This window comes from Spirillospora sp. NPDC052269, assembly GCF_040679435.1.
Taxonomy (GTDB): Bacteria; Actinomycetota; Actinomycetes; order Streptosporangiales; family Streptosporangiaceae; genus Spirillospora.
This window is the reverse complement of sequence record NZ_JBFAUU010000009.1, coordinates 224688-277843: the sequence shown is the minus strand read 5'-3', so window position 1 is coordinate 277843 and position 53156 is coordinate 224688. Positions and strand designations below refer to the sequence as shown.

Here is a 53156-nt window from a genome sequence, read left to right as displayed (position 1 = left end):
CTCGCACGCCCACCCCGTCTCCACCGCCGCGTCCTTCCTGCGCGTGGCGAAGCCAGGCCCGGCCGAGATCATCGTGGAACGCCGCAAGGGCGGCCGGACGACCGAGATGTCCCGCGTCACCCTCGTCCAGGACGACGCCCCGATCGTGGACGCCCTGATCACCACCGCCACCCTCGACCCCGCCGCCGAGCCCGCCTGGACGGGTGACCGGCCCGTCCCGGCCCTGCCGCCACTCGAGTCCTGCACAGGCATGGACCAGCCTCCGAAGGGCGTCACCCCGAAGAACCGGCCCGCCGGCGGCGCGGACGGGGAACGCGCCGACCGGGGCTTCGTCGACCGCGTGGACATGCGCTTCGACCCGTCCACGATGGGCTGGCTGGACGGCCGTCCCAGCGGACGCCTCGAGGGCCGCGCCTGGTTCCGGCTGCGCTGCGGCTACGAGCCCGACGCGTTCTCCCTGGCCCTGGCCGTGGACGCCCTCCCGCCCGTCGCCCTCAACGTGGACGCCAAGGGCTGGTCCCCGACCGTGGAACTGACCTGGCACCTCCGCGCCGTCCCGGCGCCGGGCTGGCTGGCCGTCCTCGGTTCGGGCCGCCTCTCGGCCGGCGGCTGGTTCGACGAGGAGGTCGAGATCTGGGACTCGGCCGGACGCCTGGTCGCCCAGTCCCGCCAGCTCGCCCGCACCGGCCGCGCCTGACCGGCGGACCCCGTCGGCGGGCGCCGTCCCGGCGGCCGGGCGGGCCTTCTCCGCCCCCGTGTCCGGAGGCGCCGAATGTGACGCGGCGGACGCTGTGATGTCGGCCGCAAGACGACCGTGTCACGGCCTGGAGCGCTTAGCCTTGGGGACCATGTCAGACGCGCCCATCGGGATCTTCGACAGCGGCTTCGGCGGTCTCACGGTGGCCCGCGCCATCCTGGACCAGCTGCCGAACGAGCCGGTCCTCTACCTCGGGGACTCGGCGCGTCAGCCGTACGGCGAGCGCCCCGTCGCCGAGGTCCGCGCGTTCGCGCTGGAGATGCTGGACCGGCTGGTGGACGAGGGCGTCAAGGTGCTGGTGATCGCGTGCAACAGCGCGTCCGCCGCGATGCTCGCCGACGCCCGCGAGCGCTACGACGTGCCGGTGGTCGAGGTGATCCGCCCGGCCGTCCGGCGCGCGGCGGCCGCCACCCGCACCGGACGCGTCGGACTCATCGCCACCCGCGCCACGGTGACGAGCCGCGCCTACGAGGACGCGTTCGCCGCCGCCCCGCACATCGACCTCGTCAGCGCCGCGTGCCCCCGGTTCGTCCCGCTGGTGGAGGCCGGGGTGACGATGGGTGACGAGGTCCTCACCGTCGCCCGCGAGTACCTCCAGCCCATCGTGGACGCGGGATGCGACTCCCTCATCCTGGGTTGCACGCATTATCCGCTCCTGGCCGGCGTCATCTCGTATGTGGTCGGAGACGGGGTCACACTGGTCTCAAGCGCCGACGAGACCGCCAAGGACGTGTACCGCGTGCTGCACGATCGGGGACTGGCCCGCCCAGAAGGGGCCGGGCGTCCGGAGCACCGCTTCCGGGCCACCGGCGACCCCGGCGTGTTCGCCGCGCTGGGCCGCCGCTTCCTCGGACCGGAGATCGGCGCGGTGGAGACCGTCCGGGCGGGCGAGGCGGACCTGGAAGTGATGAAGGACATGGACGCGGACATGGACGTCCTGACCCACTGAAGTTGAAGCCCCTGGAGGGGTACGAGTCCTCGGGAAGACACAAGGAGGAGTGAGCGTGCGGGTCACTGTGATCGGCTGCTCGGGCAGCTTTCCGGGGCCGGAAAGCCCGGCGTCCTGTTACCTGGTCGAGGCGGACGGGTTCGCCATGCTGCTGGAACTCGGCAGCGGCGCGCTCGGCGTCCTGCAACGGTTCCATCCGCTGTACGAGATCGACGCGGTGCTGCTCTCCCATCTGCATCCCGACCATTGCATGGACATGTGCGGCTTCTACGTGGCCCGCAACTACCATCCGGACGGCCGCGCCCCCCGCATCCCCGTCTACGGTCCCGCCGACACCGGGCGGCAGATGGCCCGCGCCTACGGCCTGCCCGACGACGACGGCATGGACGAGGCGTTCGACTTCCGCCCGCTGCCCGGCGGCACCTGGGAGATCGGCCCGTTCACCGTCACCGCCGTCCGGACCCCGCACCCGGTCGAGGCGTACGCCTTCCGCATCGAGGCCGGCGGACGCGTCCTGGCCTACTCCGGTGACACCGGCGACTCGGCCGAGCTGGTGGAACTCGCCCGCGGCGCCGACCTCTTCCTCTGCGAGGCCTCCTTCCTGGAAGGCCCGAACCTTCCGCCGAACCTTCACCTCACCGCCCGCGAGGCCGGCGAGCACGCCGCGCGCGCCGGCGCCGGACGCCTCGTCCTCACCCATCTCGTCCCCTGGAACGACGCCAACGCCTCCCTGGCCGAGGCCAAGGCCAGCGGCTTCGGCGGCCCCGTCGAACTCGCCCACGTCGGCGCCGTCTACGACGTCTGACCGCGCCGCCGCGCGACCCCTGCCTGCGCGTTCGGGCGGCCGAGGCGGGGCGGGGGCGCCGGGAGCGGAGGCGTGCGCGGTCGGACGAGGGCACTAGGGTGGTGGGCATGGCACGTCCTGACGACCGCGCGGCAGACCAGCTCCGAACCGTTCGCATCCAGCGCGACTGGCTCGATCACGCCGAGGGCTCGGTGCTGGTCGAGTTCGGCGCGACCCGGGTGCTGTGCGCGGCGTCCGTGCAGGACTCCGTGCCCCGCTGGCGGCGCGACAGCGGCAAGGGCTGGGTGACCGCCGAGTACGCGATGCTGCCCCGCGCCACCCACACCCGCAGCGACCGCGAGTCCGTCAAGGGCCGGCTCGGCGGCCGCACGCAGGAGATCTCCCGCCTGATCGGACGGTCCATCCGGGCCTGCGTCGACTTCAAGGCGCTCGGCGAGAACACCGTCCAGCTCGACTGCGACGTCCTCCAGGCCGACGGCGGCACCCGCACGGCCGCGATCACCGGCGCGTACGTGGCCCTCGCCGACGCCGTCTCGTGGATGCGCGAGCGCGGCCTGGTCAAGGGCGACCCGCTGGTCACGTCCGTGGCCGCGGTCAGCGTCGGCATGATCGACGGCGAGGCGCGGCTCGACCTGGAGTACACCGAGGACGTCCGCGCCGAGACCGACATGAACGTCGTCTGCACCGGCGACGGCCGGTTCGTCGAGGTGCAGGGCACGGCCGAGGGCGCGCCGTTCGACCGCGCCGAGCTGGACGCGCTGCTCGACCTCGCCGCGGGCGGCTGCGCCGAGCTGACCAGGCTCCAGGCCGAGGCGCTCGGCCGATGAGCCGGGTCGTCCTCGCCACCCGCAACCAGGGCAAGATCGAGGAGTTGCGGCGCATCCTGGACGGCATCGAGGTGATCGGCCTCGACGCCTTCCCCGGCGCCCCCGAGGTCCCCGAGACCGAGCTGACCTTCGCCGGGAACGCGCTGCTCAAGGCCCGCGCGATCGCCGCGCACACCGGCCTGGCCGCCGTCTCGGACGACTCGGGCCTCTGCGTGGACGCGCTGAACGGCATGCCCGGCGTCCTGTCCGCCCGCTGGTCCGGACGCTTCGGCGAGAAGACCGGCGACAAGGACCGCGCCAACCTCGACCTCGTCCTCGACCAGCTCGCCGACGTCGACGACGACGCCCGCGGCGCGCACTTCCTCTGCGCCGCCGCCCTCGTCGTCCCCGGCCACGCCGAGCACGTCGTGGACGGCCGCATGCACGGCACGATCCTCCGCGAGCCGCGCGGCGCCGGCGGCTTCGGCTACGATCCGATCTTCCTCCCGGACGGCGAGACCCGCTCCAGCGCCGAACTCGCCCCGGCCGAGAAGGACGCCATCAGCCACCGCGGCCGCGCCTTCCGCGCCCTCGCCGAGATCCTCCCGAGCGCCCTCTCCGCCTGATCCTCTCCGCGTTCCCGGCCCGCTCCCCCTCGGGGGCGGGCCTTCTCGCGCGCCCGCCCGGCCCGCTGGACGCCGCCTGCGCAGAAGTCGGAGGAAATCCGGATCCGTGACAACCGGGCGCCGAACGGCGGGGGTTGTAGGGGGTGTAGTTCGACTTCCCCGAGGAGCAGCATGATCAACATAGCTGGCGGACGGCGTGCGACCGCGGCGATCGTCGCCGGGCTGGGCGGCGCGGGTGTGCTCGCCGCAGGGATCTGGCTCGGCACCGGCTCGGACGGCGCCTCGTCCCGGACGGCCACGGTCTCCGCGAACGAGGCGGCCCGCACCCCCGCCCCCAGGCCGTCGACCCCCGGGTGGACGTGCCCCACGGCCCCGTCGAAGCAGCCCAGGCCCGTGCCGTCCACGGCCACGCCGACCAGGCCGGCGCCGCCGACGCCCGTGCCGTCCACGGCTCCGCCCACCAGACCGGCGCCGCCGACGCCCAGGCCGTCCACGGCTCCGCCCACCGTTCCGGCACCCCCGAAGACCAGTCCGTCCACGGCCGTTCCGCGTCCCAGCGAGCCGCCGAAGGCCACGCCGTCGCGCGCCAGTGAGCCGCCGAAGACCCCCAGGCCGTCGCGTCCGGGCATGGCCTCGTCCGTCCAGCCGACCCCGATCCCGTCGACCCACCCCGGCACGCCGGTGCCCAGCACCCGTCCGGGCATGCCGCACTGCGTGAAGCCGACGCCCGCGCCCGTCCCGCCGAGGACCGGACCCGGCACGCCCACCGCTTCGCCGAAGGCCCGGCCGCCCCACAGCGGACAGTAGGAGAGCGGCTCTGTCCACCTTGAGCACCAGGGAGGAGGCCCGCGGCACGGCGGACACGTTCGAGGAGTTCGTGAACGCCACCGCGGGCCGCCTGCTGCGCACCGCCGTGTTCCTCGTCTACGACCGGCACCTGGCCGAGGACCTCCTCCAGGTCGCCTACGAACGGGTCGCCCGGCGCTGGCGGCGGCTCGCGGACGGCGATCCGGAGGCCTACGCCCGCCGCGTCCTGGTCAACCTGGCCATCGACGAGGGCAAACGCCGCTCCCGCCGCCGCGACCTGCCCGCCGGGAGCGTCGCCGACCTCGAACGCATCGCCGGACGCGAACCGCACCACGCCCCGTCCGGTGACGGCGAACTGGAGGAGGCGCTGCGGGCCCTGCCCGCCCGGCAGCGCGCCGTCGTCGTCCTCAGATACTGGTGCGACCTCGGCGAACGCGAGATCGCCGACACCCTCGGAATCAGCCAGGGGACCGTCAAGAGCCACACCGCGCGCGCCATGTCGGCGCTGCGCGCGCACGTCCGGGAGGGCCGCACGCATGGATGACGAGCTCGGCGCCGCCCTGCGCGACCACTTCCGCCGCGCCGCGGACGACATCCGACCCGACGCCGCGCTGCTGCACCGCCTCCGCGAGACGGCGTCCCCCGCGCGAGAGCGCACGACCTCCCCACGCCGCGTCCTCTCCCTCGTCCGCCGCGACCCTCACCCCGCGGAAACGCGCGCGAGCGGAGCCTCCGGACGGCGCGCCGCTTCGGACGCCCGCGGGGGCGCGTCCGGACACGGCGTCCGGCGGCGCGCATGGTGGGCCGCCGCGGGCGTGGCGGCGGCGGTGGCGCTCATCGCGCTGGCGTTCGTCCTGCGTCCCGGCGTGGAGGAGAAGACGCGTCCGGCCAACCAGGTCATTCCGCCGACGTCCGTCCCGACGGGATCCGCGCCCTCGCCCACACCGATGTCGCCATCAAAGAAGCCGAGTTCCTCACCGACGCCGTCGACGCACCTGCCCACGCCCGGAAACCGGACCGGGACGAGCACTTCTCCAACGGAGCCACCCGGCCGGGAGCCGTCGACGCGCCCCTCGACGCCGCAGCCGGGCGGACCACAGCCGACCGGGGGACCGCCGTCCAGCGCCTCCCAGCCTCCGCACCGCCCGACACCGAGCAGGGCCACCCCCTGACCACCCGCCTCGGGGCCGTGCCTGCCGTGCCGGCCGTGCAGGTCAGACGGTGCCGGTCAGACGGTGCCGAGGCGGAGGCCGGGGAGCATGTGCCAGCCGACCGTCTCCATGATGGTGCGGAGCTGGACGGGCATGCTGTCCAGGACGAGGGGACCCGTGCCGGAGCGGCGGGCGGCGACGTCGGCGAGCATGTTGAGGGCGCCGAGGTCGATGAAGCCGAGCCCGGCGAGATCGAGATGGATCTCCTCGCCCCTGCTCGCCGCGAGCACGGCGTTCAGCGCCTCGTCCAGGATGCCGTGCCGGGACGCGTCGAGCTCGCCGAGCAGCGACAGGCCGACCGGGTCGAAGGTGCGGACGATCTGCAGCACCGAGTCGGCGAACTCCGGGTTCGGCGTCACGAACGTCGAGTGGGACGCGGCGAGGGCGTTCCGCGCGTCCGCGGTCAGCCGCCGCCGGTCGATCTGGCAGATCGCCGTCACCCGGGTGCTCGGGCACACCGCGCGCTCGAGGTGCCGCTCACAGCGCAGCAGCTCGGCCAGCCCGTTCGGCAGGTCCAGCGCCCAGGTCATGTCCGCGGTGACCCGGATGGTCGTGAAGTCGCCGTCCTCCGCGCCCGCGATCTCGACCGCGAGCGCCTCCAGCACCGGGCCCGGATCGAACCCGCCGTCCGGACGCCGCGCGTCCGCGAACGGAATCACCGTCAGCAGGCCCGGACGCGACGCGACACCGTTCATGCCTGGAATGTCCACGTCATCCGAGCCGGCCAGGTAGATCACCTTGTGGGCCGCCTCCAGCCCGTCCCGGACGAACGAGCCGACCACGTGCCGCTGCTCTTCCTCGCCCGAGTACGCCAGCCACGCGTGGTCGCCGGGCCGCAGCTCACGGACCGGCCTGCGGACCGAGCTGAGGGTCTCCATAACGCCTTCCACCGCGGCCACTTCCGGATGCGTCCAGACTACGACCAGCGAGCCACGTCACGTAGCCGAACCCTCACCCTGTTTTCCCGGTATCTGACAACCGGGCGAGTCGGGACCCACCGCCACGGCCCCTGCCAATCCCCACGGACGCCGCCGAACCACCCGAGTCCACCACGGGCCCACGCGAGCGGGCGCTCAGCGGCTGATGCGCAGCCGGACGAACGTGCCGTCCCATCCCGCCCGCACCTCGGCCATATCGACCAGCAGCCGGACGGTCCACAGCCCGAAACCGCTCTCCAGCGCCGTCTTCGGCGGCACGAACCCCGCGAGCGGGCTGAACGAGCTCCAGTAGCCGTTGTCACCGACCTCGCAGAACAGGTCCTCGCCCTCCGTCCACAACCGGACGCCGACCGGCGGGATGCCGTGCCGCAGCGCGTTCGCCGCGACCTCGTTCACCGCCGTGACGAGGTTCTGCGCGTCCTGCGCGGACAGGCCGTGCCGGTCGGCCCGGCGACCCACCCACCGCCGCAGCTCGTGCAGGTCGTGGCTGGCGAGCGGCAGGTACTCCGACTCGCGCGGCTTCGGGAACTCCCGGGTGCGGTCGACACCCGCCGAGAACTCCCGCGGCGACGCGAACCGGCGGCTGTCGGACACGTCACCGTCCTGCACCAGCCGCGGATGCGTCCTCCGCGCGTGCTCCAGGATCGGCTTCGGCAGCGCGGAGGTGTCGTACGGGCACAGCGCCGTCGCCCCGGTGCCCTGGAACACCTCGTTGATCAGCGACTCGTACCGCGCCCACTCCAGCGTCTCGCGCTCGCTCCACTCGTCCCGCCAGACCGGCTCGGCCAGCGCCTGCACGCGCCGCGGATCCTTCGCCTTCACCAGCTCCAGGTAGCTGCGCAGCGTCCGCACCGGATGCTCGTAGAACGCGTCCGCGTCGATGAACATGTCATCCGCGCCACCCGGAAAGTGGTCGCGCAGAGCCGTCAGCCGGTGCTGCTTCACGACGACCACGACCGACAGGTCGTCGTCCTCCAGGCCCTCCCGGACGAAGGGGACGGCCGTCGCGAGGAAGTCGTCCATCCCGCCGAACAGGAAGGCCCGGTGTTCCAGGCGTCTCGGCTCCGCGTCCGCCGGTGCGAACGAAGTCATGAGGTGGCCCCTCCCACCCGGACGCCGGGCCTCAGCCGCGGCAGCCGGTTCCAGCCGACCATCGTGATGACGTTCTCCACGTCGGGACGCAGGTGGTCGAGGATCAGCTCGCCGCCCCTGGGCAGGTCCGCGGCGTGGTGCGCCAGGAGGTTCAGGCCACCGATGTCGATGAAGTCGAGCCCCGCCACGTTCAGGTGGATGTCCTCACGCGGACGGCTCGCCATCGCCCGGAGCAGATGCTCCGACAGGTGCGAGTGCCGCGACGCGTCCAGCTCCCCCCGCAGCAGCAGGCCGAACGGGCCGTAGATCCGCCGGATCGTCAGAATGCCGTCGTCGAACTCGGCGTCCACCCGCATCAGCACCTCGTGCGAAGCGTGCAGCGCGGTGAGCTGCCGCGTCCCGCACCGGCGCACGTCGATCTGGCAGATCCCCATCGCCATGGTGCTCGGCGAGATCGCCTGGTCGACCCGATCCTCACAGATCAGCACGGTGTCGGGCCCGCCCGGCTCGTGCAGCAGCCAGGTCGAGTCCATGGTCATCCGGACCGCGCGGAACCCCTCGCCGAACGCCGACTCACGCTCACGGAACAGCGTGTCGGAGAGCTTGCCCGGCTCGAACGCCCCCGTCCGGCCGAGGCACGCCTCCCGGCGCGACAGCACCCTCAGCTGGCGCGACGACTTCAGCTTCCGCAGGTCGAGCGAGCACCGCTCCAGACCCGGCAGGCGCTCGGCCGGCTCGTCGGTGATGTAGACGACCTTCTCCTCGGTCGCCAGCGCGGCCTGCACGAAGGGGCCGACCACCCGGTCGCGCTCCTCGGCGTCGGCGTAGCCGAGCAGCCCGTGGTCGCCCGGCCGCACATCGCTGACGGGACGTTCGTGGAACCAGGTGGTCTCCATGGCCTGCCCATCCAGGTTGTCTCGGACCCGTTCAGCGTACGCCGGGCCATCGAAAAGAGAAGCCCATTGCACAAGCTTCCTTACACGGAGTTGAGGGGCAGTGGGGCCGCCACGGCCGGGACCTGCAGCCTCAGCCGCACCGTCGTCCCGTCCCGTCCCGTCCGGATCTGGACGATCGAGCACAGCAGCCGTACCGCCCACAGCCCGAACCGTCCCGCGCCGCCCACGGGCTTCGGCGGGATCAGCCCGAAACCGGTCCGCTCCGTCCAGTTCCCGTGGTCGGTCACCTCGCACACCATCTCGCCCGGCTCCAGCCACAGCCGCAGCGTGATCGGCGGACGGCCGTGCCGCAGCGCGTTGGTCACCACCTCGGTCACCGCCACCAGCAGCCGCTGGAGGTCGTCCTCCGGCAGCGGCGTCCGGCGCGCGAAGTCGGTCACGTACGCGCGGATCCAGTACAGGTCGGCGACCTTGATGTCCAGGTCGAGCGAGTCGTCCGGCGCGGGCGGCAGCGGCGCGGAGTCGAGCCGCGCGTTGTACGCCCACGGCTCCAGGTACCCGGGGTTGCGCAGCGTCGCCTGTCCCCGCGCGGTCTCCGGGTGCGTCTGCCGGGACGCCGCGACCACCCCGGCGGGCAGCGACCGCGAGTACGCGCAGAGCAGCGCGGCCCCGGTGCCCGTGAACGCCGCGTTCGTGATCGCCTCGACCCGCTGCCACTCCAGCAGCTCCAGCGGCCCGCGCCGGGCCCACGTGGGCTCGCCGAGCACCCGCAGCCGCCGCTTCTGCCACGCCGCCGTCTCGGCCAGCGCCAGCGTGTCGGCGAGGTACCGCGCCGGATGCGCGTACCACTTGTCCGACTCGAAGAACTCCACCCCGGCCGCGTCCGCCCCGAGCGTGTCCCGCAGCAGCATGTGCATCGCGAGGGTCGTGACCGCGAGCACCCGGTCGCCGCTCTCGATGCCCTCGCGCAGGAACGGCAGCGCCCCGTCCAGCAGGTCGTCCGCACGGTCGTACGGAAGCACGCGATGGCTGAAACCTTGGCTCACGGTGCCCCACCCGGTCAGTGTCGGCCGCCTCCGCCCCTGATTCCCCCACGGGCGGCTCCCGCCCAGCCTAGGCCCGCGAACCCCCCAAGCCGAGCCCACGTTTTCAAACTGTGAACGGCGGGCCCCGCCGGGGGCCCGCCGTTCGTGCGCTCAAGGGACGTCGGATGAGGTGGTGCGGACGGGGGGACTCGAACCCCCACGGTGTTTCCACCACCAGAACCTAAATCTGGCGCGTATACCATTTCGCCACGTCCGCGAAGTTTGGGGGCATTGGCCCCCAAAGTCGGCGTACCGCTCCCGACTGGAGAATTGTGACATGCCGACCGCCCGGAGGGCGATCGCGATGTCCGCCGTGTCCTCCGGGGGGCGGTCAGCCGGCGGTGGCCGCGGTGGTCACAGGGTGAGGTCGCGGCGGAGGCGGTCTACGTGGCCGGTGGCCTTCACGTTGTAGTAGGCGTTGTCGATCTTGCCTTCGGGGGAGATGACGAAGGTGGAGCGGATGACGCCGACGACGGTCTTGCCGTAGAGCTTCTTCTCGCCGTAGGCGCCGTAGGCCTGGAGGACCTCGGTGCCGGGGTCGGAGAGGAGGGGGAAGGTGAGGCCCTCCTTCTCGCGGAACTTGGCGAGTTTCTCCGGCTTGTCGGGGGAGACGCCGACGACGATGGTGCCGGCGGCCTCGAGGTCGGCGAGGCTGCCCTGGAAGTCGACGGACTCCTTGGTGCAGCCGGGGGTCATCGCGGCCGGGTAGAAGTAGAGGACGACCCGCCTGCCGCGCAGGGATTCCAGCGACACCGGCTTGCCGTCGGCGTCGGGAAGCTCGAAGGCCGGTGCGTCATCGCCTGGCTGCAACCGCTCGGTCACCTGTTCCGCCTTTCCGTGGGGACGCTCGGCTCCAACCTACCGGCTGGGGTGCCGCGGGCGTTTCAGGTGAGGACCTGCAAGACTGGTCGGATCATGCGACTTCGCCGCCAGACACGATAGGACAAGGGCATGGCTGACAGGTCCAGCGACCCGCAGGCGCTGCAGCGGGAGATCGAGCGGTCCCGCCAGGAGCTCGCGCGCACTATCGACGAGCTCGCGGACCGGGTCAACCCGAGCAACGTCGCGCACCGGGGCGTGGAGCGGCTGAAAGAGGAGGTCGAGCAGGTCCGCCGGACGGTGGACACGGCGATCCGGGTGGAGGAGAACGGGGAGCCCGGTCCGATCAACCCCAAGATCATCATGGCCGGGGTCGGCGTCGTGGTCGGGTTGACCGTGCTCGGGATCATGCGGCGGCGGGCCAGGCGCCGGCGCTGAGCTGCGTAGAGGCGCCGGGTCGTTCCCCCTGGGGGCGGCCCGGCGTTTTTGTTTTGCCGGTGCGTCCGGCCGGGTGGGTCACCTCAGGGTGGGTTCGGCGCGGGTCACCGAGTCGGGGCCGCGTCCGATCTCGGCCTCGGGGATGTGCGGGACGACGAAGGCGTACTGCTCCAGGTCGGCGGCGGGGACCTCGCCGGACTCGCCGAAGGCGGCGATCTCGCCCCAGCAGGGGGCGCCGAGCGAGCCGGAGCGGTGCCGGACGGACAGTCCGGCGACCAGGTTGGCGAACCGGAGCCGCTGTTCGAGCGGCCATTCCTTGAGGGTGGCGAAGACGAATCCGGCGGCGAACACGTCGCCCGCGCCGGTCGGGTCGAGTGCGCGGACGGGCAGGGCGGAGGCGGCGGCGCGTTCGGCGCCGGACGCGGCGATCGCGCCCCTCGGGCCGAGTTTCACCACGACGGTCCCGACGCGTTCGGCGAGGACTTCGAGCGCGGCCTCCGGGGTGGCCGTGCGGGTGTAGGCCATGGCCTCGACGGCGTTGGGGAGGAAGACGTCCACGTCGTCCAAGCGGTCCAGGACGTGGCTGGGCCAGGTCTCGGTGGGGTCCCAACCGAGGTCGGCGAAGACCAGCGCGCCGTTCGCGCGGGCGCCGAGGGCCCAGGCGGGCACGGGCTGGTCGATGTCGACGAAGCAGGTGCGGGCGGTGGGCGGCGCGGTGACGAGGGATTCGTCGGGCAGGTCGAGCGGGCGGGTGTAGGTGATCATGCTGCGGTCGTCGTCGGTCGCGAGCGACACGGTGACCGGGGTGGGCCAGCCGGGGACGCGCAGCGAGGACGACAGGTCCACCGACTCCTGTTCGGCGAGCGTCCGCCACAGGTAGGCGCCGAACATGTCGTCGCCGAACGCGGCGGCGAGGCCGGTGCGCAGGCCGAGGCGGCTCATCGCGACGGCGATGTTCGCGATGCCGCCGGGGGCGGACCCGAGGCCGTCGGTGACCAGCTCGGTGCCGGGCGGCGGCAGTCCGGGCAGGCCGGTGAAGATCATGTCCATGAAGACCCGGCCGGTCAGGAAGACGTCCAGGGCCGCGCCACCGGTTCCGACGCCCGGGCCGCGCTCGCCGCAGGGGTCGGGCGTCAGGAGCTGTCCGTCCGCGTGGCCTTCTCCTGTGCGCGCGATGGCGCGCGCGTTCGGGGAGTGGCGGAGGGCGGCGCGGATGGACGCGTCGGTGGGGGCCCCGGAGTCGGTCACGAGAGGTCCGGCGGGGTGGTGTGGAAGCGGGCGAGGACGGAGGCGGAGATGGTCTGGGTCTGCGGGGCCAGGTCGAGGGCCTCGGGTTCGGAGGCTCCGCCGGGGGCCGCGCCCGCGTAGGCGACGGCGCGGGGACCCGTGTGGCCCCAGTCGTCGATGTCGCTCTTCTCGTCGGAGAGCTCGATCAGGCCGGTGAGGGAGGCGCCGAGGGCCGCGGCGTAGTGGCGGGCGCGCTCGACGGCGGCGTGCGCGGCCTGCTCGGCGGCGCGCGCGTGGACCGGGGAGTCGCGTCGGAGATCCCAGTGCGGGCCGTGCACGGTGGTGTGGTCCAGGTCGAAGAGGCGGGTGACGAGTTCGCCGAGGACGGCGAAGTCGGTGACGACGACCTTCGTCCCGACACTGCCCTGGTAGGTGAGGATGTCGTTCTGGCGCCGCCGGTACTTCACCGCGGGGGAGAGGTGGACGGCGCCGGTCTCGGCCGGTTCGAGGGCGTCGCCGTAGGAGGCGAGCAGGTCGAGGCAGCGCCGGTTGGCGGCGGTGAGCTCGTCCAGCGCCTTCCGGCGGTCCCTCTCCTCCACTCGTACTGTGATGGTCAGGCGGGCGATCTCGGGCGGCGCCTCGAGCACCGCTTCGCCGCGCACACTGATCACTGGAGGCTGGCTCATACCGGCCAACCTAACCGGGACGGCGCGTTCCGGGCGTGTGTGTCGCGCTACAAGGCCGTGGTGATCGCGGGGAGTGACGACTCAGAGGAAGGTCTGCCCCTCGCCGCGGTAGGTCGGGACGGTGCGGGCGACGCGGTCGCCGTCGATGAGGTGCAGTTCGGCGAAGCGTTCGCACAGCTCGCCGGCCTTGGTGTGGCGGAACCAGACGCGGTCGCCGATGGCGAGCAGGTCGGCGGCGTCGCCGTGCAGCGGTGTCTGCACCTCGCCCGCGCCTTCCAGGGAGTTGTAGGAGAGCCCGGTCGGCAGGTACGGGCGGGGGAGGCGCAGGCCGTCGGCGGTTCCGGAGGCGAGGTAGCCGCCGCCGAGGCAGGTGACGACGCCCGGTCCGGGGCGGCGGACGACCGGCAGCGCGAACAGCGCGGCGGGACGGCCCTGGAAGTTGGAGTAGTAGTCGAACAGGTGCGGCTGGTAGAGGCCGGAGCCGGCGGCGACCTCGGTGACGGCCTTCTCCCGGGCGGTGTTCTCGACGCTGCCCGTCCCGCCGCCGTTGACGAACTCCAGGTCGGTCAGGTCGCGGACGGCCCGGACGATCGCGGCGCGGCGGCGGGCCAGTTCCAGTCCGGACCGCTTCTGCATCGCCTTGACCACGCGGGACTTGGCGGCCTGTCCGGGGACCTGGTCGCCGACGCCGGCGATCTGGCCCTCGTAGGCCATGAGTCCGACGAGGCTCAGCCCGGGGCGCTTGAGGATGGTCTCGGCGAAGTCGCGGACCTGGTCGGGGGTGTGCAGCGGGGACCGGCGCGGGCCGATCTGGAGCATGCCGTTCAGCAGCCGGTAGGACGCGTCGACGTCGACGCAGACGCGGATCCGCTGCCCGGCGGAGTGGGTCTCGATGAGGTCCAGGTGCTCGTCGCAGTCGACCATGAGCGTGATCGCCGAGGCGGCGCGCTCGTCGGCGGCGAGTTCGCGCAGCGCGGCGCGGTCGACGGTCGGGTAGGCGACCAGGATGTCGTCGCTGACGCCCTCGCGGGCGAGCCAGAGGGCCTCGGGGAGGGTGAACGCCATGATCCCGGCGAACCCGTCCATGGCCAGGACCTCGTCCAGGATCGCGCGGCAGCGCACCGACTTGCTGGCGACGCGGATCGGCTTGCCGGCCGCCCGGCGGACCAGGTCCGCCGCGTTGGCGCGCAGCGCGGCCAGGTCGACGATCGCGAAGGGGGCGTCGAGGTGGGCCGTGGCGGCGTCGTAGCGGTCCCGGAGGTTCATGGCCCCACATTGCCATAAAACGGTCAAATATGAAACCGCTTCATGTATTCATGATCATCTTTAGTATTTCATGAGCGCCCGTGTGTCGCGAAGAAATCCCACAACATCGGGGACGCCGCCTTCGGCCACGCGTGTCCGCCGCCGACGACCTTGCACAGGGCGAGGGACACGCCGTCCTTCGCGCTGGACGAGCAGTCCAGGTTTCCGCTCTGTGCGGCGAGCGTCGTCGCCTTCGGCTGAGGAACGTCGTCATGCTTCCGCCAGAAGTCCATCGCGAACGAGACCGGAGGATATGGCCGGTTGTCACCGATGTCGCGCCGTCCACCGCCGTCGAAAGGGACGTTGTGGTCGGCCGTCCCGTGGAAGACGATCGCCGACACCGGACGGGACGGGTCGCACTTGGTGACCAGCGCCCCTTCCACGACGCCGATCGCGGCGACCTTGTCCGCCGCCTCGCAGCCCATCCGGTACGCCATGCCCGCGCCGTTGGAGAACCCGGTCACGAACACCCGCCTCGGGTCGCTCAGCCCGGCGGAGTTCAGCCGGTCGATCAGCTTCGTCAGGAAGCCCACGTCGTCGATGTTCCCGATCTTCGCCGGGCCGCAGCAGTCGCCCGCGTTCCACGTGGTCAGGAAGCCGTCCGGGTAGGCGACCAGGAAGCCCTTGGCGTCGGCGATCGGGTCGAAGCCGGACAGGGACCGCATCGTCGACATGGTCGCGGCTCCGCCGTGCAGGGCGATGACCAGCGGCAACGGCTTGGTGGGACGGCCGTTGCCCCACGTGCGGCCGACCAGGGCGGGCGGGACGTGCAGGAGGAACTCGCGGTGGCCGGGCGTCCCGACGTCCAGTTTCTGCTTGGTCGTGCCGGACGCGGTGGGGATGCCGTCCACCTCGCGCGGCACCGTCGTGTTCGCCTTGCCGCCGCCGCTGCCGGGCTTGCCGGAACCCGCGTCCTGTCCCGGATCGCCCTTGCATCCGGCCAGCGACGAGGCCAGGACGAGCAGGGCGGCGAGGACGGTCAGCACATTCCGGCGCATACGGCCGAACCTAACCGTCCCGCCACCCGCGAAACCACCACCCCCGGGTGACGAGGTCAGGCGGCGAAGACGTGGACGTGCTCGGGCGCGACCCGGACGAACACCTTCTGGCCGTCCTCGAGGGAGGCGGCGGCGCGGGACGGGACGTCCGCGAACACGGTCGTCCCCTCGTGGGTCGCGTACACCCTGGTCACGGCGCCGAGGAAGACCTTGACGTCCACGGTCGCGGGGAGGCCGGGGCCGTCCGCGCCGATCTCGACGTCCTCGGGACGGAACAGGCAGAGCGCCCGCTCGCCCGTGGGCGCCTCGACGTCGAACGCATCGCCCCAGGTGACGCGTCCGTCCGCCACGGGGAGTTCGAGGGTGTTGCGGTTGCCGACGAACCCGGCCGCGAACCGGGTGGACGGCGCGGCGTACACCTCCGGCGGGGTGGCGCACTGCTCGATGCGGCCCGCGTTCATCACCGCGACCCGGTCGGAGATGGCGAGCGCCTCCGACTGGTCGTGCGTGACGAACACCGTCGTGATGCCCACCTGGTGCTGGATGCGCCGGACCTCGTCGCGCAGACGCGTCCTGACCTGGGCGTCCAGGGCGGAGAGGGGTTCGTCGAGGAGGAGGACCTCCGGGTCGGGCGCGAGGGCGCGGGCGAGCGCGACGCGCTGCTGCTGACCGCCGGAGAGCTGGCTCGGCAGTTTGTGGCCGTGCTCCTCCAGGCCGACGAGCGCGAGCAGCTCCTCGACGCGCTTCAGGGTGTCCTTGCGGTCGCGCCGCCGGACGGTCAGCGGGAACGCCACGTTCTTCGCCGCCGACAGGTTCGGGAACAGCGCGTACGACTGGAACACCATGCCGATCGGACGCTTGCGGGCGGGCATGCGCGTGACGTCCGCGCCGCCGATGGAGACCGTCCCGGCGTCGGCGTCGTTCAGCCCGGCGATGCAGCGCAGGAGCGTGGTCTTGCCGCAGCCGGACGGCCCGAGCAGCGCGAGCATCTCGCCCTTGGCGACCGACACGTCCACCGCGTCCAGCGCGAGGTGCGGGCCGTACCGCTTGGTGACGCCGTTCAGCACCACGTGGGACATGGGGGTTCAGCCTTTCTCGGCGGAGGACGACGTGCGGGCGAGGGCGAGCGTGGACGACGCGGTCCGGCCGCGTCCGAGCCACACCACCAGCGCGGACAGCGCGAACAGCAGTCCGAACGTGAAGATCGTGATGACGGCGAGCGCGTTGGGGTCGTTGCCGGTGCGGGAGGTGAACACCCGCGCCGACCAGAGTGGCAGCGTCTCGTACCGCGTCCCGACCAGCACCTTCGCGAGCGCGAACTCGTTCATCGCGGTCGCCGCCACCAGCAGCGCGCCGGAGACGATGCCGCCCCGGATCGCGGGCTGGACGACCCGGACGAGCGTGACCATCGGGTGCGCGCCGCAGGTCGCGGCGGCCTCGCTCAGGCGTCGGGCGTCGGCGGCGATCAGCGCGTTCTCCACCGCCCAGTACAGGAAGGGGAAGGCGATCGCGGCGGTCGCGGCGGCGAGCAGCCAGAACGTGCCGAACAGTTGCGGCACGGTGTCCTTGACGATCAGCTGGAGCCCGGCCGCGATGACGACCCACGGGATCGCGAACGGGATGACCGTGATGGTCTGCACCACCGATCCGACGCGGGGGTTGTGCACGACCGACCAGTACGCGGCCGGGACGACCAGCAGGACGTCGATCGCGAGCGTGGCCGCCGAGAGGGCCAGCGAACGGCCGAGCGCGCCCGACACCTCCGGACGCGAGAACACGTCCGTCCACCAGTGGAGGGTGTACCCGGACGGCAGGACGGTGTCGCCCCACTTGGTCGCCAGTGAGTAGAGCAGCGCCGCGACCAGCGGCAGCGCGAAGTAGAGCGCGAGCAGCGCGAGGAAGATCCGCGATCCCAGCTTGCTCTTCATGTCACAACCACCTCGTCGCGCGGCGGATGGCCAGCCGGTAGAGCACGGTCGACACGATCGCGAGGAGCATGAGCAGCACCGACAGGACGGCCGCGCGCTCCAGCCCGAACACCGACGACTCCAGCGTCGCGCCGATCTGCAGGGTGATCAGCTTGACCGACTGCGGCCCGGACGCCAGCGCGTATGCGACGGCGTAGATCCCGATCGTCCAGGTGAAGATGAGCAGCCAGCCGGCCGCCGCGAAGGGGGCGAGGACGGGCGCGCCGATCCGCCGCCAGAACTGCCACCGGGTGGCGTGGCAGACCTGGGCGGCCTCCCACCAGTCGTCCTTCAGGACGGCCACGGCGGGCAGTGTGAGCAGCACGAACATCGGGATGTTGAAGTACAGGTAGGCGATGTTCATGCCGGCGAACGAGCCGGTCGCGGGGAACGACACGTCCAGCAGGTGGGTGAGCATCCCGGTCGTGCCGATCAGCGCGACGAACCCGAACGCCAGGCCGATCCCGGCGAAGTTGGACGCGACGTTCATCAGCGCGAGCCAGGTCGCGCGGCCCGCGACCCGCATCCGCGAGATCAGCCACGCGGCGGGCATGCCGATCGCCGCCGCCAGCGTCGCCTGCAGCGCGCCCAGTTCGAGCGAGTTGACGATCGCCTCGCGGTCGACGGGGTTGCCCGCGACCTTGGTGATGTTGTCCATGCCGTAGCCGCCGGACCGCAGCGCGAACGTGTCGTGGACGAGCCGCAGCGCGGGCAGCACGAGCATGCCGAGCGTGAAGACCAGCAGCGGCAGCGCGGGCAGCCAGCCCGCGAGCAGCCGGGTGAGCCGCCTGCCGAGCGCGGCGGGGCGGCCCTCTCCGAGCGCGGCCGGAGGCCGGGACGCGCCGCTCGCGCGGGCGTCACCGGCCACCGGGGTGGACACGTCGGGGGAGGTCAAGCCACGACCTTCGCTTCCCACTGCTGGACGATGTCCTCGGGGCTGATCTTGGAGTACTCGACCTCCTTGACGACCGAGTACTGCTGCTCGGGCAGCCAGTGGGACTTGGCGTCCGCCGGGACGGTCAGGTCGCCGTTCACCGCCCGCACCGGGTGCGCGCCCGACTTGGCGAACTCGATCTGCGCCTGGTCGCTGAGGACGAAGTCCATGAACGCCTTGAGGAAGTCGCCCTTGGCGGTGTTGTACTTGTTGACCATCAGGCCGGACGGAGCCCAGATCGAGCCGTCCTGCGGCACCTGGACGCTCAGGTGCACGCCCTTCTTGCCGAGTTCGGCCTTCTGCGTGACGCCGTTGAAGTCGTAGTTGATCTGGATCGGGGCCTCGCCCTTCTCCAGGGTGTCCTCGCTCATCTTCGCGTCGGACAGGTTGCCGGACTTCTTCAGCTTCGCGAAGAAGTCGAAGCCCGGGGCGAGGTTCTCGATGCTCCCGCCGTGCGCGACGGCCGCCGCGACGAGCATGGCCTGCCCGGTTCCGGACGACGTCGGGGTCTTGATCGCGACCTGGCCCTTGTACTCGGGCTTCAGCAGGTCGTCCCACTTCAGAGGCGGGTTCTTCACCTTGTCGGTGTTCACGACGAACGCCGGGACGCCGTAGAACGTGGCGACCCAGCCGCCGTCCTTGGCCTTCTGCCAGTCCTTCAGCTTGGCCGCCGACGGCGGCGTGTACTTCGGGACGACCCCCTTCGCCTCCGCGACCGGCCCCCACATCAGCCCGATGTCGCTGATCGTGCCGACCGGGTTCTTCTGCTCGGCGTCGAACTTCTGGATCTCGTCCGCCGAGGACATGTCGGTGTCCTTGTGGTCGCACGTGGCGTTGTGCTTCGCGCAGAACGCCTTGATGACGCCCTCGTAGTTGGCCCAGTCGGGCGCGAGGCCGTAGGTCGGCAGGCTCTTCCCCTGCTCGGCGATCTTGGCGGTGTCGGGGGCCTTGGCCCAGTCGTAGCCGTCGGCGGCGCCGCCGGACCCGCCGCAGCCCGCCAGGCCGAACAGCCCGGCAGCCGCCACCACGGCGACGAACGCGCGGGGAGTTCTCATCGTCAAGCCTCGTTTCGTCTCGCGGGGAAAGGGGCGGGCACGGACCCCGCCGTGTGGGCATGTCTAACCCGCGTGTTTCGGGGGCGCCATCCGCTTATGGCTATGAGCCCTATAGGCAAGGCCGATCGGATAGCGCTTGACCTGCGCGAACTAATGGCGCGCCACATCGGCGTAACCTCGCGGACGCCAAGGATTAACGTTGCTTCTCCGCAGGTCGCGGGGGTGATAGCCGTGTTCTATGGGGGCCATCGTGAAGTGCCCATTGTGACCGGCGCGGCGGACCGGAACGCTGGCCGCATGGCGCAGCACCATGAGACGAGCAATTACGTCGGCGGCGAATGGGTACCGCCCGAGAGCGGGCGTACCCGGCCGAATGTGAATCCCGCCGACGTCTCCGACCTGATCGGGGACTTCGCCGAGTCCGGCGGCCCGGACATCGACAACGCGGTGGACGCCGCGTCCGCCGCGTTCCCCGCCTGGAAGGCGCTCGGCCCGCTCAGGCGGGCCGAGTACCTGCGCACCGCCGAGCGGCTGATCGAGGAGCGCGCCGAGGACTTCGCGGCCGCGGTCTCCCGCGAGCAGGGCAAGCTCCTGTCGGAGGCGCGCGGCGAGGTGAAGCGGGCGCTGGCGATCATCGACTTCACGGCCGGTGAGGCGCGGCGGCTGAACGGTGTCACGACCCCGGCGGAGGAGCCGCGGACGCTGTCGTACACGTTCCGCGTGCCGCTGGGTGTGGTCGGGCTGATCACGCCGTGGAACTTCCCGCTGGCGATCCCGATGTGGAAGGTCGCGCCGGCGCTGCTGTCCGGGTGCACGGCGGTGCTCAAGCCGTCGCCGTTCACGCCGCTGTCGTCCGCGCTGCTCGTGCGGGCGTTCGCGGACGCCGGGGTTCCGGCGGGCGTGCTGAACCTGGTGCAGGGAGACATCGCCGCAGGTGAGCGGCTCGTCGACAACCCGTCGGTCGCCGGGATCAGCTTCACCGGGTCGCTGCCGGTCGGCCTCGCCATCCAGAAGGCGGGCGCGGGGCGCCTGCTGCGCACCCAGCTCGAGCTGGGCGGGAAGAACGCCGTCCTCGTGCTGGACGACGCGGACCTCGACAAGGCCGTGAAGGCCGTCGTGCACGGCGCGTTCGGGCAGGCCGGGCAGCGCTGCTCCGCGACGTCCCGGGTGATCGTCGACCGGCGCGTCAAGGAGGAGTTCCTCGCGAGGCTGGTCACGGCGGTGTCGGCGCTGCGGCCCGGCGCGGACGTCTGCCCGGTGGTGAACGAGCAGCGGATGAACGCGTGCCTGTCGGCGATCGAGGGCGCCGTGAGGACCGGCGCGTCCGTCGCCATCGGCGGCTCGCGCGCCGTGGACGGCCTGCCCGACGGCTTCTACGTCCAGCCGACCGTGCTGCGCGACGTCCCGTGGGACTCCGAGCTCGCGCAGGAGGAGATCTTCGGCCCGGTCCTGTCGGTGATCGACTGCGACGGCTTCGACGACGCGATGCGGATCTCCAACTCGGTGAGGTACGGCATGTCCGGGACGATCTTCACCCGCGACATGGGGAGGGCGTTCGAGGCGCTCGACCGGTTCGAGGCCGGGATGCTGCACGTCAACCGGCCCGGCGTCGGCGCGTACGCGCACCTGCCGCACATGGGCGCGAAGCTGTCGCAGTTCGGCCCGCCCGAGTGCTCGCCCGAGGTCTGGGACTTCTACACCGAATGGCGGTCGGCGTGCATCACCTACTGACCGGCAACCTGGCCGCGGACAAAGTGGTGACGGCGGCGGAGGCGGTCGAGCGGTTCGTCCGGCCGGGCGCGGTCGTCGGGATGGGCGGGCAGAACATCAACCGCTGCCCGATGGCGCTCGTCCACGAGGTCGCGCGGCAGGGCGTCGGCGAGCTGACGGTCGTCGGCTGCAACCTGTCCCTGCCGCTCGACATCCTCGTCGCGGCCGGTCTCGTCGTCCGCACCGAGCAGGGGTCCGGCAACCTGGAACGCTACGGAACGCTGTTCGCGTGGCGGCGCGCGGTCGAGGCCGGGCGGATCACCGTCCGCGACCACAGCCACCTCACGATGGCGACGCGGTTCGCGGCCGGGGCGATCGGCGTCCCGTTCCTGCCGACGCGCAGCCTGCTCGGCTCGGACGTCCTCACCGCGCTGGTCTCCGAGGGGATCGCCCAGGTCATGGACGATCCGTGGGGTGAGGGGCCGGTCGTTCTCGTCCGGGCGCTTCGTCCGGACGTGTCGCTCATCCACGCGCACCGCGCCGACCCGTTCGGGAACGTCGTCATCGAGGGCGTGACCAGCCACGAGGTGGACATGGTCCGGGCGTCTTCGGCGACGGTCGTGACGGTCGAGGAGATCGTCCCGGAGGGTGGGCTGAACGCGCGTCCGGAGGAGGTCACGATCTCCGGCGCGTACGTGTCGGCCGTCGTCGCGCAGCCGTTCGGCGCGTTCCCGACCTCGGTGTACCGGTCCTACGACTTCGCCGAGGACGAGATCAAGGCGTACCAGGCGCTCGCCCGGCGCGGCGGCGACGGCTACGCGTCCTGGCTCGCGGGCCACGTCCTGGATCCCGCCGACTTCGACGGCTACCTGCGCCGCGCCGACCCCGGCGGGGAACGCCGGGCCGCGCTCACCGAATCCATGAGGAGCTACGTTTGAAGCCGTTTCCCCGAGAGATCCTGGCGGTCGAGGGCGCGCGGCAGATCGCCGACGGGGACGTGGTGATCGTCGGGACCGGGCTGCCGCTGCTGGCCGCGACCCTGGCCCAGCGCGCCCACGCCTCGAACGCCAAGCTGGTCATCGAGTCCGGCGTGGTGTTCCCCCGGGTCGTCCCGACACCCGTGTCCGTCGTGGACCCGCGGCTCATGCACGGCGCGTCCCGGCACGGATCCCTGTTCGAGGCGCTCGGCGGGCTCGTCCAGCGCGGCCTGGTGCACACCGGCTTCCTGGGCGGCGCGCAGATCGACCGCCACGCCAACATCAACTCGACGTGGGTCGCGGGCAAGCGGCTGCCCGGTTCGGGCGGCGCGAACGACATCGCCTCGCACTGCCGCAAGGTCGTGGTCCTCACCGACCACGAACGGCGCCGCTTCCCCGAACGCTGCGACCACGTCACGTCCCCGGGCTTCCTGTCCGGCCCGGGCGCGCGCGAGAAGGCCGGCCTGCCGCCGCTGGAGGTCAAGGTCATCACCGACCTGTGCGTCATGGAGGCCGCCGACTCCGCGCTGACCGTCACCGCCCTGATGCCGGACGCGTCGCCGGACGCCGTCCGCGCCGAGACGGGCTTCGACGTGGACTTCGCCGCGGAACTCGGCGCCGTGGCCCCGCCGACCGCCGAGGAACTCACCCTCCTGCGCGAGGTCCTCGACCCCGACTGCGTGTACTTCCCCGAGAGGAAACGATGAGCGAGAAGCCCTCGACCGACAAGAAGCCGTTCGCCTGGGAGACGGCGATCGCGTGGAAGAACAAGGACCGCATCGTCATCCGCGGCTACGACGTCAACGAGCTGACCGGCACCATCGGCTTCGCCGACCACTTCCACCTGGTCCTGAAGGGCGAGCTCCCGACGCCCGAGGTCGCGCGGATGACGGACGCGATCATGGTGAACATGGCCGAGCACGCCATGTCCCCGTCCTCGGCGACCGTCCGCTTCGCCACGTCCGGCGGCGCGGACCTCAACGCCGCCGTCGCCGCGGGCGTCGCCGCCATCGGACGCCTGCACGGCACGGCGGACCGTCCCGCCGAGATGTTCCGCGGCGTCGCCGACCGCGCCGAACGCGACGGCCTCTCCGACGCCGAGGCCGCCGCCAAGGTCGTCGCCGAGATGCGCGAACGCCGCGAGCGGATGCCCGGCTTCCACCACGCCCAGCACATCCGCGACCCCCGCACCGAACGCCTCCTCGGCCTCTCGGACGAACTGGGCATCTCCGGCCGGTACGTCGCCATCGCCCGCGCCATGGAGGACGCCACCGAAGACGTCTTCGGCCGCCGCGTCTGGCTCAACGGCCCCGGCTCCATGGGCTGCGTCGGCCTCGACATGGGCTACGAACCCCTGCAGCTCAAGGCCCTGTTCATCGTCTGCCGCTCGCTCTCGCTGTGCGCCCACTCCATCGAGGAGGCCACGCGCGAGAAGGGCTGGCGCGCGTCCGCCAACAGCGACATGATCCAGCCCCTCTCCCTGGAGATGCAGGGCCCCGACCACTACGACGGCCCCCCCGACCGCCACCTCTGACCGCTTCCCTGCCTCCCCTTGGCATCTTTCCCCCGGGGAAAGTTGGTGTTACTTTCCTTATAGGAAAGTTGCTGAGGGGAGATCGCTTCATGGACCCGCGCGACGCTCAGGCATCGCTCGCTCGAATCGGCGGCATGCGGGAGCGGGCAGCCGACGAGTTGGTAGGCCACAACTTCCGCCTGAGCGCGTTCACCGTTCCGATGCTGGGACTGCTGCTCATCTGCGCATCGTTCGATCTGCCCGGGCCGTACTGGCGCCCGGCCGTCGCCTTGCTGGGCATGGGACTGAACGTGGGTTTCCTGATCGTGCACCAGCGGCGTGCCCCGGTGGGCCGCAAGATGACGGCCGGGGAGGTCGCGCTCTACCTCTGGGCTGCCGGGATCCTCCTGGCCCTGATCGTCACCTCCTTGATCGCCGCTCGCATGCTGGACACGCCGCGGCCGGGTCTCATGACCGCCGGTGTCGTGGCGGTGGCCTGGGCGCCGTTGGGACTGGGATTCCGCCGGCTCTACGGCGTGTTCCTGTGCCGCAACATGCCGCACTGATGGATCCGGACTTCGACGAGTTCCTGCACCTCCCGGCGCGGCTGTCGCTCGTCGCCCTGCTCGCTCCCGTGGAGTGGGCGGAGTTCGGTTTCCTGCGCGACAGCATCGGCACCAGCGATTCGGCCTTGTCCAAGCACCTGTCGGCGTTGACCGCGGCCGGATACGTCCAGGTCCACAAAACGCGTCACGGGAACACTCGCCGTGCGCGCGTCCGCCTCACACCCGCGGGCCACGAGGCGTTCCGGCGCCACGCTGCGGCACTGGAACGCGTCATCGCCGCCAGTCGAGCATCCGATTGAAGAGGATGGCGCCTTCTCGGGTGAGCCAGGTTTCGAAGGTCATCAGGGTGGGGTGGAGGTCGCGGAGGGCCGGGATGTCGGCCTGCCAGCCGCCTCGGTTGTTGGCGAACTCGTAGCCGGCCCGGGCGTCGGGGTCGGCCGTGGTGAGGTCTTCGAGGGGGATGGCGTTGTAGGCGACGGGAGTGCCGGTCGCACGGGTGATGGCGTTGACGATCTGGAGGAAGGTGAGCTCGTCTCCGGCGATCTCCAGGGCTTGGCCGAGATAGCGGTGCGGGTCGGTGAACGCGAGTGCGGCGAAGGCGCCGATGTCGGTGGCGGCGATGAGCTGGACGGGCACGTCCGGCTTGATGACGTCGGTCAGGACACCGTTCCGCACGCCGGTGACGGGGTTCGCCTGGTTCTCCATGAAGCGGACGGGACGCAGGAACGTCGCGGGAAGGCCGAGGGTGCGGATGTGGTTCTCGATCTCCCCCTTGCTCTCCCAGCGGCGGATTCCCGGGGAGCGGTCGACGCCGCCGACCGAGGCGTAGACGAGGTGATCGATCTCGGCGTCTTTGGCGGCTTCGGCGACGTTCAGGCCCATGCGGATCTCGTCGTCGACGGTGAAGCCGGGCGGGGTGCCGGGGTATCCGGCGGTGGGCTGGACGCTGAAGACGCCGTGGACGTCGCGCATCGCCGCGTCCAGTGAGGCGCGGTCGTCCATGTCGCCGGTCCTCAGTTCGGCCCCTGCCTCGGCGAGGGTTCGCGCCGCCGGGGACGAGGCGTTGCGGACGAGCGCGCGCACGCGCCATCCCGCTCGGAGCAGGTGCCGGGCGGTGGCTCCGCCTTGCAGGCCGGTGGCCCCGGTGACCAGCACGATCGGTTCAGTGGACATGAGTGCCTCCGTCGACGTCCAAGGATTAAGTGGGGGATATTCACCGTTTATTGCCGGGTAGCATATGGGGAGATTTCCCCACTTTGCAATGAGAGGGTGGTCATGGCGTCGTCCCCGGGACAGCGTCCGCTGCGCGCCGACGCACGGCGCAATGCCGAGCGGCTGGTCGGCGCGGCCCGTGAGGTCTTCGCCGAGCGCGGCGTGGACGTCCCGCTCGACGACATCGCCCGTCACGCGGGCGTCGGGAACGCCACGCTCTATCGGCGGTTCCCGACTCGCCAGGCGCTGCTGGAAGCGGTCTACCGCGATTGCGTCGAGCAGCTCGAGGCGCGCGCGGCCGAACTGCCCGCGACGGCGGAGCCGGACGAGGCGCTCACCACGTGGCTGCTGGAGGTCGTCCGGGACGGAAGCAGTTCCCGTGGGTTCACCGCGACTCTCAAGTCAGCGCTTCAGAGTGAGGGTGTTGACGTGGCGTGGTGCCGGAACCTGATCCAGGACGCCGCCCATCGGCTGCTTGCGCGCGCGCAGGAGGCCGGCGCCGTCCGCGCTGACGTCACGGCGATCCAGCTGCTCAAACTCGCCAACGGCATCGCCTTCAGCACCGAACGCGAACCCGACGCCGACCTCCAGGCCGAGCAACTTCTCGCCCTGGCACTGACCGGCCTCCGTCGAAGTTGAGTGGAACGACCTGTGATTCGTTTGTGGACGGAAGGTTGTGGGTGTGGCTGGGACTGACGAGGGCGTTCTCGGGATCGGCTGGTGGCTTGAGGACTCCGGGCGCTGGGAGTCGCTGCGGTTCGAGGGGGCCGAAGACGAGGACGGAATGCCGCTTGATCGGCGGTGGCAGGACCGTCGGGACGTCCTGGAGGCTCTCGCTCTGGTCGAAGGGGCGGTGGACCACGGCTTCGCGCGGTTTCTGCTGGAGCAGGAGATTCTGTTCCACGAGCATGTCTGGGGTTTCAGCCACGGTGCCGAGATCGCCGCGCTTCTGGTGGCGGAGCATCAGCGGCCGGAGGACGTCTGGCTTCTGTGGGATGCGCTCGGCACCAGCTTCGACACCTGGTGCGGGCTGCCCCATCAGTTGATCGAGTCCGCGGGCGGGACGGCGAACACCATCGCCTACGTCACCGCTTCGGAGCATGAAGCGCGGGACGGCCTGCTGGAACACCTGCGCGAGAGTGAGGAGATGACCGGCGAGGAGGCTGCCGAGTTCATCGCGGGACGCCGCGAGTACTACGCGACCGTCTTCCTGCAGCTCGCTGCAGACGAGTAGAGGTAGAGCCCTCGGCGTCGCGGATGCCAGGTCAGGGGCGGGTGAGGAAGGCTTCGATCGCGCGGCGGGCCCTGGTGGTGGCGTTCTTGTCGTCCAGGCGTAGGGCGATGTTGGTCGCGTTGAGGATCGCGTCGATCTGGAACGCGGTCAGGTCGGTGTCCAGGTCCCGGATCTCGCCTGCGTCGATGGCGTTGCGGAGTTCGGTGGAGATGAGGGTCAGCCAGTCCCGGCGTTGGTGGGCCAGGGCGTCCCGGACGGGGCCGGGGCGGCTGTCGAAGTCGGGCAGGTTGGCGGACCAGAAGCAGCCGCCGGTGAACAGCGGCTTCTCCGCGTAGGCGATCCAGTTCTCGACGAGGGCGCGCAGTCGTGCCGTTCCTGGTGCCGTGCTCTGAGCCGGACGGACGACCGCGTCGAGGAACAGGTCGCGGGCCGCGTCGACCGTGGCCAGGTGAAGGTTCTCCTTCGTCCGGAACAGGGTCTGGATGCCGCTCTTGCTCAGCTCTAGGTCGGTGGCCAGGCGTCCGAGGCTGAGCCCGTTCAGTCCCTCGGCGGACGCGACGTCGACGGCGTGCCGGGTGACGGCCCGCCGCGAGCGGGCGCCGCGCAGGAGCCGTCCGTCGGTCACGGCCGGGTCGGGTGAGGGCTTGTCGTCGTTCATCCTCTCCATCGTTCCACACTCCGTTGCATTTACGTACGATCGTTCGTATTGTTTTGTCTCCCGTCGAACCCATCGAGGGAGGACGATCGTGGAGAGCGATCGCATGTTCGAGCTGGCGCAGGCGCTGGCCGAGGCCAAGAGCCGCCAGGACGTGCCGGCGGCCCTGAAGCTGCTGCACCCGGAGATGGTGCTGGAGAACCCGGCCTTCGGGACCACGGCCCGAGGGCTGGAGGGGAACGGGGCGGCGCTGCGCCGCTTCTTCGCCGCGTTCCCGGACTATGAGGTCGACCTGCAAGGAAGCGCCGCGAACGAGGACACCCTGGTGTGCTGGGGGACGGTCCGGATGACCATGACCGGCGAGCGGTTCGGCGTGGCGCCGAGCGGCGCGCGCGCCGAACTCCCGGTGTTCATCCAGTTCACGTTCGCGGACGACCTGATCGCCGGCGAGCGGTTCTTCTTCGACCTGTCGGAGCTGTGCGCCCAGTCGGGCGTCTCGACCGACGCCGTCCGGCACCTGCTGTTCGCGGCCGCGTGAAATCCCCGAGCGACGAGAGGCGAGGCGCCGTGCTTACGGATCCGCGTGTGAAGGACGTCGGAGAGATCCGGACGGAGTTCCTGTTCGACATCGTGGTCGATCTCGAACCGCGACGGGACTTCGGTGAGGCCGGGCCGATCGGGCGGCGCGTCCTGTTCGGCTCCGCGGGTGGGGCGTTCGAGGGGCCGATGCTGCGCGGGGAGGTGCTGCCGGGCGGCGGCGACTGGGCGCTGTTCCGTCCCGACGGCACGATGCTCCTGGACGTCCGGCTCACCCTGCGGACGGACGACGGAGCCCTGCTGCACATGACCTACGGAGGCCGCTACACGACACCGCCGGAACTGCGCGCCGCGATGGCCGACACCGTGGGGCGTCACCTGGTCGATCCGTCCCGGTACTACTTCAGGACCAACCCGCTCTTTGAGACGGGCGCGGAACGCTACGCATGGCTGAACGACGTCGTCTGCGTGGGGTCCGGCTACCTGATCGAGGGCGGGATCGCCTACAGGGTCTCCCAGGTGGTGTGAATGAGCGTCGGCGTGGTTGACGGCTCGTCACCGGCCATCCCGTCCTTGTGGCGGCGTTGCGTGGCCGAAGCCCTGGGGACGGGGCTTCTGCTGGCGGCGATCGTGGGCTCCGGGACTCTGGGCGATCGGATCGCGGCGGGGAACACCGGGGTGGCCCTCCTGGCGAACGCCGTGGCGACCGGCGCGGTGCTGTTCGCGCTCATCGAATGGCTCGCCCCGATCTCCGGGGCCCACTTCAATCCGCTGGTCAGCCTCGCCATGGCGGTTCGCCGCGACGTCACGGCCGGCGCGGCGGCCGCGTATGTCCCCGCTCAACTGCTGGGCGGCGTCGCCGGGGTGGGGATCGCGGACGCCATGTTCGGGACGCCCGTCTTCGCCCAGGCCACCCATGCAGCGTCCGGGGCGCCGCGGATGCTGGGCGAGTTCGTCGCCACGTTCGGGCTGCTCGGAATCGTCTGGGTGTGCTCGCGGAGTCGTCCGGCCGCGCTCCCGGCCATCGTGGCCGCCTACGTCGTCGGGATCTTCTGGTTCACGCCGACGGGCTACGCCAACCCGGCCGTCACCCTCGCCCGGACGCTCACGGACACCTTCTCGGGCATCCGTCCGCACGACCTCCCCGGCCTCCTCCTGGGAGAGGTGGCCGGGGCGGCCGCGGCCGTCGCCCTCTTCGCCTGGCTTTCTCCGAAGTCCCGAAGCGGCACACCGGAACAGGGCTTCGACTAGCAGATCTTCTTCCAAAGCTCACAGGCCAGGACGAAGATTCCGTACCAGCAGACGATGACGTACGAGGCCGCCGCGAGGTAGACCCAGATTCGCTGTACGTCCAGTCTTTCCGTGTCGTCCACTGTCTTCCTTGGTCAGCTCTCGACGGTGGCCGTGGTGGTGACGGTTCCGGCCAGGGAGAGGACCCACTTGGCGGAGATCTTGATCTTGGCGCCGGCCGGGACGGACTCGTCCACCTTGATGGCGAAGTTGGCGCCCACGGACTGGGACCCGATCTCGACCTTGGCGGGGACCTGCACCCCGGGTGTGTCGCTGGTGAGTTCGATGACCGCGCCGAAGGGGTGGAAGTTGTCGCCGAGGCCGATGGAGCCGACGTTGTTCCCGGCGCCGCGGCGGAGCTCCCGGGTGACGCCGACCGTGAAGTTCTTGGGCACGAACAGGGGCGCCGTGCGCATGGCCGGGTGCCCCACGTCGGCGCCGATGTCGGTGATGCCGATCGGCCAGAGCGGGACGGCCGGGTAGTCGACGGTGAAGGTGGCCTGCGTGCTCCCCGCCGGGACGACCACGTAGGGCGGGATCTTCGGTTCGGGGCTGTCGGGCAGGCCGGAGACATGGCTGAGCCGGAGGTCGACCGAGGTGCCGCCGACCTTGGCCGGGGCGCTGAGGCGGACGGTGCCGGTCGCCTTGGTGCCCGCGAGGATCGCGTGGGCGTCGTCCGGGACGTTCATGTCGATGCTCGCCACCGTCTGCTCGCGCCAGTCCGGCGGGACGACGGTGACGTCGGTGGTGGCCTGGGAGGCGCTCGTGCTGGCGACCAGGGGGACGGTCGTCGTCTCCGAGTACGCCTCCAGCCGGATCGGGAAGCTGACGCTCGTCTGCCCCGCCGGGACCCTGACCACGTCGTTCGGGACGGAGTAGGGGTAGTTGCGGTCACTGCGGCCGACGCTGATCACTTCGACCGCCAGGCCGCCCGGTGGAGCCGGCGCGTTCAGCCGGATGGTCTGGACGGCCTCGTCGCCTCCCGTGATCGTGGCCGGCGAGACGCTGGTCGAGGCGATCTGCGGGGTCGTGTCGGCGTGCGCGGGGAGCGTGACGAGGGCCGGGAGGGCGGCGGCGAGGGCGGTGGCGGCGAGGCCGAGGCGGTGGGTGCGCGTGATGGTCATGCCCGAAGTAAACGATCTCCGCGGACGGGCGGACAGGGCCGCGGCGATCACGTTCGAAGTCCGTAAGGAATCCCGACGCAGCGCCGTCCCGTGGTCGCGCCCAGTCATGCCGGATGCGCGTTTTTGCAGGTCATGCCGGGTTGTCGTCCCAGGCGAGGGAGAGGATCCGCCAGCCGTCCGGGGTGCGGACGAACTGGGTGGTCTTGCGTCCCGACCCCTCGAAGGGCACACCGTCGCGGACGCCGGACTTGCGGTAGTCGCTGAGGCGATGCGCGACGGAGCCGATGATCTCGGTCCGGTCGGCGACCTCCCACTCGGAGAAGGAGGTCAGCGTCCCGTCGGTCAGGATCTTCTGGCGCGGCGCGATGAAACCGTCCAGGTCGTGGACGTCGGGTTCGGGGCCCGTGTTGTTGACGATCACGGCCTGCGGGAGGAACAGGTCGCGGAGGTCGTCGAGGTCGGGCGTCCGGCCGCCGGTGTTGTCGACGGCGGCGAGCAGGGCGCCCATGATGCGGTCGATCTCGTCGGTCTCGGGGGCGGGCGGGTTCCAGTCCTCGGACGACAGGGCCCAGAGCCCCTCGTCCTCGCGGGTCATGCCGACGCGTTCGGCGACGGCGATGCTGCGGACGTTGCCCGGCAGGGTGCGCCACTCGGCGCGGGTCAGGCCGCGCTCGCGGAAGGCCCAGTCGATCATCAGCCGGACGACCTGGGTGATCAGGCCGCGGCCCTCGGCGGCGGGTTCCAGCCAGCAGCCGATCTCGCACACGCCCGTGGCGGTGTCGAGGGACACGAACATGGTCCCGCCGACGAGCACGCCGTCCAGCCAGATGCCGTAGATGCGGCGCTGGTCGGACGCGGTGGTGTCGGCGTAGCGCTGGAGCACCCGGCGGGCGCCGTCCAGGTCGGAGACGACGAACGAGGCGCCGACCCACGGCTTGATGTGCTCGCGGGCGCGGTCCTGGTGGGCCAGGAACTCGGCGGCGTGGTGCGGTTCGAGCGGGCGGAGCTCGGCGTCGAGGCGCAGCGGGTGGACGAGCAAGACGGCTCCATTCGCATAACGGGTGTTTTGTGAATGTACTCTGTCGCCATGTCGCGTCACAAGGGAGACCATGACGCCCGCCGCCGGGACGTGTCCGGGGCGGTGTGGCGCGTCCTGGCCGCGCAGGGGTTCGGCGGGCTGACGTTGCGGGCGGTCGCCACCGAGATGGGAGCGACGACCGGCCTGGTCACACACTATTTCGGGAGCAAGCGGGAGCTGGTCGAGCACGCGCTGGGGCTGCTGGACGAGCGCCGCGGGGCGCGTCCGGCGCCGTCCGCGCCCGAGGGACTGGCGGGGCTGCGGGCCGCCTTGGCCGAAACCCTTCCGCTGACTCCGGAGGCTGCCGCCAGCAACCGGATCTGGATCGGTTCATGGGACGCGGCACTCAGCGCCCCGGAACTGGCCGCGGGGCATGGCCTCCGCTACGCGCAGGCGCGCGAGCGGATTCGGGATCACGTCCTGGTGGCTCAGCGGCTCGGCGAGATCCCGGAATCCGATGCGGACGACGTGGCCGCGTTCATCAACTCGTTCATGCTGGGGCTCATCGTCCAGGCGCTGCTCGACGCGGACGCGTTTCCGCCCGAACGGCAGCTCCGCCTACTGGACGCCTTCCTGGCGGAGCTCAGCGCGTCCAGCCCTGGGACGGGGTGACGGGACGCGACTGGGCGGGGCGCGGGTCCACGGTCGTGGCCTCGAACGGCGTGGACAGGACGATGTGGCTGTTGATCTCGCCGTGCTCGCCCAGGCGCTCGAACAGGCCCTCCAGGTGCGGGAGCGACGCGCCGCGCACCTTCAGCATCGTGCACCACGCGCCGCTCAGCTTGTGGAGCTCGACGACCTCGGGAAGGTCCTCCGAGACCGTCGTCTTGAGCAGGCAGCGGCCCGGCGTGCAGCGCATCTGGACGAACGCGGTGAGCGGGAGGCCGACGGCCGCCGGGTCCACGTCGGCGCGGTAGCCGGTGATCACGCCGGACTCCTCCAGCCGCCGGACGCGTTCGGCGACGGCGGGCGGGGACAGGTTGACGCGCGCGGCGAGGCGGTTGAACGACAGGCGTCCGTCCTGCTGGAGCTCGGTGATGATCCGCTGGTCGGTCTGGTCCATGTGGAAGGTCCTTCGGCGGGAAGAGCTTTCAAACTAACGGCGAAACCGGACGAACGCCATCGAACGCCCCTTCATCGGATGGCTCCGCTTTTCTACCGTTCTGATGCATGACGCGGATGATCGGGTTGTGCGCGGGCGTGGCGCTGATGAACGCGACGATGGCGGTGGCGAGCACGGCGAGTTCGCTGGTCGCGGGGGACCACCTCGGGACGGGCTGGGGCGCCGTCCCGCCCACGGCGGACGTGATCGGGACGGGCGCGGGCGCGATCCTGCTGACCCGGCTGTTCCGGCGCCACGACCGGCGGACGGTCCTGGCCCTCGGCTACGGGGTCGCGGCGTTCAGCGGGATGCTGGGAGCGGTCGCGGCCGTCCAGGGGAACATTCCGGTGCTGACCCTGGCGATGCTGCTGCTCGGCCTCGGGAACGCCGCCGCGCAGCTCTCGCGGTACGCGGCGGCGGAGCTGTACCCACCGGAACGGCGCGGGGTCGCGATCGGGCTGGTGGTGTGGTCGGCGGCGGCAGGGGCGGTCGGCGGGCCGCTGCTGCTCGGACCGTCCGGGCACCTCGCGGGGACGTTTGGCCTGACGATGCTCGCCGGGCCGTTCGTGTTCGCCGCGATCACGGCCGGGATCGCCGGGTTCGCGATGACCGGACGGCGCCTCGGCGTCGAGGACTCGGAGCCGAGCGTCCCGCTGAGGTCGCTGTTCGCCCTGCCGTCCGCGCGGACGGCGCTGCCGGTGTTGGCCACCGCGCAGGTCGTCATGTTCGGAGTGATGACCGCGGCGCCGGTCGACATGCACATGCATGGGGACGGGCTCGGTTCGGTGGGCGAGACCCTGGCCGCCCACACGCTGGGCATGTTCGCACTGTCACCCATTACGGGACGGGCGGTGGACCGCTTTGGAGCATGGCCTGTCACACGTGCCGGATTGGGCGTTCTCGTGATGTCGACTGTGCTTGCAGGGGTGTTCCCTGACGCGCGCATGCTGACGCTGTTCCTGCTCGGATACGGCTGGAACCTGTGCTTCGTCGGCGGTAGCGCCCTGCTCGCCATTGGGCTCCCGCCTGCGGAGAGCGCTCGCTTGGAAGGAGCGGTGGACGCGGCCGTCTGGTCGCTGGCCGCTGTCGCGTCGCTGCTCTCGACGGTCGTCCTCGCGCATGCGGGCGCGCGTGCGCTGGCGTTCGGCGCGAGTGTGCTGGCGCTGATCGTCCTGGCTGCTCAGCAGGTGGTGCGCAGGCCTGCGAGCGATGCCAGCCGTCGGTGGGAGTCCAAGCGGGCGGCGCGGTCGTAGGTGCTGGTGTGGACGAGGAACTCGTCCGCGCGCGTGCGCGTGAGGAGCCGGTTCAGCTCGTCCGCGACCTGCTCTTCGGTGCCGTGCACGTGGCCGCGCATGGAGTCGTCGAAGATGCGGCGCTGCCGGTCGGTCATGGTGAGTGACTCGATGCGCGACGCGGGGATGAGCGGCGGGAACTCCCCATGCGTCCGTGAGTAGGCGTTGGCCCATGCCTCCGGGATGAGCATGCGGCGGGCCTCTTCGGTGGTGTCGGCTATGGCGACCGTCCCGGACACGATGACGTATGGCTCGTCCTCCTGCGTGGACGGACGGAACGCTTCGCGGTACCGCTCGATCGCGGCGACCATGGCGTCCTCGCCTCGCGCGGGCGCGATGACGAGCGGCAGGCCGAGCTGGGCGGCGAGATCCGCTCCCTGCCCGGTGGCCAGGACGAATGCGGGGACGTGCAGTCCTTCGGCCGGCCATGCGTGAACACCCGGATGGACGTCCTGCTCACCGCTGAAGTAGCCGAGGAGCTCGTGCACCTGTGAGGCGAAGTCGGCGGCGTCCTCGCGGTCGTGGCCCAGAGCGCGCCGCACGCCGCCGGTGAAGCCGACGGATCGTCCGAGGCCCATGTCGATGCGGTCCGGGTAGAGCGAGGCGAGCACACCGAACTGCTCGGCGACGATGAGCGGATTGTGGTTCGGGAGCATCACCCCGCCCGTCCCCACGCGCACGCGCGAGGTGGCCGCCGCGACCGCCGCCGCCAGAACGGTCGGCGCGGACCCGGCCACCCCGGGGACGCTGTGGTGCTCGGACACCCAGAACCTGTGAAAGCCCAGCTCATCGGCCTGCCGGGCGAACGTGACGGTGTCGCGCAGAGCCCGCGGCGGATCTTCTCCCTCGCGGGTGCGGGAACGGTCCAGGATCGACCAGCGGATGCTTCGCAGAGGTTCGCTCACGTTCAGGACAACACGCGGCGCGGCGCGGCATTCCGGTATTTGACTTCGAGGTCAAGAACTGGTGAGGTGGGACTCGTGGGGAGACCGAAGCAGTTCGATCCGGACGCGGCCGTCGTGCAGGCGATGGACGTCTTCTGGCGCAAGGGGTACGGCGCGACGACGCCGCAGGACCTCGTCGTCGCGCTCGGCATCGGCAAGGGCAGCCTGTACCACGCGTTCGGCAGCAAGCACGCGCTGTTCGAGAAGGCGCTCGAGCGGTACCGCGACGACCAGGCGGCCGGGCTGATCGAGCTCCTGGGGAGTCCCGGGCCCGTGAAGGAGCGGTTGCGGCGGGCGCTGGAGTTCCTCGTCGAGGTCAACGTCGTCGACCCGCGCGGCTGCATGGTGGTCAACACCGCGGCCGAGCTGGGCGGGGGCGGCGACCCCGAGGTGAGCGAGACGGTCCGGAACCAGTTCGCGCGCACCAGGGCCGCGTTCCGCGGCGCGGTCGAGGAGGCGCAGCGCTCCGGGGAGATCGACCCCGGGCGCGACCCCGGCGCGGTCTCCAGCATGATCCTCAGCAGCCTGCTGGGGTTGCAGGTCCTCGCCCGCGCGGGCGAGAGCAGAGAACAGCTGAACCAGGTGGTCGACGGCCTGCTCGACACCCTGTAACGAAAGAAGAGGCCGGCGTCTCGCACGTCGGCCCCTCTTGTGCCCATATTTTGTACCTCCAGGTCAAGAAAAGGAGTCCTTCGTGGATCTCGCACTGTCCGGCAAGACCGCCGTCGTCACTGGAGCCAGCCGTGGCATCGGCCTCGCCACCGTCCGCTCCCTGGTCGCCGAAGGCGTCACCGTCGCCGGGGCGGCCCGCACGGTGACCCCCGAACTCAAGGAGACCGGCGCGATCGCCATCCCGGTCGACCTGTCCACCGACGCGGGCGCGCGCGAGCTGGCCGATCGCGCCGCCACCGAGTTCGGCGGCGTCGACCTCCTCGTCAACAACCTCGGCGGCGGCGACACCGTCGAAGTGCACGGCTTCCTGGACGTGTCCGAGGACGAGTGGCGGAGCAACCTCGACCTCTCCCTGCTCAGCGCCGTCCGGGTGACCCGCGCGATCCTGCCCGGCCTCGCCGACCGGCGCGGCGCCATCGTGAACGTCTCGTCCATCGGCGCCCGTCTCCCCGCGGCGGGCCCGATCGCCTACAACGTCGCCAAGGCCGCCCTCACCGCGTTCGGCAAGGCCCTCGCCGAGGAGTACGGCCCACGCGGCGTCCGCGTGAACACCGTCTCGCCCGGCCCCGTCCGCACCGCCATCTGGGAGGCCCCGGACAACTTCGGCGCCCGCCTCGCCGAGTCCTTCAACGTCCCCCACGAGGAGTTCCTCACCAAGGTCCCCGAGGTCATGGGCATGATCACCGGCCGCCTCACCGAACCCGAGGAGGTCGCCGCCCTCATCACCTTCCTGCTCTCCGACGTGGCGTCCAGCATCACCGCCTCCGACCACCTCATCGACGGCGGCGTCGTCAAAACCGCCTGACCCCGTCCACGCGGAGGCGGGCCGGGGTGTGCGGACCTCGGAGCGCGGGCCGGGATGTGTGGACCTCGATGGTGCGGGTGGGGTCACTCGGGGGTGGTGGCGCGGGCGAGGACGATTCCGGCGATGATCAGGGTCAGCGCGGCGAGGCGTCCGGCGCTGACCGGGTCGCGCTGGACGGTGATGCCGAGCGTGATCGCGCCGACCGCGCCGATGCCGGTGAACACCGCGTAGGCGGTGCCGACCGGCAGCCCGCGCATGGCCAGCGACAACAGGAAGATCGACGCCGCTCCCAGCAGGAAGCAGACGACGGTGGGAAGCGGCCGGGTGAAGTTCTCGGTGGGGCGGATGCTCTGCGAGAACGCGATCTCCACCAGCCCGGCCAGCCCCAGGAACAGCCAGTTCATGTCAGTGCTCCTCGACGAGGCGGTCGGCGGAAGCGGTGCACGTCAGTAGTCCTTGGCGAGGGTGCGGGCGGTGTCGAGGGCGGCGGCGAGGGACTCGTCGTGCTTGGGGCGCAGGGTGGCCAGGGACGGGTCGACGCGGGTGTTGACGAGTTCGGCGTGGACGAAGGTGGTGTCGTCCACGCCGAAGTGGCCCTGGAAGAAGTCGCGCAGGAAGCTCTCCTGGTGGTCGAAGCGCTCCTTGGGAGTTCCCGGGCCATAGGCGCCGCCGCGCGCGGACGCCACGACGAAGCGGCGCGGCGCGAGGGAGACGCGCGGGAACGTCACCTGGTCGAGCCATGCCTTGAGGGAGGAGGGGACCGAGTAGTTGTACATCGGCGTCGCGATGAGGACGACGTCGGCGGCGAGCAGTTCGTCCAGCAGGGGTTCGACGATCGACCAAGCCGCACGCTGTGCGGGCGTGCGGGCGGCCTCGTGCAACCGCGCCGGGTCGGAGATCTGGTGTTCGAGCGCGTAGTCGCACAGTTCCGTCCACGCCTCGGTGATGTGGGGGACGGGGGCGGCGGCGACGTCCCGCAGGACGTACGAGCCTTCGGGGTGGGCCTCGCGCCAGGCGTCGGCGAAGGCGTCGCCGACGCGGCGGCTGAACGAGTCGCGGCGGGCGCTGGCGGTGAGGTGCAGCAACGAGGTCACGGGAGGACTCCTTCATAAGTGGACGCTCCGTCCGCTTATGAAGGTAGAGCTTAACCGGACATGCTGTCCACTTTTCCTTCCGTGGGTTAGGGTCTCCGCCATGAACCTGTTCGCCGACCAGCCGGAACGCCCCCGCGAGCGTGCGGACGCCGCCCGCAACCGGGCACGCGTTCTCGAGGCCGCCGCCGAACTGTTCGCCTCCCGCGACCCGCGCACGGTGACCATGGACGACGTCGCCAAGGCCGCCGGAGTCGGACGCGGCACCCTCTACCGGCGCTTCCCCGACGTCGCGTCCATCGCCCGCGCCCTCCTCGACGAGCACGAGCGCGCCCTCCAGGAGAGACTCCTGCGCGGCGAGCCTCCGCTCGGCCCCGGAGCACCCCCGGCCGAGCGCCTGGCCGCCTTCTACGCCGCCATGGTCGAACTCCTGGACGCGCACATCGCGCTGGTCCTCGGCGCCGAAACCGGCCCCCGCCGCTTCGAGACCGGCGCCTACGGCTTCTGGCGCGCCCACGTCCGAGCCCTCGCCGCCGACCACACCACGACCGTCGGCGCCGCCGGCCAGGTGGACGTGCTGGCGGACATCCTGCTGGCCCCCCTCGCCCCCGAACTGTTCGAGCGGCTGCGAGCCGACGGGCACACGACCGCCGAGATCACCACGTCCCTGACCGACCTCGCCACCCGCGTCCTCAGCTGACCGCCCTCCGACCGGGTCTCGGGCGGACGTGCCTGGTGGGGGCTGGTCGTGGTTGCGAGGGGACGAGCTAGCTGGGGGAGGGGGTGTTGGTGGTTTTGAGGGTTTGGAGGGTGGCGTCGAGGAAGGCTCGGGTTCGGGCGGTTTCGGCGGCGGTGCGCCAGACGAGGGCCACTTCGCTGGGCGGGGCGTCCTCGATGGGGACGTAGGTGACGGCGGAGTAGGAGTAGGCGCAGCAGACCGAGCGGGGGACCGGGGCGATACCCGCGCCGGACGCGACCAGCGTCATCATCTCCTGGAGGGTCTCCACGGGCTCGTCGCGGTGGACGGGGTGGCCGGACGGGGTGACCGAGGGGATCTGGGCGTCCCACCAGTAGGACGGAGCGGGGCCGCAGGCGCTGAACGTGGTGTCGCGGGACAGGTCGTCCAGGCGGACGGACGGACGGCCCGCGAAGGGGTGATCGGCGGCGACGGCCAGGAGGCGCGTCTCGGACAGGACGACGGGGCCGACGGTCAGGTCGGGTTCGACGACCGGGAGGCGGGTGAGCAGGAGGTCCACGGTGCCGTCGCGTAGGGGGCCGAACGGGTCGCCGAGGTGGACCTCGCGCATCCGCACCTCGGTGCCCGGGTGCGCCGCGCGGAACGCGGCGACGATGCGCGGGGTGAGTTCGCCCTGGGACGCGCCCAGGAAACCGATGGTGAGGGTGCCCGCCACGCCGCGCGCCATGGCGATCGCGTCGGATTCGGCGCGTTCGACGGCCGCCCAGGCCAGGGCCAGGTCGTCCTGGAGCCGCTTGCCGACCGGGGTGGAGAGGACGCGGCGGCTCGTCCGCTCGAAGAGGGGTGCGCCGATGCGGCGTTCCAGCTTCTTGAGCGTCTGGGACACGGCCGCCCGGGAGACCCGGAGGCGTTCGGCGGTGCGGCCGAAGTGCAGCTCGTCCGCGAGGGTCAGAAAGACCTCGATCTCCTGCCGTTCCACCGGCCTCACCTCCATCGATAAGCCCGCATGATAGATCGTTCAGCAGGTCGGCGTTGTTCCGGCCCGGCGCCGGAACGATCGTGGACGCATGACGAACACGAGCACGATCACGAACGCGAAGACCCTGAACATCGGCGGCGACCTGACCGTCCGGCGGATCGGCCTGGGGACGATGCGCCTCGCGGACGGTCCGGGGCGTCCCGCTGACCGGGCCGCCGCGCCCATCTGGACGCCGCCCGCCGACCGCGCGGCCGCGCTCGCGCTGCTCCGGGAGGCCGTCGAGCTGGGCGTCCAGCTCATCGACACCGCCGACGCCTACGCGTTGGGCGGGGGCGAGGAGCTGGTCGGCGAGGCCCTGCACCCGTACCGCGAGGACGTCGTCGTCGCGACGAAGGTCGGGGTGGCGCGCCCGTCGGCGGCCGAGTGGGTGCCGCTCGGGCACCCCGCCTACCTGCGGCAGCAGGCGGAGCTGAGCCTGCGGCGGCTGCGCACCGACCGGATCGACCTGCTGCAGCTGCACCGCGTCGACCCGGATGTTCCGCTGGAGGACCAGATCGGCGCGCTGAAGCAGCTCCAGGACGAGGGCAAGGCACGGCACATCGGCCTGTCGGAGGTGACCGTGGAGCAGCTCGAGGCGGCTCGCGCCGTCGCGCCGATCGCGGCCGTCCAGAACCTCTACAACCTCGCGGCCCGCGACCACGATCCGGTCGTGGAGTACGCGGAGCGTCACGGCATCGCGTTCCTGCCCTTCTTCCCCGTCGCGATGGGTGCGCATGCCGCGCCCGGCGGGACGGTCGCCGAGGTGGCCGCGGAGCTCGGCGCGACTCCGGCGCAGACCGCGCTGGCCTGGCTGCTCCGGCGCTCCCCGGCGATCCTGCCGATCCCCGGCACGACGTCGGCCGCGCACGTGGCCGAGAATCTCGCCGCGCTCGACCTCGCCCTGACCGCCGACCAGGCCGCCCGCCTCGATGCCCTCGCAGGCTAGGGCGTGTCTCAAGGTCACCTGCCCTACTGCGCGACCGCCGACCTTGAGACACACCCCCGGGCGGGCCGGTCAGGGGGTGTCGAGGAGCGGGACGATCGCGGTCAGCAGGTTGGACGGCTCGACGGGGGCGTCCAGCGCGGCGATCTCGCCGGGGGAGAACCACGCCATCCCGAGGAAGGTGTCGTTCTCCTCCGGTGTGAACCCGGCCGGACGGACGTCCGGGGTGCCGTCGAAGCGGGCGAGGAAGAACGGCTCGGTCTTGACGTACCGGGTGCCGAGCCAGAGGAAGTCGCGCTCGACGCGCACGGACACGTCCCGGACGGACGAACCCGGCAGTCCGGTCTCCTCGTGCAGTTCACGCCGGGCCGCCTCGATGTCGGATTCGCCCGGCTCGACGCCGCCGCCCGGCGGTTCCCAGATCACGCGCTGGTTGTACGGGTCGTGCCAGTTCATCAGCAGGACGCGTCCCACGCCGTCCACACAGATGATCCGCACGGCCGCCCGGTCCGACCATTCACCGGCCCCGTCCCGCACCGCCTGGTCGCCGGCCCCGTCCCGCACCGCCTGGTCGCCGGCCCCGTCCTGCGCCGACCGGCCTCCGGGCTCGTCATGCGCCGCCCGGTCGCCCGGTTCGCTGGTCTCCACGTGAGAACCCCTTCCGTGCCGGCGTCTCCTCGCACCGTCCATGATGGCCTCGGCCGGGGCAAGGGGCGGTCGCGCGCCCTTCCGGCTCTGTGGCGGTCTCCGGAAGCGGCGGCGAACGGGCGGTGAACGGCGTGAGAGCTCTCGGGACGGAGTTTTCGCACAACCGCTAATCGGAATAGGGCAATACGCAAACGGCTATGGCGGGTATGGGGAAACCGGTCTGGCCGCCCGTCCGGCGCGTGGTTAGCGTCCGGTGACGTGGACGACGAACTCATCCTCCTGAACCCCGGACCCGCCTGCACCTCCCAGCGGGTCAAGGACGCGCTGCTCCGCGGCGACCTGTGCCACCGCGAGCCGGAGTTCGGCGAGCTGCTGGCCAAGATCCGCGCGGACCTGCCCCGCGCTCTCAACCTGACCGCCCACGAGGCGCTGCTGGTGACCGGATCCGGCACCTCGGCGATGGAGATGGCCGTCATCAGCTCGGTCCGCGAGGGCCGGGAGATCCTGGTGGTGGACAACGGGGTCTACGGCGACCGGCTGCTGCGGATCGCCCGCGCGAACGGGATCACCGCGCACGCCGTCCGCCCGGACGGCGACGACCTCACCCGCTGGACGACCCCGGTCGACCCCGAGGCGGTGCGCGCCGCGCTCGCCGAGCACCCCCGCGTGGACGCGGTCGCGGTCGTCCACCACGAGACCACGACCGGGCTGATCAACCCGGTGAAGGCGATCGGCGAGATCGTCGCCGCGACGGACGCGCTGCTGGTCGTGGACGCGATCAGCGCCACCGGCAATGAGGACCAGGACCTCGGCGGGATCGGCGCGGACATCGTGTGCGGCACCGCGAACAAGGGCCTGCACGGACTGCCCGGCATCTCGTTCATCCTGTGCTCGCCGAAGGGCATCGAGCGCGTCCAGGAGGTGCCCGAGCGCAGCCTCTACCTGAACGCCGCGTCCTACCTGAAGGGCCAGCGAAACGGAAACGTGCCGTTCACCCCGGCGGTACAGATCTGCTACTCCCTGGACGAGGCGCTCCAGGAGTACTTCGAGCAGGGCGGCTTCGAGGGACGCACGAAGCTGTACCGCGAACGCGCCGAGCTGGTGCGCGGCGGCTTCGCGCGCCTCGGCCTGGACGTGCTCGTCCGGCCCGAGCTGCGGTCGAACTCCGTCACGATGCTTCACCTCCCGGACGCCGTGACGTATGACCGGCTTCACGACGAGCTCAAGCGCCGCGGGTATGTCATATACGCCGGACAGGGTTCCCTTTCCTCCCAGTTCTTCCGAATCTGCACGATGGGGGACATCCCCTGGCACCGGCTCGAAGAGCTCGAGGGCGCCCTGGACGCATCGATCAGCGCGGCCCGAGCCTGACAACCCCGCCACGCAAGGAGCCCCCGTGCAGCTGAACCTGTACCGCCTCTGGATCTTCATGACGGTCGTGGAGGAGGGCGGGTTCTCCGCCGCCGCGGCCAAGCTCTATCTGAGCCAGCCCAGCGTCTCCAACCAGGTCAGGCAGCTGGAGCAGTCGCTGCGGACCACGCTGATCGACCGCTCCGGCGCGCGGATCCGGCTGACCCCGGAGGGCGAGGTGCTGCTGGAGTACGCCCGGCGGGTGTTCCTGCTCGCCGACGAGGCCGTCACCGCGATCCGGCAGGTCAGCGGCCTGCAGAGCGGGACGCTCGTCGCGGGCGGCTCCACCACGGTCGGCACCTACCTGCTGCCGCCGCTGCTCGCGGCGTTCCGCGAGCGGCACCCCGGCATCGAGGTCGGCATCTTCACCGGCAACGCCGAGCAGGTCGAGAAGCGCCTGCTGGACGGTGAGATCGGCGTCGCCGTCCTCGCCGGGACGCCGCGCGCCCCGCAACTGGACGGCGAGCCGATCCTGCAGGACCGGGTGGTGCTGATCGCCTCGCCCGACCACCCCCTCGCGGACGAGCGGACGGTCGGGCCGGACCGGCTCACCGGCGAGCGCTTCCTGCTTCGCGAGCCCGGCTCGTCCACCCGTGCCGTCCAGGAGGAGGCGCTCGCCGACTGGGGTCTCGACGGCGTCTCGCGGAGCGAGATCTGGGGGCCCGAGACGATCAAACAGGCGGTCGCGTCCGGCCTCGGCGTCTCGCTGGTGTCCGAGCACTGCGTCGAGGCCGAGGTCGCCGAGCGGCGGCTCGTCGTCCTGCCCGTCGCGCCGGAGCCGAGCCCCCGTCCCATCGTCGTCGCGCACCGCCGCGACCGCCTGCTCGGACCGGCCGAGCAGGAGTTCATCAAGCTCCTGAAGGCCACCCACACCTGGCCCGCCCGGACGCCCGCCCCGCTTCGCGCCGTGCGCTGAGAACGGCCCGCTTCGCCCCGGAACCTCCCTAGTACGGCCCCGACGTGGGGGAACATCAGCGGCGGGAAAGTGTCGCGCGTAAGCTCGTACCTCATTCCGGACGTCCCGACCGCGGCGAAAGTGAAGTCATGACCCAGCAAGATCAGCGCGAGTTCGTCCTGACCCTCTCCTGCCCGGACCGTCCGGGCATCGTCGCGGCCGTCTCGGGGGCGCTGGCCGAGCGCGGCTGCAACATTCTGGAGAGCCAGCAGTTCGGCGACCGCGACTCCGCCACGTTCTTCATGCGCGTCCAGTTCGCCGTTCCGGCGGACACCGACGCCGACGGGCTCCGCGCCGGGTTCGCCGCGCTCGGCACCGAGCTCGGCCTCGACTGGCGACTGGACGACACGGCCGAGCGCCCGCGCGTGATGATCATGGTGTCGAAGTTCGGGCACTGCCTGAACGACCTGCTCTACCGGCAGCGGTCCGGGCTGCTGGACGTGGACATCGTCGCCGTCGCGTCCAACCACCCCGACATGCGGCCGCTCACCCAGTCGTACGGGATCGACTACCACCACCTGCCGGTCGGGCGCGGCGGCAAGGCCGCGCAGGAGACCGAGATCCTCGCGCTGGTCGAGCACTACCGCGCCGACCTGGTCGTCCTCGCCCGCTACATGCAGATCCTCTCGGACGACTTCTGCGCCAAGCTCCCCGGGCAGATCATCAACATCCACCACTCGTTCCTGCCGAGCTTCAAGGGCGCCAAGCCCTACCACCAGGCGCACGCGCGCGGTGTGAAGCTGATCGGCGCGACCGCGCACTACGTGACGCCCGCGCTGGACGAGGGGCCGATCATCGAGCAGGAGGTCGCGCGCGTCGACCACGCGCACAGCGCCGACGAGCTGGTCGCCGTGGGACGCGACGTCGAGTGCCTGGCGCTCTCCCGCGCCGTCCGGTGGCACGCCGAGCACCGCGTGCTGCTGAACGGCGACCGCACCGTCGTCTTCCGCTGACCGCACCGTCGTCTTCCGCTGACCTGCACGTGGAGCCCGGTAGCTGAGGGTTTCTCGGCATGGCGGGTTTCACCGAGCGTTCCTCTGCCTCACCATGGGTAACGGCATTCCGGGCAGTCCGGTTCCCGCGTGGGGGTGGTGATGGGCGAGACGCTGGTGGACGACCTCATCGAAGAGGCGCACGCGCGTCAGCAGGCCCGGCGCGCCGCGCTGGCCGAGTTCCGGCCGCGGCGCGCGCTGCTGCTCGGCGGGACGGGCCTGCTGCTGGCCCTGGCCGGTGGCGGCACGGCGGTGCAGGTGCTGTCCACGATGGTCGGCACGCCGGTCCGGATCGTCCCGGTCAGGTCCGTCGCGCACGCGCTGCGGCACGCCGCATGGCACGACCGTCCGGTGATGGCGATCGCGGGCGCTTTCGTGGCCGCCGGGGTGTTGCTGCTGCTGGCGCTGGTTCCGGGACGTCCGCGGCGGGAGCCGTTGCGGGGCACCGATGCGCGGCTCGCCGGTGGCGTCTCCCGGCGGGACCTACGCCGTGCGCTCACCGACGCCGCGCTTGAGGCGGCCGGTGTCGACCGGGCGCGGGTGCGGCTGCGCGACGGTTTCCGCCGCCGCGTCGTCGTCCGCGCTGCGACCCGGTACCGGAACCCGGCCAACTGCGCCGACCTGATCCGGCAGGCCGTCCGCGCCCGGCTGGACGAATTCGACCTGATGCGACCCCGTCGCGTCGACGTCCGCCTGAGCTGGCGCGACGACTGAGCACGGCGGCTGACCCGCCGCGCGGGCGCGCGCGGGCAACGGAGGGGGCTGGGCATGCGGATCGTGGTGGGGCTGACCGGGCTGCTGCTGGTCGGAGCCGGTGCGCTGGCGCTGTGCGCCGGTTTCGGTGTGTTCGGGCCGGGCGTGGCGGGCACGGCGGTGCTGTCGCCGACCGTCGACTGGTACATCGCGGATCACGGCTGGTTCTGGCCGCTGACCGGGGCGGTCGCCGAGCTCGTGGCGCTGGCCGGGCTCGTCGGGGTGGCCGGGGTGATCCGGTCCGCGGTGCGCCGACGCCGTCCGGGTGTGGACGGCGCGACCCGCATGCACGCGCGCGCCGCGTCCGGTGACCTGGTGCGGGACGTGACGCGGGCGCCGGGCGTCCAGGCCGTCCGGGCACGGCTGACGGGGACGGCGGCGCGGCCGCGGCTGACGCTGAGCGTGGAGTGCGCGCCGGACGCGCGTCCCGGCGTCGTCCACACGGTGCTCGGCGGCGAGCCGGTCACACGGTTCCGCGACTCGCTGGGCATGCAGACGCTGCTGGTCGCGGTGCGTTACCGGCTGGCGGAGGCGTCGAATCCGCTCGACATTCCCAGTGACGACGACGTCGAGGTCGCGCTGGTGCCGCACGCGAGGCGGCGCGTCCTGCCACCGGAGGACGACGGGCCCGCGCCGCTTACCGACGGTGATGCCGGGTAGGGATGCCGGGAAGGTCGGGAGTGTCGACGCCTCCCGGCCTTGGGGTGTTAGTCCCGATGGCAGGGGACCGGTGGCGTGATCACGCCGCCGGTCCTTTTTGGTTCTCTCTTGCCTTGTGTGCCGGTTTTCCTGTTACGGAACGTGAGCATGAACTCGGCAGTTACGAGGCCACAGGGGGAATCGCCGTGAGTCCACAGAGCGGACAGCAGGCCACCAGGGAACACGTGGACGGACTGCCGAACCAGCAGGTGCGGACCGTCGCGGAGCGCAAGGCCGGAGTCGCGGGCAAACCGGGCCCGGTCGCCGGCGCGAGCGCCGGCCGCGCGGTCGCGCCCAAGCAGCAGGGTGCGCTGGTCAGCGACACCGGCCGCACCAGGATCGCGGACGGCGTGGTGGCGAAGATCGCCGGCATGGCGTCCCGCCAGGTCGGCGGCGTCTACGCCATGGGCGCCGGGATGGCCCGCACGATCGGCTCGGTCCGGGAGCGCATCCCGGGCGTCGGGACCAGCGTGACCCGGGGCGTCGCGGTCCAGGTCGGGGAGCGGCAGGCCGCCGTGGACATCGACCTGGTCGTCGAGTACGGGGTCGCCATCCCCGACCTCGCCCGGGACGTCCGGGAGAGCGTGGTCCACCAGATCGAGCAGATGACCGGGCTGGAGGTGGTCGAGGTGAACATCACCGTCGACGACGTCCACCTGCCCGGGGACGAGAACAGGCAGGACGACGCGTCGAACGACGCCGACAGGCCGACGCCGCGGGTGCAGTGACCGGCTCGACGCTCGATCAGGCGGGACGGACGGGGGCCGAAGCGCCGCCGTCCGTCGAGGTGGCTGAGCGTGTCGCCGCCGCGGTGTCCGCGCTTCCGGGCGTGGCGGGCCTCGCGACCGGGTGTCTGCCCCCGGTCGCGGGGCTCCAGGTCGGAGTGCCGATGAGCGGGGTCTCCGTGTGGGACGACGCCGTCGAGATCGGCGTGGTGGCCCGGTTCGGACGTCCGCTGGAGGAACTCGCGGACGACGTCCGGGCCGTCGCGCGTCCGCTGGCCGGGGACCGCCGGGTGGACGTCCTGATCGCCGACATCGCCGACATCGTCGAGGACGACGAAACAGACGCGGACGACGCGACGGGATGAGGGCGGACGGGATGGGGATGGGGACGCGGGACGAGGCCAGGGCGGAGCGCTCGGCGTTCCGCGCCTGGGTCCGCGACCACCACCCGGACCTCGGCGGCGATCCGGAGACGTTCGCCGCCGGGCTCCGCCGCAGGCGGCGCAGCCGGACGGACGCGGACACGGGCTCGGGTTCGGGCTCGGGCCCGTCCCCGGACGCGCCGATCGTCGGCGTCCAGAGGCGTTTCGGCCCGGTCGCGGCGGTGGAGCGCTGGCGCTATCGCCGCGACCGGGCGCGACGGCTGCGATAGCGGCTCAAGGGGGAGAGCATGAACGGAATCTCGATCTGGTCCATCGTGGGCCTCGGGTTCGGGACCGCGCTCGGCTTCGCCGGGGTGTTCGGCGGATTGGCCGGGTTTCTACTGGTTTTGGTGCTCGGCGTGGTGGGTCTTCTGGCCGGGCGCGTCGTCGCCGGTGAGATCGACGTCGCCGGGCTGTGGGAGTCCTTCGGCAACCGGAAGCGGCCGACCGTATGAGCCTCGCGGCGCCCGCCGGGCCCACGGTTCGGCTCGTGCCGCCCACGTCATCCACGTCGCCCATTCCGCACGCGTCGGAGCGTGGGACGACCCTGGTCACCGATCGGGTGCTCACGCGGGTGGTCGGCCGGGCGGCCGGGGAGGCGGCCGGGACGACGGGACGGGACCGGTCCGTCCTCGGCGTGCGCGTGGGCGGACGCGTCGACGCCCGTGCCCGGGTCGTCGTCGACGGCGACCGGGTGATCGCGCGCGTGTCCACGTCGGTCGAGTACCCGGTGCCCGTGCGGCAGGTGGCGCGGCGCATCCGTGAGGCGGTGAGCGCCCGCGTCCACGAGATGACCGGCATGACCGTCGATCGGGTGGACGTCGAGATCGCCGCCTTCGACCGTCCCGAAGAGCTTGTGACCGCCTCCGGACGGAGGCGAATCCTATGACCACGCGTGCGGGGCGGCCGCCGACGTCGCGGACGGCGGAGGACGCGACGGTTCCAGCCGGGAGGGGGAAGCGGGCGGGGCGCGTGGCGCGGTCGGCGTTCCGGCCGCGCCGGTTCATGACGTCGCTGATCGCCGCGGTGGTGCTGACCGCCGGTGGAGCGCTCACCGCGATCGAGGTGTTCTCGGTCATGGGCGGGCATCCGGCGCGGATCGTCCCGTATGGGTGGTTCGTGCATTGGGCGGAGCACGCGTCCTGGCGGAGCTGGCAGGTGCTCGCGATCTGCGCCGCCGTGGCGCTGGTCGGGCTGTGGTTCGTGCTGGCCGGGCTGCTTCCGGGACGGCCCCGGGTCGTCCCGTTGCGCGGTGACGACCGGGATCTCGCGATGGCGGTCACGCGCGGCGGGCTGGGCAAGGCGCTCGTGGCGGTGGCCGAGGAGGTCCCGGGTGCGACGCAGGCGCGTGTCTCGCTGGGCCGCCGCCGCGTGAGGGTGTCCGTGCACTGCCCGTCCCATGCGGTGGACGCGGTGAAGGAGCAGGTCAGACGGGCCGTCCAGGGGAAGCTGGAGGAGATCCGTCCGCTGACGGGGTACAGGGTCGCCGTCAGGGCGCGGACGAGGCGGGTCTGAGCGATGGACCGGCATGCCGCGCGCCTGAACCGGGTCCTGCTCGTCCTGACGGGGTTGCTGCTGATCGCGGCCGGGGGAACCGGGCTCGCGTTCGGGCTGGGGGCCTTCGGTCACTTGCGCGCGCACCAGCCGGTCCTCAGCAGGGTGACGCGTCACTTCGCGGCCGTGCACGCCTGGTACTGGCCCGAGATCGGCGCAGGTGCCGTGGTGGCCGCGTTCATCGGGATCGCCTGGCTGCTCGCGCAGGGACGCTCCGACCGCATCGCCGGGGTCGTCCTGGACGATGGCGACGGCACGGGCCGGACGATCGTCCCCGCCGGGACGCTCGCGACCGCGCTTCAGGACGACATTCAGGGGCTGCCCGGCGTCCGGTCGGCGCGGGTGAGGCTGACGGGGAAGCCGTCCGCGCCGAGACTGCGCCTCAATGTCACCTACGAGCGGCGCGCCGACCTGCTGGAACTGCGCCGCGGCCTCCAGGATCCGGCGCTCGCGCGGCTGCGCGGCACGCTCGAGGTGGAGCGGCTGCCCACGGTCGTCCGGCTCAACCTGGTCACCGGGGACGAGCGCCGCGTCGTCGAGTGAGTCCGCCTCCGACGACCGAACCCGGCTCTGGTCGCCGGACCGGGCGTGCGCGATGATGCCCGCCATGGACGAAGTGATGGCGGGACACGTGGCCGCGTACGAGCAGACGGTCCGGTCGACGATCGGGCTGGCCGAGACGTTCGGCGACGCGGACTGGGAACGGCCGACCGAGCTCCCCGGCTGGAACGTCAAGGACATCGTGTCCCACCTGGTCGGCGTGGAGACGATGCTGATGGGCGAGGATCCCGCGCCCGGCCACACGCTTCCGGACGACCTCCCGCACGTCCGCAACGACCTCGGCAAGGTGGTGGAGCCCGCGGTGGACCACCGGCGCGGGACGCCCGGACCCGAGGTGCTGAAGGAGCTCCGGGCCGTCCTCGACCGGCGGATGGAGCGGCTCGCGACGACCCCGCCCGACGAGCGCACGTGGCTGCCGACCGGCGGCGAGGGACCCTACGTCGAGCTGATGGCGTTCCGCGCGTTCGACTGCTGGGCGCACGAGCAGGACATCCGGCGCGCCGTCGGGCGTCCCGGCAACCTGGACGCCCCCGCCGCCGGGCGGATGTTCCAGATCGTCTCGCGCGGCCTCCCGATGATCGTCGGCAAGCGCGCCGCCGCGTCCCCCGGGACGGCCGTGACGTTCGAGAGCACCGGCCCGTTCACGTTCGTCCGGCACGTCGTGGTCGGCCCGGACGGGCGCGCCGCGTTCGCCGAGACGGCCCCTGAGGACGCGACCGTCCTGCGGATGGACTGGGAGACCTTCGTCCGCCTGGTGGCCGGGCGCTGCACGTCCGCCGACGTGACCGTCGAGGTCAGCGGGGACGAGGCGCTGGCCGCACGGGTCCTGGGAGCCATGACCTTGGCACCTTGACGACGCCACCCAGGCAGCTTGACGGACCTTTTGTCCTCCTGATCCCCAAAATCACCCATCTGCGTCCTAGCGTTCGGAGTACCCGCTGACGTCGAGGGCGTTTGGAGGTGTTCGCTTGCTGGAGCACCAGAGGACGGACGGCTCCCCAGAGGAGCCCTTCGACGGATGGAGGCGCAACCTGAACGACTTCCCAACGGGCCCCTTCCACTAGAGCGGCCCGAGCGCTTCGCGGAGGTCGTGTCCTACCGCCACGGCCTCCGGGAGCGCGACCCGTATTTCGCACTGTCCAGACGTCCGGGACGCTCACGATCCCGGACGTCTCTTTGCGCTGTGACCGGCGCCACGCCCCTAGTGGGTTGGAAAATCCAACTGACAGCGCGACTCTTGGGTTGGAGATTCCAACTCAGGAGGCAGTCATGCGAGACGCGGTGATCGTCGAAGCCGTCAGGACCCCGATCGGCAAGGGGAGGCCGGGCGGCGCCCTGCACGAGGACCACCCCGTGGACCTCCTCGCCCGCACCCTGAAGGCGCTGGTGGAGCGCGCCGGCATCGACCCGTCCGCCGTGGACGACGTGATCGGCGGCGTGGTCACCCAGGCGGGGGAGCAGGCCCTCAACCTCACCCGCAACGCCGTCCTCGCGGCCGGATTCCCCGAGTCCGTCCCCGCGACGACCGTGGACCGCCAGTGCGGCTCGTCCCAGCAGGCCCTGCACTTCGCCGCGCAGGGCGTGATCTCCGGCGCGTACGACGTGGCGATCGCGTGCGGCGTCGAGTCGATGTCCCGCGTCCCGATGGGCTCGGCCGTCCTGCCCGGCAGCGACCCGTTCGGCCCGCTGCTGAACGAGCGCTACCCCGAGGGCCTGGTCGGCCAGGGGATCTCCGCCGAGCTGATCGCCGCCCGCTGGAAGCTCTCCCGCGCCGAACTGGACGCCTTCGCCACCGAGTCCCACCGCCGCGCGGCCCGGGCCTGGGAGAAGCACGAGTTCGACCGCGAGCTGGCCTGGCCCGGCATGGACGAGTCGGTCCGTCCGGCCACGACCCCCGAGGTCCTCGCCGGGCTCAAGCCCGCCTACTTCTACGAGGAGGCCGCCCGGCGCTTCCCGGAGATCGGCTGGGAGATCACGGCGGGCAACGCGTCCCCGATCAACGACGGCGCCGCGGCCGTCCTCGTCATGAGCCGCGAGGCCGCCGAGCGCCTCGGCCTGCGCCCCCGCGCCCGCTTCCACACCTTCGCCGTCGCGGGCGACGACCCGCTCCTCATGCTCACCGCGATCATCCCCGCCACCGCCAAGGTCCTCGCGCGCTCCGGCCTGGACCTCGCCGACATCGACCTGTTCGAGGTGAACGAGGCGTTCTCACCGGTCGTCCTCGCCTGGCTCCGCGAGACGGGCGCCGACCCGGCCCGGACCAACGTCCGCGGCGGCGCCATCGCCCTCGGCCACCCGCTCGGCGCGAGCGGCGCCCGCATCATGACCACCCTCCTGCACGCCCTGGAGGACACCGGCGGACGCTACGGCCTCCAGACCATGTGCGAGGCGGGCGGCCTCGCCAACGCGACGATCATCGAGCGCCTCTAGCAGCGAATACGATGATGACCATGCCGCCGAAGGACGCCGACCCGAGGGCCTGCTCGATCGCCGACACCCTGGACCTGATCGGCGAGCGCTGGTCGGTCCTGGTCGTCCGCGAGCTCTTCCACGGCGTCCGGCGCTTCGACGGCATCGCCCGCAACACCGGCGCGTCCCGCGACATCCTCACCGCGCGCCTCCGCAAGCTGGAGCACAGCGGGATCATTTACCGCGAGCAGTACAGCGACCGTCCGGCCCGGTACGAGTACCACCTCACCGAGGCCGGACGCGAGCTGGGCGACGTCCTGCTGACGCTGCTCAAGTGGGGCGACCGCCACATCAACAGCGACGATCCGCCCGTCACCTGGACCCACTCCTGCGGCGCCGACCTCGTTCCCGAGGTCGTCTGCGCCGCCTGCGGCGAACCCGCCCGCGAGGGCGCCCACACCCCCCACGGCCGGGGCGTCCGCCCCGCCTAACGGCCGGTCAGCACTCGATGACGTTGACGGCGAGGCCGCCGCGCGAGGTCTCCTTGTACTTGTCGAGCATGTCCCGGCCGGTGTCCTTCATGGTCTTGATGGCGCGGTCCAGGGAGACGAAGTGCTTGCCGTCGCCGCGCAGGGAGATGCGGGCGGCGCTGATGGCCTTGATGGCGCCGACGGCGTTGCGCTCGATGCAGGGGACCTGGACGAGGCCGCCGACGGGGTCGCAGGTGAGGCCGAGGTTGTGCTCGATGCCGATCTCGGCGGCGTTCTCGACCTGCTCGGGGGTGCCGCCGAGGACCTCGGTGAGGCCGGCGGCGGCCATCGAGCAGGCGGAGCCGACCTCGCCCTGGCAGCCGACCTCGGCGCCGGAGATGCTGGCGTTCTGCTTGAACAGGACGCCGATGGCCCCGGCGGTCAGCAGGAAGCGGACGACGCCCTCGTCGTCCGCGCCCGGGACGAACCGGTCGTAGTAGTGCAGGACGGCCGGGACGATGCCCGCCGCGCCGTTGGTGGGGGCCGTGACGATCCGTCCGCCCGCGGCGTTCTCCTCGTTCACGGCGAGGGCGAACAGGGTCACCCAGTCCATCGCGTGCAGCGGGTCGGTGGCCTTCTCGGCGATCAGCGTGCGGTGCAGGCGGGGCGCGCGCCGGGGCACCTTCAGGCCGCCGGGCAGCAGGCCCTCGCGGGAGCAGCCGCGGTCCACGCAGGCGCGCATGACGTGCCACAGCTCGACCAGGCCGGACCGGATCTCGGCCTCGGAGCGGCCGAACGCCTTCTCGTTCTCCATCATCAGCGCGGAGATCGACAGGCCCGTCTCGCGGCAGAGTTCCAGGAGCTCGACGCCGCTGTCGAAGCGGTAGGGCAGGACGGTGTCGTCGGCCTTGATGCGGTCGGCGCCGGTGGCGTGCTCGTCGACGACGAAGCCGCCGCCGACCGAGTAGTAGACCCTGCTGCGCAGCTCGTTGCCGTCGGCGTCGAACGCGGTGAAGCGCATGCCGTTCGGGTGGCCGGGCAGGGAGATCTTGCGCTCGAACACCAGGTGCTCGCCGATCACGAACGGGACCGGGTGCGAGCCGAACAGGACCAGTGACCCGGTCTCGCGGACGCGCGCGATGCGCTCGTCGGCGGTGTCCACGTCCACCAGCTCGGGCTTGTCGCCCTCCAGGCCGAGGATGACGGCCTTGTCGCTGCCGTGCCCCTTGCCGGTCAGGCCGAGCGAGCCGTACAGGACCGCCTGGACGGACGCGGTCTTCTCCAGGACGCCGTCCTGGTCGAGTCCGCGCGCGAAGCGGTGGGCGGCCGCCATCGGTCCTCCGGTGTGCGAGGAGGACGGCCCGATGCCGATCTTGAAGAGGTCGAAAACGCTGATAGCCATGGACTTGCTACTCCGTTGTAGCGTGCGGAAACACGTGGCCCCCGGCCGCCCCGGGGGCGGACGGGGGCACGGTGATCACAGGTTCGGGTAGAGCGGGTGCTTGTCGGCCAGGGCCTTCACCCGGGCGGCCAGGGCCGCCTGGTCGAACGACGGCTGGAGCGCCAGCGCGATGACGTCGGCGACCTCGCGGAAGTCCTCGGCGCCGAAGCCGCGGGTGGCCAGGGCCGGGGTGCCGATCCGCAGCCCGGACGTCACCATCGGCGGACGCGGGTCGTTCGGGACGGCGTTCCGGTTC

66 protein-coding genes and 1 tRNA gene (2 of these 67 cut by a window edge) are annotated in these 53156 nt (G+C 71.7%); 40 read left to right on the top strand and 27 right to left on the bottom strand.

Features of this window, described 5'->3' with window-relative positions:
* From AB0L06_RS21460 to AB0L06_RS21430, 7 genes are all read left to right on the top strand, one after another.
* On the top strand, positions 1-697 hold the 3' portion of the coding sequence (locus tag AB0L06_RS21460; protein WP_500232813.1) for a thioesterase family protein. The gene continues 146 nt to the left of window position 1, outside the view; 697 of the gene's 843 nt are visible here — the last part of the coding sequence; its start codon lies beyond the left edge, outside the window; its stop codon occupies positions 695-697.
* A 151-nt stretch (positions 698-848) separates the two neighbouring features.
* Positions 849-1706 carry a glutamate racemase gene (gene murI, locus AB0L06_RS21455; protein ID WP_500232812.1) on the top strand — a complete coding sequence of 286 codons (858 nt, stop codon included), beginning with the start codon at positions 849-851 and terminating at the stop codon, positions 1704-1706.
* A gap of 55 nt (positions 1707-1761) precedes the next feature.
* Positions 1762-2511, top strand: coding sequence for an MBL fold metallo-hydrolase (locus tag AB0L06_RS21450; protein ID WP_500232811.1), 750 nt, complete (start codon positions 1762-1764; stop codon positions 2509-2511).
* Positions 2512-2618: 107 nt separating this feature from the next.
* Entirely contained in the window at positions 2619-3338 is a 720-nt protein-coding gene (gene rph, locus AB0L06_RS21445) for a ribonuclease PH (RefSeq protein ID WP_500232810.1), read from the top strand.
* Positions 3335-3943 carry an RdgB/HAM1 family non-canonical purine NTP pyrophosphatase gene (gene rdgB, locus AB0L06_RS21440; RefSeq protein WP_500232809.1) on the top strand — a complete coding sequence of 203 codons (609 nt, stop codon included), beginning with the start codon at positions 3335-3337 and terminating at the stop codon, positions 3941-3943. Before rph ends, rdgB begins: the two co-directional genes overlap by 4 nt.
* Before the next feature lie 826 nt (positions 3944-4769).
* Entirely contained in the window at positions 4770-5294 is a 525-nt protein-coding gene (locus tag AB0L06_RS21435; protein ID WP_500232808.1) for a SigE family RNA polymerase sigma factor, read from the top strand.
* Positions 5287-5922 (top strand): hypothetical protein, encoded by a 636-nt coding sequence (locus AB0L06_RS21430; protein ID WP_500232807.1) that lies wholly within the window; start codon positions 5287-5289, stop codon positions 5920-5922. Before AB0L06_RS21435 ends, AB0L06_RS21430 begins: the two co-directional genes overlap by 8 nt.
* 56 nt (positions 5923-5978) lie before the next feature.
* Here AB0L06_RS21430 and AB0L06_RS21425 read toward each other — a convergent pair whose 3' ends face one another.
* The 6 genes from AB0L06_RS21425 to bcp all read right to left on the bottom strand — a co-directional run bounded on the left by AB0L06_RS21425 (position 5979) and on the right by bcp (position 10794).
* Positions 5979-6839 carry an MEDS domain-containing protein gene (locus AB0L06_RS21425; RefSeq protein ID WP_500232806.1) on the bottom strand — a complete coding sequence of 287 codons (861 nt, stop codon included), beginning with the start codon at positions 6837-6839 and terminating at the stop codon, positions 5979-5981.
* Positions 6840-7034: 195 nt separating this feature from the next.
* Positions 7035-7991 carry an anti-sigma factor RsbA family regulatory protein gene (locus AB0L06_RS21420; RefSeq protein WP_500232805.1) on the bottom strand — a complete coding sequence of 319 codons (957 nt, stop codon included), beginning with the start codon at positions 7989-7991 and terminating at the stop codon, positions 7035-7037.
* The gene (locus AB0L06_RS21415) at positions 7988-8887 is read right to left on the bottom strand and encodes an MEDS domain-containing protein (protein ID WP_500232804.1); all 900 of its coding nucleotides are present in this window, start codon (positions 8885-8887) and stop codon (positions 7988-7990) included. The genes AB0L06_RS21420 and AB0L06_RS21415 overlap by 4 nt, the downstream gene beginning before the upstream one ends.
* Positions 8888-8967: 80 nt before the next feature.
* Positions 8968-9909: an anti-sigma factor RsbA family regulatory protein gene (locus AB0L06_RS21410; protein ID WP_500232803.1), complete on the bottom strand. Its 942-nt coding sequence runs from the start codon at positions 9907-9909 to the stop codon at positions 8968-8970.
* A 194-nt stretch (positions 9910-10103) separates the two neighbouring features.
* Positions 10104-10189 (bottom strand) — tRNA-Leu (locus tag AB0L06_RS21405).
* Positions 10190-10326: 137 nt separating this feature from the next.
* On the bottom strand, positions 10327-10794 hold the full coding sequence (gene bcp / locus AB0L06_RS21400; protein ID WP_500232802.1) for a thioredoxin-dependent thiol peroxidase: 468 nt from the start codon (positions 10792-10794) through the stop codon (positions 10327-10329).
* Between the two features lie 129 nt (positions 10795-10923).
* On the opposite strand from bcp, the gene AB0L06_RS21395 reads away from it, so the two are divergent.
* On the top strand, positions 10924-11229 hold the full coding sequence (locus AB0L06_RS21395; RefSeq protein ID WP_500232801.1) for a DUF3618 domain-containing protein: 306 nt from the start codon (positions 10924-10926) through the stop codon (positions 11227-11229).
* A gap of 78 nt (positions 11230-11307) precedes the next feature.
* Here the strand turns inward: AB0L06_RS21395 and AB0L06_RS21390 are convergent, their stop codons facing one another.
* From AB0L06_RS21390 to AB0L06_RS21355, 8 genes are all read right to left on the bottom strand, one after another.
* On the bottom strand, positions 11308-12477 hold the full coding sequence (locus AB0L06_RS21390) for a PfkB family carbohydrate kinase (RefSeq protein WP_500232800.1): 1170 nt from the start codon (positions 12475-12477) through the stop codon (positions 11308-11310).
* Positions 12474-13142 carry an SIMPL domain-containing protein gene (locus AB0L06_RS21385; RefSeq protein ID WP_500232799.1) on the bottom strand — a complete coding sequence of 223 codons (669 nt, stop codon included), beginning with the start codon at positions 13140-13142 and terminating at the stop codon, positions 12474-12476. Before AB0L06_RS21385 ends, AB0L06_RS21390 begins: the two co-directional genes overlap by 4 nt.
* 81 nt (positions 13143-13223) lie before the next feature.
* Positions 13224-14408 carry an amino acid deaminase/aldolase gene (locus AB0L06_RS21380; RefSeq protein ID WP_500232798.1) on the bottom strand — a complete coding sequence of 395 codons (1185 nt, stop codon included), beginning with the start codon at positions 14406-14408 and terminating at the stop codon, positions 13224-13226.
* Positions 14409-14476: 68 nt separating this feature from the next.
* On the bottom strand, positions 14477-15445 hold the full coding sequence (locus tag AB0L06_RS21375) for a CE1 family esterase (protein ID WP_500232797.1): 969 nt from the start codon (positions 15443-15445) through the stop codon (positions 14477-14479).
* Between the two features lie 56 nt (positions 15446-15501).
* On the bottom strand, positions 15502-16524 hold the full coding sequence (locus AB0L06_RS21370; RefSeq protein WP_500232796.1) for an ABC transporter ATP-binding protein: 1023 nt from the start codon (positions 16522-16524) through the stop codon (positions 15502-15504).
* A gap of 6 nt (positions 16525-16530) precedes the next feature.
* Positions 16531-17373, bottom strand: a complete 843-nt coding sequence (locus AB0L06_RS21365) for an ABC transporter permease (protein WP_500232795.1) — start codon at positions 17371-17373, stop codon at positions 16531-16533.
* A gap of 1 nt (position 17374) precedes the next feature.
* Positions 17375-18307 (bottom strand): ABC transporter permease, encoded by a 933-nt coding sequence (locus tag AB0L06_RS21360; protein WP_500232794.1) that lies wholly within the window; start codon positions 18305-18307, stop codon positions 17375-17377.
* Positions 18304-19401 carry an ABC transporter substrate-binding protein gene (locus AB0L06_RS21355; protein WP_500232793.1) on the bottom strand — a complete coding sequence of 366 codons (1098 nt, stop codon included), beginning with the start codon at positions 19399-19401 and terminating at the stop codon, positions 18304-18306. The genes AB0L06_RS21360 and AB0L06_RS21355 overlap by 4 nt, the downstream gene beginning before the upstream one ends.
* A gap of 297 nt (positions 19402-19698) precedes the next feature.
* On the opposite strand from AB0L06_RS21355, the gene AB0L06_RS21350 reads away from it, so the two are divergent.
* The 6 genes from AB0L06_RS21350 to AB0L06_RS21325 all read left to right on the top strand — a co-directional run bounded on the left by AB0L06_RS21350 (position 19699) and on the right by AB0L06_RS21325 (position 24466).
* Positions 19699-21132, top strand: coding sequence for an aldehyde dehydrogenase family protein (locus AB0L06_RS21350; protein ID WP_500232792.1), 1434 nt, complete (start codon positions 19699-19701; stop codon positions 21130-21132).
* Positions 21117-22049, top strand: coding sequence for a CoA transferase subunit A (locus tag AB0L06_RS21345; protein ID WP_500232791.1), 933 nt, complete (start codon positions 21117-21119; stop codon positions 22047-22049). The genes AB0L06_RS21350 and AB0L06_RS21345 overlap by 16 nt, the downstream gene beginning before the upstream one ends.
* A complete protein-coding gene (locus AB0L06_RS21340) occupies positions 22046-22795 on the top strand; it encodes a CoA-transferase subunit beta (protein ID WP_500232790.1) in 750 nt (249 codons plus the stop codon). The genes AB0L06_RS21345 and AB0L06_RS21340 overlap by 4 nt, the downstream gene beginning before the upstream one ends.
* Positions 22792-23622, top strand: coding sequence for a citrate/2-methylcitrate synthase (locus AB0L06_RS21335; RefSeq protein ID WP_500232789.1), 831 nt, complete (start codon positions 22792-22794; stop codon positions 23620-23622). The genes AB0L06_RS21340 and AB0L06_RS21335 overlap by 4 nt, the downstream gene beginning before the upstream one ends.
* An 89-nt stretch (positions 23623-23711) precedes the next feature.
* Entirely contained in the window at positions 23712-24167 is a 456-nt protein-coding gene (locus tag AB0L06_RS21330) for a hypothetical protein (RefSeq protein ID WP_500232788.1), read from the top strand.
* Entirely contained in the window at positions 24167-24466 is a 300-nt protein-coding gene (locus tag AB0L06_RS21325; protein WP_500232787.1) for a winged helix-turn-helix domain-containing protein, read from the top strand. Before AB0L06_RS21330 ends, AB0L06_RS21325 begins: the two co-directional genes overlap by 1 nt.
* Here the strand turns inward: AB0L06_RS21325 and AB0L06_RS21320 are convergent.
* The gene (locus AB0L06_RS21320) at positions 24438-25340 is read right to left on the bottom strand and encodes an NmrA/HSCARG family protein (RefSeq protein ID WP_500232786.1); all 903 of its coding nucleotides are present in this window, start codon (positions 25338-25340) and stop codon (positions 24438-24440) included. The genes AB0L06_RS21325 and AB0L06_RS21320 overlap by 29 nt on opposite strands.
* Positions 25341-25442: 102 nt before the next feature.
* On the opposite strand from AB0L06_RS21320, the gene AB0L06_RS21315 reads away from it, so the two are divergent.
* Both AB0L06_RS21315 and AB0L06_RS21310 read left to right on the top strand, forming a co-directional pair.
* Positions 25443-26018 (top strand): TetR/AcrR family transcriptional regulator, encoded by a 576-nt coding sequence (locus tag AB0L06_RS21315; protein WP_500232785.1) that lies wholly within the window; start codon positions 25443-25445, stop codon positions 26016-26018.
* Positions 26019-26061: 43 nt separating this feature from the next.
* Positions 26062-26613, top strand: coding sequence for a hypothetical protein (locus tag AB0L06_RS21310; protein WP_500232784.1), 552 nt, complete (start codon positions 26062-26064; stop codon positions 26611-26613).
* A 31-nt stretch (positions 26614-26644) separates the two neighbouring features.
* On the opposite strand, the gene AB0L06_RS21305 is transcribed toward AB0L06_RS21310, so the two are convergent.
* Positions 26645-27271 carry a TetR family transcriptional regulator C-terminal domain-containing protein gene (locus AB0L06_RS21305; RefSeq protein WP_500232783.1) on the bottom strand — a complete coding sequence of 209 codons (627 nt, stop codon included), beginning with the start codon at positions 27269-27271 and terminating at the stop codon, positions 26645-26647.
* A gap of 88 nt (positions 27272-27359) precedes the next feature.
* Here AB0L06_RS21305 and AB0L06_RS21300 point away from each other — a divergent pair, with 88 nt between their 5' ends.
* From AB0L06_RS21300 to AB0L06_RS21290, 3 genes are read left to right on the top strand one after another with little or no spacing between them, the layout of a single operon-like run.
* A complete protein-coding gene (locus AB0L06_RS21300; RefSeq protein WP_500232782.1) occupies positions 27360-27806 on the top strand; it encodes an ester cyclase in 447 nt (148 codons plus the stop codon).
* Positions 27807-27853: 47 nt separating this feature from the next.
* On the top strand, positions 27854-28333 hold the full coding sequence (locus AB0L06_RS21295; protein WP_500232781.1) for a DUF3237 domain-containing protein: 480 nt from the start codon (positions 27854-27856) through the stop codon (positions 28331-28333).
* Entirely contained in the window at positions 28334-29056 is a 723-nt protein-coding gene (locus AB0L06_RS21290) for an aquaporin (protein ID WP_500232780.1), read from the top strand.
* Here AB0L06_RS21290 and AB0L06_RS21285 read toward each other — a convergent pair.
* From AB0L06_RS21285 to AB0L06_RS21275, 3 genes are all read right to left on the bottom strand, one after another.
* Positions 29053-29178 carry a hypothetical protein gene (locus tag AB0L06_RS21285; protein WP_500232779.1) on the bottom strand — a complete coding sequence of 42 codons (126 nt, stop codon included), beginning with the start codon at positions 29176-29178 and terminating at the stop codon, positions 29053-29055. The two genes, AB0L06_RS21290 and AB0L06_RS21285, sit on opposite strands and share 4 nt — an antisense overlap.
* 12 nt (positions 29179-29190) lie before the next feature.
* On the bottom strand, positions 29191-30219 hold the full coding sequence (locus AB0L06_RS21280) for a hypothetical protein (RefSeq protein ID WP_500232778.1): 1029 nt from the start codon (positions 30217-30219) through the stop codon (positions 29191-29193).
* 130 nt (positions 30220-30349) lie between these two features.
* The gene (locus AB0L06_RS21275) at positions 30350-31258 is read right to left on the bottom strand and encodes a GNAT family N-acetyltransferase (protein WP_500232777.1); all 909 of its coding nucleotides are present in this window, start codon (positions 31256-31258) and stop codon (positions 30350-30352) included.
* A gap of 48 nt (positions 31259-31306) precedes the next feature.
* Here AB0L06_RS21275 and AB0L06_RS21270 point away from each other — a divergent pair, with 48 nt between their 5' ends.
* A complete protein-coding gene (locus tag AB0L06_RS21270; protein ID WP_500232776.1) occupies positions 31307-31909 on the top strand; it encodes a TetR/AcrR family transcriptional regulator in 603 nt (200 codons plus the stop codon).
* Here the strand turns inward: AB0L06_RS21270 and AB0L06_RS21265 are convergent.
* Positions 31881-32360 (bottom strand): Lrp/AsnC family transcriptional regulator, encoded by a 480-nt coding sequence (locus AB0L06_RS21265; protein WP_500232775.1) that lies wholly within the window; start codon positions 32358-32360, stop codon positions 31881-31883. The two genes, AB0L06_RS21270 and AB0L06_RS21265, sit on opposite strands and share 29 nt — an antisense overlap.
* A 107-nt stretch (positions 32361-32467) precedes the next feature.
* Here AB0L06_RS21265 and AB0L06_RS21260 point away from each other — a divergent pair, with 107 nt between their 5' ends.
* Positions 32468-33652, top strand: coding sequence for an MFS transporter (locus AB0L06_RS21260; protein ID WP_500232774.1), 1185 nt, complete (start codon positions 32468-32470; stop codon positions 33650-33652).
* Here AB0L06_RS21260 and AB0L06_RS21255 read toward each other — a convergent pair.
* Positions 33580-34596, bottom strand: a complete 1017-nt coding sequence (locus AB0L06_RS21255) for an LLM class flavin-dependent oxidoreductase (RefSeq protein ID WP_500232773.1) — start codon at positions 34594-34596, stop codon at positions 33580-33582. The genes AB0L06_RS21260 and AB0L06_RS21255 overlap by 73 nt on opposite strands.
* A 75-nt stretch (positions 34597-34671) precedes the next feature.
* Here AB0L06_RS21255 and AB0L06_RS21250 point away from each other — a divergent pair, with 75 nt between their 5' ends.
* Both AB0L06_RS21250 and AB0L06_RS21245 read left to right on the top strand, forming a co-directional pair.
* The gene (locus AB0L06_RS21250) at positions 34672-35247 is read left to right on the top strand and encodes a TetR/AcrR family transcriptional regulator (protein ID WP_500232772.1); all 576 of its coding nucleotides are present in this window, start codon (positions 34672-34674) and stop codon (positions 35245-35247) included.
* A gap of 82 nt (positions 35248-35329) precedes the next feature.
* On the top strand, positions 35330-36112 hold the full coding sequence (locus AB0L06_RS21245) for an oxidoreductase (protein ID WP_500232771.1): 783 nt from the start codon (positions 35330-35332) through the stop codon (positions 36110-36112).
* An 83-nt stretch (positions 36113-36195) separates the two neighbouring features.
* Here AB0L06_RS21245 and AB0L06_RS21240 read toward each other — a convergent pair whose 3' ends face one another.
* A complete protein-coding gene (locus tag AB0L06_RS21240) occupies positions 36196-36516 on the bottom strand; it encodes a DMT family transporter (RefSeq protein WP_500232770.1) in 321 nt (106 codons plus the stop codon).
* Positions 36517-36558: 42 nt separating this feature from the next.
* Positions 36559-37206, bottom strand: a complete 648-nt coding sequence (locus AB0L06_RS21235; protein WP_500232769.1) for an FMN-dependent NADH-azoreductase — start codon at positions 37204-37206, stop codon at positions 36559-36561.
* A 100-nt stretch (positions 37207-37306) separates the two neighbouring features.
* On the opposite strand from AB0L06_RS21235, the gene AB0L06_RS21230 reads away from it, so the two are divergent.
* On the top strand, positions 37307-37903 hold the full coding sequence (locus AB0L06_RS21230; protein ID WP_500232768.1) for a TetR/AcrR family transcriptional regulator: 597 nt from the start codon (positions 37307-37309) through the stop codon (positions 37901-37903).
* Positions 37904-37970: 67 nt separating this feature from the next.
* Here AB0L06_RS21230 and AB0L06_RS21225 read toward each other — a convergent pair whose 3' ends face one another.
* Positions 37971-38879, bottom strand: coding sequence for a LysR family transcriptional regulator (locus AB0L06_RS21225; RefSeq protein WP_500232767.1), 909 nt, complete (start codon positions 38877-38879; stop codon positions 37971-37973).
* A gap of 88 nt (positions 38880-38967) precedes the next feature.
* Between AB0L06_RS21225 and AB0L06_RS21220 the strand changes: the two genes are divergently transcribed.
* On the top strand, positions 38968-39864 hold the full coding sequence (locus AB0L06_RS21220) for an aldo/keto reductase (RefSeq protein ID WP_500232766.1): 897 nt from the start codon (positions 38968-38970) through the stop codon (positions 39862-39864).
* A gap of 69 nt (positions 39865-39933) precedes the next feature.
* Here the strand turns inward: AB0L06_RS21220 and AB0L06_RS21215 are convergent, their stop codons facing one another.
* Entirely contained in the window at positions 39934-40509 is a 576-nt protein-coding gene (locus AB0L06_RS21215; RefSeq protein WP_500232765.1) for an NUDIX hydrolase, read from the bottom strand.
* A 258-nt stretch (positions 40510-40767) separates the two neighbouring features.
* Between AB0L06_RS21215 and AB0L06_RS21210 the strand changes: the two genes are divergently transcribed.
* From AB0L06_RS21210 to AB0L06_RS21140, 15 genes are all read left to right on the top strand, one after another.
* Positions 40768-41880 carry a pyridoxal-phosphate-dependent aminotransferase family protein gene (locus AB0L06_RS21210; RefSeq protein ID WP_500232764.1) on the top strand — a complete coding sequence of 371 codons (1113 nt, stop codon included), beginning with the start codon at positions 40768-40770 and terminating at the stop codon, positions 41878-41880.
* Between the two features lie 25 nt (positions 41881-41905).
* Positions 41906-42835 carry a LysR family transcriptional regulator gene (locus tag AB0L06_RS21205; RefSeq protein ID WP_500232763.1) on the top strand — a complete coding sequence of 310 codons (930 nt, stop codon included), beginning with the start codon at positions 41906-41908 and terminating at the stop codon, positions 42833-42835.
* A gap of 128 nt (positions 42836-42963) precedes the next feature.
* Positions 42964-43827 carry a formyltetrahydrofolate deformylase gene (purU, locus tag AB0L06_RS21200; RefSeq protein ID WP_500232762.1) on the top strand — a complete coding sequence of 288 codons (864 nt, stop codon included), beginning with the start codon at positions 42964-42966 and terminating at the stop codon, positions 43825-43827.
* A 129-nt stretch (positions 43828-43956) separates the two neighbouring features.
* Positions 43957-44580 carry a DUF6286 domain-containing protein gene (locus AB0L06_RS21195; protein ID WP_500232761.1) on the top strand — a complete coding sequence of 208 codons (624 nt, stop codon included), beginning with the start codon at positions 43957-43959 and terminating at the stop codon, positions 44578-44580.
* Between the two features lie 54 nt (positions 44581-44634).
* The gene (locus AB0L06_RS21190) at positions 44635-45279 is read left to right on the top strand and encodes a hypothetical protein (protein WP_500232760.1); all 645 of its coding nucleotides are present in this window, start codon (positions 44635-44637) and stop codon (positions 45277-45279) included.
* A gap of 248 nt (positions 45280-45527) precedes the next feature.
* Complete coding sequence (locus AB0L06_RS21185) at positions 45528-46046, top strand: Asp23/Gls24 family envelope stress response protein (RefSeq protein ID WP_500232901.1); 519 nt, start codon at positions 45528-45530, stop codon at positions 46044-46046.
* A 59-nt stretch (positions 46047-46105) separates the two neighbouring features.
* On the top strand, positions 46106-46408 hold the full coding sequence (locus AB0L06_RS21180; protein ID WP_500232759.1) for a hypothetical protein: 303 nt from the start codon (positions 46106-46108) through the stop codon (positions 46406-46408).
* Between the two features lie 11 nt (positions 46409-46419).
* Positions 46420-46695 carry a hypothetical protein gene (locus AB0L06_RS21175; RefSeq protein WP_500232758.1) on the top strand — a complete coding sequence of 92 codons (276 nt, stop codon included), beginning with the start codon at positions 46420-46422 and terminating at the stop codon, positions 46693-46695.
* Positions 46696-46713: 18 nt separating this feature from the next.
* Positions 46714-46920: a hypothetical protein gene (locus AB0L06_RS21170; protein ID WP_500232757.1), complete on the top strand. Its 207-nt coding sequence runs from the start codon at positions 46714-46716 to the stop codon at positions 46918-46920.
* Between the two features lie 35 nt (positions 46921-46955).
* The gene (locus AB0L06_RS21165) at positions 46956-47354 is read left to right on the top strand and encodes an Asp23/Gls24 family envelope stress response protein (protein ID WP_500232756.1); all 399 of its coding nucleotides are present in this window, start codon (positions 46956-46958) and stop codon (positions 47352-47354) included.
* On the top strand, positions 47351-47980 hold the full coding sequence (locus tag AB0L06_RS21160; RefSeq protein ID WP_500232755.1) for a DUF6286 domain-containing protein: 630 nt from the start codon (positions 47351-47353) through the stop codon (positions 47978-47980). Before AB0L06_RS21165 ends, AB0L06_RS21160 begins: the two co-directional genes overlap by 4 nt.
* A gap of 3 nt (positions 47981-47983) precedes the next feature.
* A complete protein-coding gene (locus tag AB0L06_RS21155) occupies positions 47984-48562 on the top strand; it encodes an Asp23/Gls24 family envelope stress response protein (protein ID WP_500232754.1) in 579 nt (192 codons plus the stop codon).
* 64 nt (positions 48563-48626) lie between these two features.
* Entirely contained in the window at positions 48627-49433 is an 807-nt protein-coding gene (locus AB0L06_RS21150; protein ID WP_500232753.1) for a maleylpyruvate isomerase family mycothiol-dependent enzyme, read from the top strand.
* Positions 49434-49849: 416 nt separating this feature from the next.
* Positions 49850-51010: a thiolase family protein gene (locus AB0L06_RS21145; RefSeq protein WP_500232752.1), complete on the top strand. Its 1161-nt coding sequence runs from the start codon at positions 49850-49852 to the stop codon at positions 51008-51010.
* A gap of 20 nt (positions 51011-51030) precedes the next feature.
* Complete coding sequence (locus AB0L06_RS21140; RefSeq protein ID WP_500232751.1) at positions 51031-51480, top strand: winged helix-turn-helix transcriptional regulator; 450 nt, start codon at positions 51031-51033, stop codon at positions 51478-51480.
* Positions 51481-51487: 7 nt separating this feature from the next.
* Here AB0L06_RS21140 and AB0L06_RS21135 read toward each other — a convergent pair whose 3' ends face one another.
* Complete coding sequence (locus AB0L06_RS21135) at positions 51488-52861, bottom strand: L-serine ammonia-lyase (protein WP_500232750.1); 1374 nt, start codon at positions 52859-52861, stop codon at positions 51488-51490.
* 75 nt (positions 52862-52936) lie between these two features.
* Positions 52937-53156, bottom strand: partial view of a serine hydroxymethyltransferase gene (glyA, locus tag AB0L06_RS21130; protein ID WP_500232749.1) — the final stretch only. Its footprint extends 1049 nt past the window's final position; only the last 220 of its 1269 coding nucleotides appear in the window; the start codon falls outside the window, past its right edge — the gene reads right to left on this strand; the stop codon is at positions 52937-52939.

What these genes read in the sequence shown, in the direction of transcription:
- AB0L06_RS21145 (WP_500232752.1), top strand. Translation starts at nt 49,850, where the DNA reads ATGCGAGACGCGGTGATCGTCGAAGCCGTCAGGACCCCGATCGGCAAG.
- AB0L06_RS21320 (WP_500232786.1), bottom strand. Translation starts at nt 25,340, where the DNA reads ATGTCCACTGAACCGATCGTGCTGGTCACCGGGGCCACCGGCCTGCAA.
- rph (WP_500232810.1), top strand. Translation starts at nt 2,619, where the DNA reads ATGGCACGTCCTGACGACCGCGCGGCAGACCAGCTCCGAACCGTTCGC.
- AB0L06_RS21230 (WP_500232768.1), top strand. Translation starts at nt 37,307, where the DNA reads ATGAACCTGTTCGCCGACCAGCCGGAACGCCCCCGCGAGCGTGCGGAC.
- AB0L06_RS21335 (WP_500232789.1), top strand. Translation starts at nt 22,792, where the DNA reads ATGAGCGAGAAGCCCTCGACCGACAAGAAGCCGTTCGCCTGGGAGACG.
- purU (WP_500232762.1), top strand. Translation starts at nt 42,964, where the DNA reads ATGACCCAGCAAGATCAGCGCGAGTTCGTCCTGACCCTCTCCTGCCCG.
- AB0L06_RS21325 (WP_500232787.1), top strand. Translation starts at nt 24,167, where the DNA reads ATGGATCCGGACTTCGACGAGTTCCTGCACCTCCCGGCGCGGCTGTCG.
- AB0L06_RS21430 (WP_500232807.1), top strand. Translation starts at nt 5,287, where the DNA reads ATGGATGACGAGCTCGGCGCCGCCCTGCGCGACCACTTCCGCCGCGCC.
- AB0L06_RS21140 (WP_500232751.1), top strand. Translation starts at nt 51,031, where the DNA reads ATGCCGCCGAAGGACGCCGACCCGAGGGCCTGCTCGATCGCCGACACC.
- AB0L06_RS21395 (WP_500232801.1), top strand. Translation starts at nt 10,924, where the DNA reads ATGGCTGACAGGTCCAGCGACCCGCAGGCGCTGCAGCGGGAGATCGAG.
- AB0L06_RS21220 (WP_500232766.1), top strand. Translation starts at nt 38,968, where the DNA reads ATGACGAACACGAGCACGATCACGAACGCGAAGACCCTGAACATCGGC.
- AB0L06_RS21385 (WP_500232799.1), bottom strand. Translation starts at nt 13,142, where the DNA reads ATGAGCCAGCCTCCAGTGATCAGTGTGCGCGGCGAAGCGGTGCTCGAG.
- AB0L06_RS21280 (WP_500232778.1), bottom strand. Translation starts at nt 30,219, where the DNA reads ATGACCATCACGCGCACCCACCGCCTCGGCCTCGCCGCCACCGCCCTC.
- AB0L06_RS21415 (WP_500232804.1), bottom strand. Translation starts at nt 8,887, where the DNA reads ATGGAGACCACCTGGTTCCACGAACGTCCCGTCAGCGATGTGCGGCCG.
- AB0L06_RS21190 (WP_500232760.1), top strand. Translation starts at nt 44,635, where the DNA reads ATGCGGATCGTGGTGGGGCTGACCGGGCTGCTGCTGGTCGGAGCCGGT.
- AB0L06_RS21270 (WP_500232776.1), top strand. Translation starts at nt 31,307, where the DNA reads ATGTCGCGTCACAAGGGAGACCATGACGCCCGCCGCCGGGACGTGTCC.
- AB0L06_RS21380 (WP_500232798.1), bottom strand. Translation starts at nt 14,408, where the DNA reads ATGAACCTCCGGGACCGCTACGACGCCGCCACGGCCCACCTCGACGCC.
- AB0L06_RS21305 (WP_500232783.1), bottom strand. Translation starts at nt 27,271, where the DNA reads ATGAACGACGACAAGCCCTCACCCGACCCGGCCGTGACCGACGGACGG.
- AB0L06_RS21420 (WP_500232805.1), bottom strand. Translation starts at nt 7,991, where the DNA reads ATGACTTCGTTCGCACCGGCGGACGCGGAGCCGAGACGCCTGGAACAC.
- AB0L06_RS21315 (WP_500232785.1), top strand. Translation starts at nt 25,443, where the DNA reads ATGGCGTCGTCCCCGGGACAGCGTCCGCTGCGCGCCGACGCACGGCGC.
- AB0L06_RS21375 (WP_500232797.1), bottom strand. Translation starts at nt 15,445, where the DNA reads ATGCGCCGGAATGTGCTGACCGTCCTCGCCGCCCTGCTCGTCCTGGCC.
- AB0L06_RS21425 (WP_500232806.1), bottom strand. Translation starts at nt 6,839, where the DNA reads ATGGAGACCCTCAGCTCGGTCCGCAGGCCGGTCCGTGAGCTGCGGCCC.
- murI (WP_500232812.1), top strand. Translation starts at nt 849, where the DNA reads ATGTCAGACGCGCCCATCGGGATCTTCGACAGCGGCTTCGGCGGTCTC.
- AB0L06_RS21160 (WP_500232755.1), top strand. Translation starts at nt 47,351, where the DNA reads ATGACCACGCGTGCGGGGCGGCCGCCGACGTCGCGGACGGCGGAGGAC.
- AB0L06_RS21290 (WP_500232780.1), top strand. Translation starts at nt 28,334, where the DNA reads ATGAGCGTCGGCGTGGTTGACGGCTCGTCACCGGCCATCCCGTCCTTG.
- AB0L06_RS21265 (WP_500232775.1), bottom strand. Translation starts at nt 32,360, where the DNA reads ATGGACCAGACCGACCAGCGGATCATCACCGAGCTCCAGCAGGACGGA.
- AB0L06_RS21170 (WP_500232757.1), top strand. Translation starts at nt 46,714, where the DNA reads ATGAACGGAATCTCGATCTGGTCCATCGTGGGCCTCGGGTTCGGGACC.
- AB0L06_RS21355 (WP_500232793.1), bottom strand. Translation starts at nt 19,401, where the DNA reads ATGAGAACTCCCCGCGCGTTCGTCGCCGTGGTGGCGGCTGCCGGGCTG.
- AB0L06_RS21370 (WP_500232796.1), bottom strand. Translation starts at nt 16,524, where the DNA reads ATGTCCCACGTGGTGCTGAACGGCGTCACCAAGCGGTACGGCCCGCAC.
- AB0L06_RS21150 (WP_500232753.1), top strand. Translation starts at nt 48,627, where the DNA reads ATGGACGAAGTGATGGCGGGACACGTGGCCGCGTACGAGCAGACGGTC.
- AB0L06_RS21330 (WP_500232788.1), top strand. Translation starts at nt 23,712, where the DNA reads ATGGACCCGCGCGACGCTCAGGCATCGCTCGCTCGAATCGGCGGCATG.
- AB0L06_RS21365 (WP_500232795.1), bottom strand. Translation starts at nt 17,373, where the DNA reads ATGAAGAGCAAGCTGGGATCGCGGATCTTCCTCGCGCTGCTCGCGCTC.
- AB0L06_RS21135 (WP_500232750.1), bottom strand. Translation starts at nt 52,861, where the DNA reads ATGGCTATCAGCGTTTTCGACCTCTTCAAGATCGGCATCGGGCCGTCC.
- AB0L06_RS21155 (WP_500232754.1), top strand. Translation starts at nt 47,984, where the DNA reads ATGGACCGGCATGCCGCGCGCCTGAACCGGGTCCTGCTCGTCCTGACG.
- AB0L06_RS21260 (WP_500232774.1), top strand. Translation starts at nt 32,468, where the DNA reads ATGACGCGGATGATCGGGTTGTGCGCGGGCGTGGCGCTGATGAACGCG.
- rdgB (WP_500232809.1), top strand. Translation starts at nt 3,335, where the DNA reads ATGAGCCGGGTCGTCCTCGCCACCCGCAACCAGGGCAAGATCGAGGAG.
- AB0L06_RS21175 (WP_500232758.1), top strand. Translation starts at nt 46,420, where the DNA reads ATGGGGATGGGGACGCGGGACGAGGCCAGGGCGGAGCGCTCGGCGTTC.
- AB0L06_RS21240 (WP_500232770.1), bottom strand. Translation starts at nt 36,516, where the DNA reads ATGAACTGGCTGTTCCTGGGGCTGGCCGGGCTGGTGGAGATCGCGTTC.
- AB0L06_RS21350 (WP_500232792.1), top strand. Translation starts at nt 19,699, where the DNA reads ATGGCGCAGCACCATGAGACGAGCAATTACGTCGGCGGCGAATGGGTA.